Below are 57,671 nucleotides of genomic sequence, written 5' to 3' on the forward strand. Positions count from 1 at the left end.
CTAACAATTTGAAGCTTTAAAGACATACTGTAATCGCGTTGGGTGCGTTTTACATAATTTATGTTTTCTTCCATAACGATCTTTTTTGTGTATCGCTATTTCAGGACGGGACATATTACAAAATAAAAAAACCGTCTCAAATTTTAGTTATAAAACGACTTTTTTGTTATATACTCATCAAGTAACTAATAAGATTTTCGGTTTTATCTAGACCCATTTTTTTTCTTAAACGGTGACGGGCAACTTCGACTCCTCCACTCGAAATATTCATGATTTCTATAATTTCTTTTGTAGACATATTCATTAATAAATAACTCATACTAATGTTTGATACCGTTAAGTTTTTGACATTGATGTAAGCCAAACCAGTAAAGCAGCTGAAAACGAAAAGATCTTTTATCTGGTTAAGTCTCTCAGCTGCAAATGCTTTGGAATAGATATCCTGAACTTCTTATTATGTAAGGTATCTCTTTCTACTAATGCCAGAACCTATTTGTTCCACCATTTGAATTCTTTCAAATAGGCCAAATATTAATCCAGATTTCAGTTTAATTGATTTATTTGATTTTTTAAAGTTACGATATTTTCGAAGAGCTCTTCAAATTTTAAACTTTTACCATAAATCATTTGCTCCTGCATGATCTGGTAATCTTTTTTCCATTCGCTTGCAATTGCTTCAGGAGGAAGTGGATTTATAAATTCCGGTTTATGATTGTCATAATTAATGCCTCGGATGGGCGTTATTTTTCTCCTGTGGTTTAAAATTTCTTTATAGAGTATCTCATTGCTTACTATAGCTTTGCCGTATTCTGTATGCATTAGTCTTTCGATATCATATAAGTGTCTGCTTAGCCGATCGACTCTTATAGCTGTGTAAGGCTTTTGAAATTCCTCATGTAGGAGAAATATTTTTTCCAAAAAAGTGCGTTCCGGATTTACAGTCGGTATTTCGATAGCAGCATCAGCAAACTGCCTGTCGGGATACTGGCTTCCAACTAAAGAAGAAAAAGACTTGACGGTGAAAGGTTCTCGAAGTGACCTACATCCAATTTCTACTACAACCCTGGGTTGGATGTATTCCGGGTACTGAATTACATTGGGATAGTAAATTTCAATAATTAGCGGATCCTGATCGGAATCTTTCGTTTCGCCTAAACGAATATCTACATTGAGTACTTCGTTTTTAAATTTTTGCTTCAAGGCAGGATAAAATTGTTCGGATATATTGCAAATTCTCTATCAATTAATGCCTCCATTCTTTTATTATGGTCTTGAAAAATAGGAATCAACATTCTTTTTTTTTCTTCAACACCCATAAACTTGTTTTTGAAACTACTGGCAAAAATTTCTTGATTGTTGTTAATCATTGACTTTTCGGTTTCATAAACTTTATTTCTTAGAATATCTAGATAACTATTAATTGTACGGGCTTCTTCTGAATTGCCTTTAATTTTGCCCGCTGCTACTGACCATTTTGAATTTTCAACATACTTTGATGTACTAATTTCAATTCGAACTCCATCAATCGTAATTCTTAAATAAATCGGTAGTAAACCGTTTTTTAATGCTCTAGAACTTTTTGTATAAAAAAGTATTGCAATTTTGTTTTTCATAATGTGGTGACTTTTGAAGTTATTAAATTTCGACTTTAAATATTCTATTGTCAAGATGTTCAGTATTCAAACCCCTTATTAAACAAGGTCTAATCTGAAAATCGGGGACATTTTTTTAAATTAATTTATGACCCCGAATTTGCACCCTTTCGATTATGATTTAATGATGATATTTGAAATTAATAAAAACGAAAAAGCCTGTAAATCCTAAGATTTACAGGCTTTTGGTTTCAATTGAAAATGAATTAGTGGAGTCGCCGGGAATCGAACCCGGGTCCAAACAAGCAACTAAAAGGCTTTCTACGCGTTTATTTTCTGATTAGATTTTCGATCTTGCGTTTGACCAGAAACAGTCGCGCAAGACTTATCTTCTTAATTTCGAAATCCACCCGAAGCTCATGGAAATCTAGGTTTAAATTTACGATTCACCTTTATCGACCGCTATAAACCAAAGCTTTCGAGGTAAATCCTGCTTTCCTATCTGATAGGAACGAGGCTAATCTTACTATAATTCAGATTATGCAGCAAGAGCGTAGTTTCCTTCGCCGTGTATGTGTTTTGAAACCTTTTATTAACGAGAATTGTCCCAGTTCTCGACGTGCTTACTTTTCAATTCGACTTGCTGTCAAAACCAGTCGACCCCTTTTTATTTTGAGTTTGCAAATATACAATTTAAAACTTGAATTTCTAGTGCTAAACTTTTAAGTCTACAACAAAAATCATTCCTCTTTCTCCCCTTTGTCAAGATGAAATGGATAATCCCCAAATAACATAGCCAATTTTCTGACTTTGTAGGTTCTTGTTGTAAATTTATTAGACAAAGCTATTATAGTTACCTTTTCTTTTTGCAAAGTGACATACGATGAAGTATTGCCATGCCACCAACCATTATGGAAATAGAAATTTTGTCCGGTTTCCCAATTTATCATTCGAATGCCAAGACCATAGTTTTTCTCTCCCTTACGTTCATTGCTATATCCTGTAAATACTTGTTTAAATAGCTTTGGTGTTAAAAAATCAGGAGAATTTCGCGCTCTGTCAAATTTTAACAAATCCCTAGGGGTAGAATAAATGTTTTTGTCGCCATAAACAGCATCCAAATAATCTTTGCCTATCTCAACACCATTTCCTTTATAAGAAGGAGCTATACTGTCTTTATCTTTATCATAATCAAAAACAAAAGTGTTATTCATACCCAATGGCTTGAAAATAATTTGCTTCATTGCTTCTTTATAAGAAAGCTTAGTTATTTTTTCAATTATCAATGCTAACATGGCATAGTTAGTATTACAATAGCTAAATCGGGTGTCCGTTTTAGATTCTAATCCAATATTTTTAGTAGCCATAATGGTTAAAATATCTTGATTGGTTAACCTGTTATGTCTGTCCCAAACCGTTTTGTCGCGATCTGTAAAATAAGCATAATTACGCATTCCACTTCTATGGTTTAGCAGTGTTTTTATAGTAACATCAGGAAAAGGGAATTCTTTTAGAATGGTATTAACTTTTTGGTCCAAATCTATTCTTTTGGCATTAATTAACTTCAGCACGGCAGTTGCAGTTAATACTTTGCTCACAGAGGCTAAATGAAGCGGAGTAGTACTTGTTATTAATCTTTTCTCTCTAAAATTGGCATAACCTTCATAATTCTCATAAAGGATTTGTCCATTTTGGGCTACAAGAAAACTTCCGTTTGCACTATGATTGGGCCAAGTTCTATTATAAAAAGCCTCGATGGATCTTTTTTTAGACTCAATATAGGCAGCAGTTAGTTTAGGGCTTTCATTCGTTAAAGGTTTCATTTTAGGCAATGTACTCTTTGGGAGTTGAGCATCACTTAATGCTGTTTTCTTTTTCTCTTTGGTACAAGAACTCAAAACGAATAGTAGGAAGAGTAATTGTAGTATATTTGCTTTTTTTATAAATATCATTTTCATTGTACTAGAACGACAAATATATAGAATCAATCCCTTTTGATTCCTCTTTTTTTCGAAACCTTAACACTATTTTATCAACGTTTTGAAATTGCTGTTTTGTATCATTTTGGACATCAGCTTTTAATTGGTTTTAGACTTGTAAATTTATTTTAAAAATTAAGTCAATTTGTTTGAAATTGTTATATTTGTAACAAATAATACATAAAAAGTTATATTTAATCGATATAAAAATATAAAAAATGAAGTTCGGAATTATAAAAGAAAGAAAAAACCCGCCAGATAGAAGAGTTGTTTTTTCTCCAGATGAATTAGCAAGAGTAAAACAATTGTATCAAGGTGCTTCTATAAAAGTAGAAAGCTCCGATATTCGAATTTTTACAAATGAACAATATAAAAATTCAGGAATCGAAGTTACAAATGACATCAGTGATTGTGATGTTTTATTTGGTGTAAAAGAAGTTCCCGTGGAAGATTTAATTCCTAATAAAGCATATTTCTTTTTTTCACATACCATAAAAAAACAACCTTACAACAGAAAATTGTTGCAGACAATTTTAGAAAAAAATATTGATTTATATGATCATGAAACCATTGTAGATTCTCATAATCGCAGGCTAATTGGTTTTGGGAAATATGCGGGAATTGTAGGGACTTATAATAGTATCCGTGCTTTTGGAATAAAATTCGAATTATTCAAATTACCAAAAGCAGAAACACTTTCAGGAAAAGAAGCCTTGATTGCACATTTAAAAAGACTGGTATTACCTCCTTTAAAATTTGTAATTACTGGCACCGGTAAAGTAGGGAATGGTGCTAAAGAAATTTTGGATGCTATTAAAGTAAAGGAAGTTTCTGTTGAAAATTATTTGACAAAGAACTATGCACAACCCGTTTACACTCAAATCGATGTTTTGGAATACAATAAACGTAAAGACGGACAAGTACTGGATTTTACTGATTTTTATAAAAGTCCACAAGAGTACCTGTCTGATTTTGAGCGATTTACTAAAGTTTCAGACATCTATATTACAGGACATTTTCATGCCAATGAAGCTCCGGTAATTCTTACAAGTGAAATGCTTCAGTCGAAAGATTGTAAAATAAAAGTTGTTGCAGATATTTCTTGTGATGTCAATGGTCCAATAGCATGTACCTCAAGAGCATCAACAATTGCAGAGCCTTTATACGGATACTGGCCAAGTGAAAATAAAGAAGTAGATGTTTTTCATCCAGCAGCAATTGTAGTTATGGCTGTAGATAATTTACCTTGTGAATTGCCAAAGGATGCCAGTGATGGTTTTGGAGAAATGTTTATGGAACATGTTATTCCTGCATTTTTCAACGGAGACAAAGATGGGATTTTACAAAGAGCCAAAATTACCGAAAAAGGGAAATTGACACCAAGATTCAGCTATTTACAGGATTATGTTGATGGTAAATAAAAAATATAATTTTTAAATTAATAAACCGAGTTAGTGATGGCTCGGTTTTTTTGTAGAATTTTATTAATGAAACATGATTAATCTCATAATTAGGATTATTATTTCGGCTTATCTTTGTTTTTTCAAAATAATAAATAAAAAAGAGAGTTTTATTTTTAGAAATATTAAACCAAGGTGAACCAATATTTTTGTGAAAGTTTTTCGTAATATTACTATATAAATGAGTTGGAATGAGAAAAATTAAATATAAGAAAGGCAGGAAACTACAACCGTATAATCTAGAATATACAGGGATTCATAGAAGCCATGAGTCAGAAATGCAGTTGTTTGTCTATGATAATTTTGATTTGATAGAATTTGAAGATTTTAAAGTTTCGGATCTGGATAAATACATCAATACTCAAAAGACGAATTGGCTGAATATTCATGGTTTAAATAATATTGAATTAATAAAATCAATTGGGAATTATTTTGAAATAGATAATTTCATGCTTGCTGATATTTTAAATACGACTAGGAGAACAAAACTGGAGGAGCTATCTGAGATTTTATTTTTTAATATAAAATCACTTTTACCAGCTGGAGATTCAGATAATATTAGCGTAGAGCAAATTAGTTTTTTGATAAAAGATGGAATCTTAATTTCATTTCAGGAGAAACGTAGTGATTTCTTTACCCATATTCGGGAGCGAATTCGGACACATTCGGGAATTGTTAGAACAAAAAAAGTAGATTATTTGTTGTACATACTTTTGGATGCAATCATGGAGAATTTTTATGTTACCATTGAAAATGAAGAAGATAAAGTTGAAGAATTGATTAACCTTTCTAAGAAAAGTGCGGATCCTATAATTTTGGAAAGAATAGAAAAGCATCGCGATAATTTCAATTTTCTGAAACGTTCCATTATTCCGCTACGGGATTCTTTGTATGACATAAAAAGCATCAAAGACGATAATGTATTTAATGCAATGGAAATGGAGAATTTTAGTTTTTTTGCTCGATTGCATCAAAAGAGTTTGGAGCTTTTAGAACAAATTGAATCCGATATGGGTTCACTGGAAAGCGCTTCTAATTTCTTTTTTTCGGCACAAACGCACAAGATGAATGAGATTATGAAAACCCTGACCATTGTATCAGCCATATTTATTCCACTTACATTTATTGTTGGAGTTTACGGAATGAATTTTGAGTTTATGCCTGAATTACATTATCAAAATGGGTATTATGCAGTTATGGGTGTCATGTTGTTAGTTGTAATTGGAATGATTATTTATTTTAAAAAACGACGCTATTTTTAGGAATTAAAAAGATATATATTAAGTAAATATGGAATTAAATACAAAAATATAAAGATGAACAAGGCCATATATATAGCAACCAGCGAACAAAATAGTGGTAAGTCGATTATAACTTTGGGATTGATGAGCATGCTTATTGGCAAAACTGCCAAGGTAGGATATTTTAGACCCATTATAGAAGATTTTGAAGAAGGAGGTTTTGATAATCATATCGAAACGGTGATAGGTCATTTTGGGTTGGATATTCAATTCGAAGATGCTTTTGCCATTACAAAAAGTAAATTAATCAAAAAAAAGAATAAAGGAAAAATAGGGGAGGTTCTCGATTTAATTATTGAAAAATATAAGAAATTAGAAGAACGTTTCGATTTTGTTTTAGTTGAAGGAACCAGTTTTACAGGAGAAGGAACTGTTATCGAATTAGACATGAATGTTTTGATTGCCAAAAATCTGGGGATTCCAACTATTATTGTGGGCTCCGGAGTCGGGAAAACATTAGAAGAATTGATTGATAGTCTTTATCTTGCGTATGATTCATTCAAAGTGAAAGAAGTGGAAGTTTTGGCTGTAATCGCCAATAAAGTACAACCTGAAAACATTGAATTGGTAACTACTGGTTTGAAAAAAAGTCTGCCAGAAAGTATATTGGTGAATTCAATTCCTTTAATTTCTAATTTAAATAATCCCACAATTCAGGAAATTGTTAACAAATTAGATGCTAAAGTTTTATTTGGCGCAGCTTATTTAAACAATCAAACGGGTAATTTTAGTGTGGGAGCTATGCAGCTTTGTAATTATTTATTGCATTTGAAAGAAAATAGTCTGGTGATAACTCCAGGAGATAGAGCTGATATTATTCTTGGTGCGCTTCAGGCGAATGAATCCGTGAATTATCCAACAATTTCTGGAATACTGCTGACCGGAAATATATTGCCCGAGGTGAGTATCCTAAAATTAATTGAAGGGCTTTCTCCGGTTGTGCCCATTTTTGCAGTAGAAGAAGGGACGTATTATATCACCAATAAAATAGGTTCCATTAAATCTAAAATTTATGCTAATAATAAACAGAAGATTGAAACTTCCATCAACACTTTCGAAAAGTATGTCGATTTGGATAATTTGGCTGAAAAGCTAATTACTTTTGAAGCGGAAGGAATGACGCCAAAAATGTTCCAATACAATTTGGTGAAAAGAGCTCGAAAACATAGAAAACACATTGTTTTACCCGAAGGAAATGATGAAAGAATTATTATTGCAGCTTCGCGATTATTAGCTATGAATGTGGTTGATATTTCGATTATTGGAAACAAAAAACAAATAGAAAGTAAAGTTTCGGAACTGGGATTGGATTTTGATTTTTCAAAAATTAATATTATTAATCCAATAGAATCCAAACATTATGATGAATATGTAAATACCTATTATGAGTTGCGAAAAGCAAAAAACGTAACTTTAGGAATGGCCAAAGATTTAATGGAAGATGTTTCGTATTTTGGAACAATGATGGTTTATAAAGGCGATGCCGATGGAATGGTTTCCGGAGCGGCACACACTACACAACATACCATTTTACCGGCTTTGCAATTCATTAAAACAAAACCAGATTCATCAGTAGTTTCCTCAATATTTTTCATGTGTCTGGAAGACCGGGTTTCTATTTTTGGGGATTGTGCCATCAATCCAAATCCTACTGCGGAACAATTGGCAGAAATAGCAATTTCCTCTGCTGATTCCAGTTTAGCTTTTGGAATAGAACCAAAAATTGCCATGCTTTCCTATTCGTCCGGTTCTTCGGGAAAAGGAGATGAAGTAGATAAAGTGAGAACTGCAACTGAAATAGTAAGGAAAAAACGTCCCGATTTAAAAATTGAAGGCCCTATTCAATATGATGCTGCAGTCGATATGGCTGTTGGAAAAAGTAAAATGCCAAATTCTGAAGTGGCAGGACAAGCCAGCGTTTTGATTTTTCCAGATTTAAACACGGGGAATAACACCTATAAAGCGGTGCAAAGAGAAACTGGCGCCTTGGCAATTGGCCCGATGTTGCAGGGGTTGAACAAGCCCGTAAACGATTTAAGTCGTGGTTGCACGGTAGATGATATTATAAATACAGTCGTGATAACAGCGATTCAAGCACAAGGATTATAAAATGAAAATAGTAATTATAAACTCGGGAAGTTCATCCATAAAATACCAATTAATCGATATGCCGGCGAACGAAGTCATTTGTTCGGGAATGATTGACAGAATAGGATTGGAAACTTCAAATCTAAGTTACGTAACCAATAACACTAAATTAGAAGAAACATTGCCTATTGCAAACCATAAAATTGGTTTGGAAAAAATTGCCAAATTACTGATGGATGAAAAAGTGGGGGTAATTAAAAGTACGGATGAGATTGAAGCTGTCGGACATCGTGTGGTGCATGGCGGAAGCGCTTTTTCGAATACCGTAATTATTACCAGCGAAGTAAAAGATAAAATCAGGCAACTTTTTGATTTAGCTCCTTTGCATAATCCTGCTAATTTAGAAGGAATAAATGTGGTGGAGGAAATTTTTAATTCGGCACAGCAAGTGGCTGTTTTTGATACGGCTTTTCATCAAACGATTCCTGTGGTGGCGCACAAATATGCGTTGCCAAACTACCTTTTGACAGAAAATAAAATACGCGTATATGGTTTTCATGGAACGAGTCACAAGTACGTTTCGGAAAATGCAATTCATTATTTAAAACAGAATTCTATAAATAAAGGCTCGAAAATTATTACGATACATTTAGGAAATGGATGTAGTATGACTGCTATAAAAGACGGAAAAAGTATCGATCATACACTTGGTTTTGGTCCAATGAATGGGTTGATTATGGGAACCCGAAGCGGGGATGTGGATCAATCCGTGATTTTTTATCTAGTTAATTCATTAGGATATTCGCTTGAAGCAGTGAATACGATGTTGCAGAAACAAAGCGGAATGCTGGGACTTACAGGCTATAGCGATTTGAGGGATATTGAGGCGAATGCAGCGAATGGAAATATTGATTGCCAGTTGGCTTTAGATATGAATGCGTATCGGATTAAAAAATATATTGGTTCGTATACAGCGGTTTTAAACGGACTCGATGCTATCGTTTTTACAGCAGGAATTGGAGAGAATTCCTCCTACATTCGAAAACTGGTTTGTACGGATATGGATTATTTCGGAATTGAATTAGACGATACCAAAAATGAAATTCGTTCGAAGGAAATTCGAGAAATTAGTACTCCTGATTCGAAAACTAAAATATTAGTTATTCCAACTAATGAAGAAATTGAAATTGCAAATCAGGTATTTGAATTACTTACCAATTAAAAAACGTCCTTTTCTAAAAAAAGCTTCTGTATTCAGAGGCTTTTTTTATGCTTTTTATTTAAGAAATCTGTTTATATTTGGACATAAAACGCCACATTTTGAAAGCAAGAGTTACATTCATTATCCTATTATATTTTTTTTCGTTCCAACTATATTCTCAAGAGTTGCTTCCTTTTGTCGAAAATTACAGCAAGTCTAATTATCAGGGCGATAACCAGATTTGGAACGTAGCACAAGGAAATGATGATGCCATGTATTTTGCAAATAATTATTATTTGTTGCGATACGATGGCGTAAAATGGGAGAAATATACGTTACCTAACAAAACGATCATTCGTTCCATAATGGTCGACGGCGACAAGATTTATTCAGGTTCTTATAAAGAATTTGGGTATTGGTTTCGAAAAGGAGGAAAGATGCATTATGTTTCGATTTCGAAAGGCAATAAGGTTTTTGATGAAAAGAACAATGAAGAAATTTGGAAGATTTTTAAGTTTAATAACAAAATTTACTTTCAGTCTTTTAATGGACTTTTTCTGTATGATGGAAAAGTGATTAAAGAAAATAAATTTGATTTTTTGATTTCCTATTGCTTCCCAGTTGGCAATGAATTGCTAGTTGCTTCAGTTGAGAAAGGAATTTATAAAATGAATAATGACCATCTAGAAAAAGTAAAGGAATGGGCTGTTTTAGAAAATAATGTTATTCATGCTATTCAAAAATACGAAGATAAAACGTATTTTTTTACTAAAAAAAATGGCGTTTATGTTCTGGAAAAAGGTACTTTAATTCCTTGGAGAAATCCATTAAATGACATTTTGAAAACTGCAAACATCAATGTTGCCCAGTTTATAAAAAACAATAAACTGGTAATAGGGACAGCAAATAAAGGGGTTTATGTTCTAGATTTGAATGATGGTTCTTATAAAAACATCAATAGAAATAACGTCTTGATGAACAATTCTATTTTAAGTATTGGTCAGGACAAAGAGAATGATTTATGGTTGGGATTGGATAACGGGATTGCTCATATTGAAGTCAATTCACCAATTTCTATTTTTTATGACAGTTCAGGAATTTTAGGTTCTGTTTATTCTGTGGCCAGCACTCCAAAAGGCTATTTGATGGCTTCCAATCATGGTATTTTTAAATATGAGGATAAGCAATTTTCATTGATTCCAAATACACAAGGGCAAGCCTGGAATATCAGTAAAATAAATAATAAATACCTTATAGGCCACAACGAAGGAACTTTTATTTATGACAACGGATTATTCTATAAATTAAGTACTATTAACGGCGGTTGGAATTTGGCAAAAAGCGGTATTAATAATTCTTATTTGCAAGCAACATACAGTGGTGTAATCATTTATAATGATGTTACTAACTTGAAGCAAAATATTGTTATTAAAAAAATTCTGAAACCCATAAAATATGTTGCGCAAAACAGGAAAAATGAAATATGGGCAGCTGATAATAACAGAGGTTTGTATCGAATTCTTTATAATGACACTTATGAAACTATAAGTGTTGATAATGTTACACAACGCAGTAAAATAAGTAATGATTTTGGCGTGAAAATATTTGAGTTCAGAAACGAAATCCTTTTTTTAATCAATAAATCTTGGTACACCTATAATTCAATCACCAATCAGTTAGAAGGAAATGAATTGTTTAACACCAATTTTAAAAACGTCTCAGATATTGTTACCATTGATGAAAATAACTTTATGGTACTTCAAGGAGGACTTTTATATCATGTTTATGCTAATGATAATCAATTTATTAAAAATAGCATTCAGGAGAAATATTATAAAGGAAAAATCATTAATGATAATTTGAAAGTATTTAAAAATAATGACAGTTATCTGTTAAATCTAGATGATGGTTTTATATCACTTCAATTAAAATCCAAAAACAAGCAAACAACTAATATAAAAATTGAAGCTTTCAATGATGGTATTTTAGTAGAAAACACATCAAAAATTAAGCATAATTCAGAGCTTAGAATACATGTGATATCTGGAATTTATGGGGCGACAAAACCAGATTTGTTTTATAAAATTAATGGTACCAAAGAATTCATTCCCATAAATGAGGGATTGATTATTTTGAATAACCTCATTAGTGGTTCTCATGAGGTGACTATTTATGGTAACGATGGATTGCATTATAATAAAGTTTCCAGTTTTCAATTTATCGTTGCAAAGGCATGGTATTTTTCTTTTTGGATGATTTTGGTATACCTGATTGTTATCGGTTTGATATTATACCTTTATTATAAATGGAATAAGATAAAATATATTCAAAAACTGAAATTACAGGAAGAAGAATTAAAGCATCAAAAGAAAATTCTGGAAATGGAATTAAAAGCCGAAAATGAGTTGAATATTCAGGAATATGAAAAACACATTCTTGAATTGGAATTGCAATCTAAATCATCAGAAGTAGCTGGTAAATCACTTTCAATTGCCAAGCAAAGTGAAATGATAGAGAATATCCAAGGAATTTTAGATTCTGAAACTGATTTCAATAAACTAAAGAGTGAGATAAAAAAAGCTATAAAAATCAATGCGGTTAACAAGCATGAATGGGAAACATTTGAAACAAATTTAAATCAAATTCATAATGAGTTTATAATTCACCTTTCTAAAAAATATCCAAACCTTACTTCAAAGGATATTAAGCTTTGCATTTACTTAAAAATGAATCTTTCCTCCAAAGAAATTGCTCCAATGATGAATATTTCTTTCAGAGGAGTTGAACTGCATCGTTATCGATTAAGAAAGAAATTAAATCTTACTCAAGAAGAAAATCTTTCTAAATTTTTATTAACCATATAAAATAAGTTCTATTTTTATAGATACTATATTATTTTAATCATTTTTTTACGAAATTACAATACATCATTACTACATCATGTCGATGTAGTATGGTGTCTCTTTACCTTTCTTAGCTACTGTAAAATATAGTTTTTTTATCGTTTTTTAATGTTTTGATGTATTCATGTAGTAACTCCATTATGGGTACTATAACGTTGTAATTATCTAATTTGGTCCCACTAACTTTAACAAATTATTAATATATGAGAAATTTTATTTTTAGCTTTTTAGCACTCATTCTGCTTCCGGCATATATGTCTGGTCAAGTAATTAAGGGAAAAGTATTGGATAAGAATGGAATTGGAATTCCTGCTGCAATGATTGTTGCTGCTGATTCTAAAACTTCAGCTGATACTGATTTTGACGGTAATTTTAATATCAATGCCAAAATAGGTGAGGTATTAAAAATAAGTATGGTAGGTTTTGATGCTTTATCTATAAAGGTTACTTCAGAAACTATGAATATCACTTTAAAAGAATCTAAAGACACCGAATTAAAAGAAGTGGTTGTCATAGGTTATGGAACTAGAAAAAAGATTGATAATACCACTGCAATTACTTCATTGAAAGCAGAGGAAATATCTAAAACTAAAGTCTTGAATGCTTCACAAGCGATACAAGGTAAAGCTGCGGGAGTTCAAGTAATTTCTTCTGATTTGCCTGGAAGTACACCTTCTGTAGTTATTAGAGGTTTGGGTACAGCTTTGGGAGGAAGAACCCCTTTGTACATTGTAGATGGAATGCCTACTGAAAATATCAATAATATCAATACGAATGATATTACCTCTTATGAAATCTTGAAAGATGCATCTTCTCTTGCTATATATGGTACTAGAGCTGCAAATGGTGTAATCATTATTACAACCAAAAAAGGAAAAGGTGATAAGGTTTCTGTTGAGTTCGAAAGCTATGCTGGTTTTAGAGAGCCTTTGAAAAAAGTAAAAATGGCGGGAAGTAACAAATATTCTCATTATTCGAATGCAGCTTTGCAAACGACTACTTTTTCACAAGATCAACCGGTTAATACAGATTGGTTTGATGCTATTACAAGAACAGGATCGTATGTTCAAAATAACGCTTCGGTTTCTGGTTCAACAGAAAATATAAAATATTTTTTCAGTTTAGGAAATTACCAAGAAAAAGCAATTCTTAATGGTTTGGATTATAGTCGTACCACTTTTAGAAATAACAATGAGTTCAAAATTTCTAAAAAATTGACTTTGAATCAAAACTTCAGTTTCGGTTCTACTAATTCAAGCCCGAAACCTTTGAGTGCTTTTACTAATGCTTACAAACAATCACCAATAGTTCCAGTTCGTTTTTCTAATGGTCAATATGGAGTATCTTATGTAGGAAACGATGGTTTTGCAGGAACAACAGGTTCTTCTTTTAACAACGTTGGTAATCCAGTTGCTCAATTAGATTATTTTAATGAGCAACAAAGAAGTATTACACTACAAGGTGGTTTGAAATTAGATTATGAAATTGTAAAATCATTAAAATTCACTTCTCAGTTTAACGGTGAATATTATTCTTGGAAAAATTACAATTTTGAAGATACTAGAGCTATTTGGCAATCGAATAATAATCCAGGTCAATTAGCTTCAATTATTTATCCTGCGGATAAGAATAATAACTTATTGACAAAAGGAAGAAACCAATATTTTAATTGGAATTTATCAAATTACATTACTTATAATAAAGTATTTGGTGATATTCATGACATTGAGATAACAGGAGGTATTGAAACTTCTGTAAAAGGAGCAAGAGAGCAATTAACAATTGCCAGAAAAAATGTAAATGCAAATGCTAATTATTGGTCATTAGCTGGTGTTGATTATGTAGGAACAGTTACTAATTATAAAGATGAAGTTTTCAATGAGAATAAAATAGCGTCTTATTTTGGTCGTTTCCAATATAAATTAATGGACAGGTATTTATTGACAGGTACAATCAGACGTGATGGTTCTTCTAATTTTGGTAAAGACTATCGTTGGGGAACGTTTCCTGCCTTTGGTTTAGGTTGGATTGTTACTAAAGAGGACTTCATGGCTAACGTGAAAGGAATTAACTTGTTAAAATTAAGAGGAGGATGGGGTAGACTAGGAAATCAAAATGTACCACTTAATAATCAAGCTTATTCTTCGGGTCTTAGTTATTATTTAGGTGGTTCTATATTGAATGAAGGAACTACTATTAATTCTCAGGTTGACCCAAGTTTATCATGGGAAATTACAGAGGAAACTTCTGGTGGTATCGATTTTGAATTATTGAACAACAGATTAAAAGGGTCATTTGATGTGTATGATAAAACAACAACAAATGTTATTTTAAATACAAAACCTTATATGACTTCTGGAATAAGTAATTCCTCACCAGCCCATGTTGGAAAAGTATCTAATAAAGGATATGAAGTTGCTTTACGTTGGGATGATAAACTGACTGACAATTTGAGTTACTGGGTAGGAGGTAATTTTTCTAGCAACAAAAATAAGTTGACAGGTTTAAAAGATGCTACGCTTGCGCCAATTCATGGAGGAGATTTAGGAAACGGGCAGTGGACAAAATTACTAGACAATACTTCTATAGGGAGACCATTAGGTAGTTTTTATATGTATGATTATGCTGGTTTTGATGCTGCAAATGGTAAAATGTTGTATTATACTGCAGCTGGAGCCAAAGTAACTCAAGACGCTTTAGATGAAAATAAAGATAAAAAATATGTAGGTTCTATACTGCCAACTTCTACCTACGGTGTTACTTTAGGGTTGAACTATAAAAACTTTGATTTATCTGTAGATGGATACGGTACTTCTGGAGCAAAAGTGTACAATGGTAAAAAAGCACAACGCTTTAGCGGAGAAAATATAGAAGAATCGTTGGCTACTAATTTCTGGACTGCAAATAATACTACGGCTGCAAATCCTGGACCATTTAATTTAGTTCCGGTAGCTTCTACTTATTATTTAGAATCTGGTGATTTCTTTAGAATCAATAATATTACTCTTGGATACAAAATTCCATTAAAAGGAGAATTTCTGAATTCTTGCAGAGTATATGTAAATGCAATAAATCCATTTATTACTCAAAAATTCTCTGGTTTTTCTCCAGAATTAAATGGTAATGGCGATCCTTATGGAACTCAAGGTATTGAGTTGGATGCATACCCAACATTAAGATCATTCGTTATTGGTGCTAATTTAAAATTTTAATACAATGAAAAAGATATATATATCACTGTTTGTGCTATCCGCATACTTTGTTTCAGGATGCTCAAGCGATTATTTAGATGTAGATCAAACAGAATCTATTTCTACGAAAGATATTGCATTATTCAATAATGATGAAGGAGCGGCTACTTTTGTAACAGCAATCTATAGTAAATTTTTAGATTGGAATATGACTTCATTTTCTTGGATTGGATTGTCTAGCATTGCTTCTGATGATGCTGACAAAGGATCGTCTCCTGGAGATACGGGTTCAGATAAAGATTTAATGGATGCTTTAACCTATAATGCTTCAACTCCATCTACTAGTGAAATTTTTGAGGCTAATTATGAAGGGGTTAACAGATGCAATCAGGCATTAAGTATTATCCCGCAATTAGACCAAGCGAATCCTAGTTTAAGAGCCAGATTATTAGGAGAAGCTAAATTTTTAAGAGCCTTTATGTATTTTACTTTGGTAAAAGCTTATGGTGGTGTACCAATTGTAGATCATTTGCCAAATCCATCTTCGGATGAAGATAGAATCATGCAATTAACACGCAAAACAAGTGCTGAAGTTTATGCTTTTATCGAAAGTGATTTGGCGGATGCTATTGCGGCATTACCAAACAAATCAGAATATGCTGCTGCTGAAAAAGGTAGAGCTTCAAAAGGAGCTGCTTATGCATTATTAGCAAAAGTAAATTTATACCAAAAAAACTGGCAGAAAGTAGTAGACAATTGTAATTTGATTACAGGATATTCTATTGTTCCAAATTATGCTTCTATGTTTAGATTAGCTGGAGAAAATGATGCCGAATCTATTTTTGAAATTCAAGGTACTGGTTCAGTTCCTGCTAAAGGAATCTCAGGATATTCAGCTACACAAGGTGCTCGTGGTAATGGTGGATGGGGCTGGGGTTTCAATACCCCTTCTCAAAGTTTAGTAAATGCTTATGAAACTGGTGATGTTAGAAAAAATGCAACAATCATTTTTGCAGGAACCACTTTATACGATGGTAGAGTTGTACCAACAACAGTTGAAAATCCTAGATATAATTATAAAGCGTATTCTTCTGCTTTTACAGATGCTTGGGAAACTGATGTGAATATTAAATATTTGAGATATGCTGAAGTAATACTAATGAAAGCCGAAGCATTAAACGAATTGAATCAAACTACAGCGGCTATTCCTTTGTTGAACCAAATCAGAGCAAGAGCTGGATTAGGAAATACAACTGCAGTATCTCAAGCTGATGTTAGAACAGCAATCTGGAAAGAAAGAAGAGTTGAAATGGCATTCGAACACGATAGATTCTTTGATTTAGTACGTACTGGTCAAGCGGTTGCTGCATTTGCTATTGATGGAAAAACATTTGTTGCAGGTAAACATGAATTGTTTCCATTGCCTCAAGCATTCATTACGCAATCAAACGGATTGTCAGCACAAAATCCTGGTTATTAATTTTTAAAAACAGTAAAAATGAAAAAAAATAAATATATTTTCTTATTTGCTTCTGTTCTGGCTTCTCAATTTTTTGTAAGCTGTAATGAGGATAGTATAGATAAAGTAAACAGCCCGATTCCTTATGAGTCAATTGGAGGGTATGATAACTCAGATGCTGTTGCTGCCAATAGTTTGATTGCTAAATTCAGTTTTGAGAATACTATTTCAGATTCAAAAAACGGAATAACAGGTGGAGTTGGAACAAATGTAACGTATGGTAATGGAATAAAAGGGCAGGCTTATCAAGGCTCTTCAAATTCTTTTATCGCTTATAGTACAGTAGCAAGTTCTTTGGTAGATGTAAAAAGCATTACAGTTTCTATGTGGATTAATACAAATCCACATACTGGTGGAGCACAATCTTTATTTATGTTACCAAAAACTACAGATTTTTGGGGAAATATTTTCTCATTGATTGAAGGTACAGGTCCAGCAGAAACGATGTTAATGAAAAATCATATTCAAAAAGATGTGACACCTAGTATTGCTTGGTCAGGTCAGTTTATAGAGCATAGTGGTGCTAATGTTTTAGCAAATATGTTTGGAACATGGAAGCATGTAGTATGGACGTATAGTGGAACGAGTTCTACTTACAGTATGTACATTGATGGAAAAAAGCTTGATTTGCCTGCTTCAATAGCAAAACGATATGCTAGTGATCCGCTTACTGGCGGAGTTGGTTTTGGCGAACTGGCTAATTCTAATGTTTCTAAATTTATTATTGGTGGATATCAACAACATTTAGGTGCTCCTTGGGGTGCTGCAGATGGTTGGATGTTGAATTATACAGGTCTAATGGATGAGTTTAGAATTTATAACGCAGCACTTTCTGATAATGAAGTTGTTGCTTTATATAAATTAGAAAAAGATAACAGATAAAGATTTATTGACACACCTAGTTTGGATAAAACTAGGTGTGTATTTTTTTAGTCATTAATCCTATTATTTTTATAAAGATGAAAAACGGTTTATACATAATGTTTTTTTTAATTTTTTTAAATTCTTGTTCGTCTTCATCCCCTGGAGGAAATAGTGGGGGCGGTACTCCATTACCAACGACTCCTACTACTCCTATACCTGTTTTAACTGATACCGAAGCTATGGATCAGGTTCAAAAAGATGCTATCAAATATTTTTGGGATTATGCTGAAACCAATTCAAAATTAGCAAGAGAGCGTTACCTAACTGATGATCCAAGTTTTGAAGCTAATATAGTTACTACCGGAGGTTCAGGTTTTGGATTAATGTCAATAGTCGTTGGTGTAGAGCGAGGATTTGTTAATAGAAGCGAAGCTGTTTCTAGACTTACAACTGCTTTGACTTTTCTCGAAAATGCAGATCGGTTTCATGGTGCGTGGTCACATTGGATAAATGGAACAACAGGCAAAGTAATTCCTTTTGGAACTAAAGATAATGGCGGAGATTTAGTAGAAACCTCTTTTTTATGTCAGGGTTTGTTAACCGTTAGAGAATATTTCAAAAACGGAACTACTGCAGAGCAAGCTTTAGCGACTAAAGCGGATAATTTATGGAAAGGTGTTGAGTGGGATTGGTATACCAAAGGCGAAAATGCTTTATACTGGCATTGGTCACCTACTTACGGTTGGGAAATGAATTTTAAACTGGAAGGATACAACGAATGTTTGATTACCTATATAATGGGTGCTGCGTCTCCTACACATCCTATTCCGGCTGCAGCTTATCATGAGGCTTGGGCAAGAAATGGCGCAATAGTAAATGGCAGTTCACAATACGGAATTCCAGTAATATTCAATTATAATGGAGCAACAGGAAATGTAGGTCCTATGTTTTGGGCACATTATTCTTATTTAGGTTTAGATCCTACTAACTTGACGGATCAATATGCAGATTATTGGGCACTGACCCAAAACCATGCTAAAATCATGAACAAATATTGTATTGCTAATCCACATCAATGGAATGGGTATTCGGACAAATGTTGGGGATTAACGGCAAGTTATTCTCGTAATAGTGATGGATCTACAGGATATTCAGCGCATCAGCCTAATAATGATTTAGGAGTAATTTCACCTACAGCAGCATTATCCTCTTTTCCTTATACGCCAACAGAATCAATGAAATTTCTGCATTATTTATATGATGAGAAAAAGAGTTCTTTAGTTGGAATTGCAGGACCTTATGACGCTTTTTCTCCGCATTATAATTGGATAACGCCACGATATTTAGCAATCGATCAAGGTACAATTGCCCCAATGGTTGAAAATTATCGTACTGGTTTATTATGGAAATTATTTATGAATTCACCAGAGGTAAAACAAGGTTTAGTAAAACTAGGTTTCCATTCCGGGAAATATAATTTTTAAGGAATTATGAAGTATAAAATTATAATAATTGCCTTTTTATTTTCATGGAATGCCTTTTCACAATCAGAGGTAAATGGAAAAATGAAAACCGAAATCGTGCAAAAACACGAAATGGGTTATGCATTACATATTCCGGCGAATACTAAAGATAAAAAACCGTTAATCATTTTTCTTCATGGTTCAGGTGAAAAAGGAACTGATATCGAAAAAGTAAAAATTCATGGACCTTTTAAATACATTAAAAACCACGAACTCGATGCGTATATTTTGGCACCACAATGTCCTGAAAACGAAGAATGGAATAATGAAGTATTGTACCGTTTGATTTTAAAAATTCAAAAAGAAAACAATATAGATTCAAACCGAATTTACCTTACCGGATTGAGTTTAGGGGGATGGGGAACTTGGAATCTGGCTTTTTCGCATCCCGATATGTTTGCAGCACTCGTTCCAATTTCAGGATTTGTAGATCTGATTCAATTGGAAGAAGCATGTAAAATTGCAGCTATTCCAACTCGGGTTTTTCACGGTTTGATGGATGATGTTGTGAATCCAGATTATGCAATCGCCATTTATAAAGAACTAAAAAAGTGTAATGGCAATGTCGAACTAACCATTTTTGATGATGCAGGTCACGACAGTTGGTCAAGAGTATATGACAACCAAGAAATTTATGATTGGATGTTTAAACAAATAAAAAAATAAAAAATGAAAATTAAACTAATTATACTTCTCTTAGGCTTTTCACTTTTTGGCTACAGCCAAAAAAAGACAGCTAAAAAGACAGTTAAAATTAAACCCAAAACCGAATTTGTATCCGAATTATTGTCGAAAATGACTTTGGAGGAGAAAATAGGGCAATTGAATTTGCCTACTTCGGGGGATATTACCACTGGAGCTGCCAATAGTTCTAATGTGGCTAAAAATATTGAAGAAGGTAAAGTGGGTGGTTTATTCAATATCAAGTCCGTTCAGAAAATTAAAGAAGTGCAAAAGATTGCAGTCGAAAAAAGCCGATTGAAAATCCCGTTGCTTTTTGGAATGGACGTCATTCACGGATATGAAACGACCTTTCCTATTCCGCTTGGATTGTCTTGTACTTGGGATATGAAACTGATTGAAAGAAGTGCTCAAATTGCAGCTCAAGAAGCCAGTGCTGATGGAATCAACTGGACTTTTTCTCCTATGGTTGATATTTCTCGTGATCCAAGATGGGGTAGAGTTTCTGAAGGTTCGGGTGAAGATCCGTTTTTGGGAAGCCAAATTGCCAAAGCTATGGTTCATGGATACCAACAAGACGATTTGTCAAAAAACAATACCATTTTATCTTGTGTGAAACATTTTGCCTTGTATGGTGCGCCGGAAGCCGGACGCGATTACAACACGGTTGACATGAGCAGAATAAAAATGTACAATGATTATTTTCCTCCATACAAAGCGGCTGTTGATGCTGGTGTAGGTTCTGTTATGGCATCTTTCAATGAAATTGACGGAATTCCGGCAACTGGAAACAAATGGTTAATGACTGATGTGTTGAGAAAACAATGGGGTTTTAAAGGTTTTGTGGTTACTGATTTTACAGGAATTCCTGAAATGATAGAACACGGAATGGGAGACTTACAAACGGTTTCTGCGTTGGCTCTAAATGCCGGAGTGGAAATGGATATGGTAGGCGAAGGTTTTCTTACTACTTTAAAAAAATCATTGGATGAAAAAAAGGTAAGTATAGAACAAATCGATAATGCAGTTCGACTTATTTTGAATGCCAAATATGATTTAGGATTGTTTCAAGATCCTTATAAATATTGTGATGAAAAAAGAGCAAAAACGGAGATTTTCACGAATAGTAATAGAGCTGAAGCCAGAAAAATTGCTGCTCAATCTTTGGTTTTGCTTAAAAATCAAAACCAATTACTTCCTTTGAAAAAATCAGGAACTGTAGCCGTGATTGGACCATTGGCTGATGCCAAAGAAAACATGGCGGGTACTTGGAGTGTTGCGACAAATATGCAAAAGTCTATTTCATTAGTAGCCGGAATCAATGAAGTTGTTGGAAATTCAACTAAAGTGCTTTACGCCAAAGGAAGTAATCTGGATTATGATGCAGCTTTCGAAGAAAAAGCGACCATGTTTGGTAAAACCTTACACCGTGATAGCAGAACAAAGGAAGAATTATTGGCAGAAGCTTTGAAAATTGCTAGTCAATCCGATGTAATTATTGCAGCTCTTGGTGAATCTGCGGAAATGAGTGGAGAAAGCAGCAGCCGAACCAATTTAGAAATTCCACAAGCTCAAAAAGATTTATTACAAGAATTACTTAAAACTGGAAAACCAGTGGTTTTGGTTTTATTTACTGGGCGTCCATTAGTTTTAGTTCAGGAAAACGAAACTGTTCCAGCGATATTGAATACATGGTTTGCAGGAAGTGAAGCAGGAAGTGCTATTGCGGATGTTTTGTTTGGAAATGAAAATCCTTCGGGAAAATTGACTGCTACTTTCCCTAGAAGTGTAGGGCAAGTGCCTATTTATTACAATCAAAAAAATACGGGAAGACCGTTAGGGAACAAAGAAGGAAAGTTTGAAAAATTCAGATCTAATTATATAGATGAAAGAAATGAGCCTTTATTTCCTTTTGGTTTTGGATTGAGTTATACCACATTCGACTATTCGAACCTGAAAATTTCATCGGATAAAATGAATTTTAATGAAAAAGTAAACGTTACTGTTGATGTGACAAATACCGGAAATTATGATGGTAAAGAAGTAGTGCAATTGTACATAAGAGATTTAGTGGGTTCTGTTACAAGACCTATAAAAGAGCTGAAAGGATTTCAAAAAATCGCTGTTAAAAAAGGAGAAAAACAAACGGTAACTTTTGAAATTTCCGTTGAAGAGTTGAAGTTTTATAATTCTGATTTACAATTTATTGCAGAGCCGGGTGCGTTTCAAATTTTTGTTGGCACTGATTCTAATGCAGAGAAGAAAGTTAGTTTGGAGTTGATTAAATAAATTTGGTTTGTTTATTTAGTGACGACCCTTCGGTATTTATATCGAAGGGTTTTTTTATAAAAAAGTGTGCATATTAAATGCAACACGATGAAGAACGGCTATTTTTATTTAATTTTATCAATTCAAAAAAATTAGGAAGGCTTTTTTTGAATGTGGCATCAAATATTCGTTAAGAATTACGAAATTGCCACTCCTATTAGAACTGAAATTATTAAGTACTATTTCAAACAATCACCATATTAAATTATGAAAAAATCAATTGTATCTGTTATCCTATTCCTTAGCGGAATTGTTCTTTTTGCACAAACTAAAGATGAACAAACGCTAAAAGAAATTTACAAATCATCATTAACCAACTCAAAATGTTATTCTTGGTTGGATTATTTATCCAATAAAATAGGTTCTCGTTTATCAGGTTCAGCCAGTGCTGAAAAAGCAGTTCAGTATACCAAAGCACAATTAGAAACTCTAGGGTTGGATCGTGTTTATCTTCAAGAAGTGATGGTGCCAAAATGGGTTCGTGGCGAAAAAGAAACTGCTTACATTCAAGACAATAAAACTAAAATAAATGTGCCTATTTGCGCATTGGGAGGTTCTGTTGCTACCTCAAAAAATGGGCTTACTGCTGAAGTAGTTGAAGTGCATAGCATCAAAGAATTAGAAGCTTTAGGAAATAAAATTAAAGGGAAAATAGTTTTTTTCAACCGACCGATGGAGGATGAACAAATAGAAGCTTTCAATGCTTATAGTGGTTGTGTAGATCAAAGATATGCAGGAGCCAAAGAAGCTTCAAAATTTGGAGCATTGGGTACCATTGTACGCTCTATGAACCTTCGATTGGATGATTTTCCTCATACAGGAGCACAGAGCTATGGCGACATTCCAAAATCACAATACATTCCAACAGCTGCTATTAGTACAAATGGAGCGGAATTATTAAGCAAAAAAATAAAAAATAATCCAAAATTAAAATTTTATTTCAAACAATCCTGTAAGCAAATGGATGATGTTTTATCCTACAATGTCATTGGGGAAATAAAAGGAAGTGAGCATCCTGAAAACATTATGGTTGTTGGCGGGCATCTTGATTCTTGGGATTTAGCTGATGGTTCCCATGATGATGGAGCTGGAGTGGTTCAAAGTATGGAAGTGGTAAATATCTTTAAGAACTTGGGTTATAAACCAAAAAATACCATTCGTGTTGTACTTTTTATGAATGAAGAAAACGGTGGTAAAGGTGGAAAAAAATATGAAGAATTGGCTCAAACCAATAAAGAAAATCACATTTTTGCTTTAGAAAGTGACTCAGGCGGATTCAGTCCCAGAGGTTTTTCTTTAGAAAGTGATGATGCTAATTTTAATAAAATTCTAGGATGGAAAGATCTTTTTGAACCCTATTTGATTCATAGTTTTGTAAAAGGGCATGCTGGTTCAGATATTGGACCATTGACTTCTAAAATGCTTGTAAAAGCAGGTTTAAAACCAGATTCACAACGTTACTTTGATTATCACCATGCATTAAATGATACATTTGATGCTGTCAATAAAAGAGAACTAGAATTAGGAGCGGCAACAATGGCTTCATTAGTGTATTTGATAGACCAGGATGGGATTGAAACAAGTAAAGAAGTGCAATAGGTTTTAAAAATATTAAATCAATTATGAAGGTGTAAAATGATTAATCTTTAAAAAATATTGTGAATTTTACACCTTCATAAATTTTACTTTCTACTTCAATACGGCCACCTAAATTAGTAATGTGATTATAAATTAGATAAAGTCCTATGCCATTACTGTCAATATGATCGTGGAATTTTTGATGTAGTCCAAAAATTTTATCTTTAACTTTTTCCATGTCAAAACCCAATCCATTATCAGAATAAATTAATTGACTGATTCCGTTTACTTTTTTAGAAACAATAGAAATACAAGGTAAGGTGTCCGGTTTCGAGTATTTTATTGAATTGGTAATTAAGTTTAAAAATATACTTTTCAGGTATTCTTTATTAAAATTAATTTCAGCAAGCTCTGAAAAGTCGATGTTAATTATAATTTTTGAATTTTCTATTAATGATTTTATAGAAAGGAGCACTTCATTTAAATTTTTATTCAAACCTAATTCTTCAATGGGGGCATTTAACTCATCTTTATGAATTAATTCATCGACTGATTTTTTTAAAGTTTGCCTTAAACTCTCTGTTGCGTTTTTTAAAATAGTTATAAACTCAAGTGTTTCCTCGTCATTAATCTTTGAAAGGTCAATGAGATCAAATACGGACAGCAAATTATTTACAGGTGACTTTAAGTCATGCGAAGTTGTATACGATAAATGCTTAAGGTCTTTGTTAATTTTTGTCAGATTTGCAAGAAGTAAGTTTCGTTCTTCTTCAATTCTTTTTTTATGTGTAATGTTTTTAGCAATAGCATAAACTAGTTTCTCCTCTTCAACGGGCATTGATGTCCAGGATAACCATACAACTTCTCCACTTTTAGTTAAATACCGATTTTCAAAATTTAAAAGGGGCTTGTTTTTATATACTTGTTCTCTTGTTTCGATAGTAATTTTAAGGTCTGGAGCATAAACAAAACTACTTATGGGGTTAGCATACAATTCCTCATCTGAATACCCTAATAGTTTTGAAACAGCGGGATTTATTCGCTTGAAATAGCCATCAAATCCTGCAATACAAATAAAATCAGCTGAGATTTTAAAAAAATTATCAAAGTGATAGATCCCACCTGAGTCAGGATTTCTTTTTTTTATAGTCATGGGGTGTAAAAATTGTTTTTATTCAGATTTTAGATAAATACAAATTTTATGAATTGTTTAATTCTGTTATTTTAGAAGAAAACATAATATCCAAATTTAGCTAATAATTATTATAATAAAAGCAATGGTGGGAACAAATTTGTAATTAAAATAAAACATATTAACTTCATTAAAATAAAAAAAGCGTTAAACAAAACGAGGCTGTCATTTTACTGACAGCCTCGTTTATTATTATCTATGTACTATTTATATTTTGAATATTCCTCCAAAAGCAATTATTCTTTGGAAAAAGAAAAAATCTTGAAAAGCACTATCTTCCGTACTTTGAGTAGTTCTAATATCTTGCATATTGATATAACCTCCTTTTAATTCCCCTTGAACATAAAAATGTTTTAGGAAAGTAACATTTAAACCTGCTTTCAAAGAAGTTCCATAACCAGATACATGAAAATCATCGTGACGCGGCTTACCCAAAAGAGTCGTATTTGTTTTTGGATATAATAATCCAACTCCAACACCTTCAGTTAAGTTGATTTGAATTTTATCAGTATTCCCAATTTTGAATAAAGATGAAATATCATCATGTCTTGAAAATTCAGTGTTTACATAGTTTAATCCATCAGTATGCTCATACATCAGAAATTTTTCTGTCATAACACTCGGAGTATTGTTGTAAGTCCCATTGTAATCTGATCCGGAATCTGTCAAAGGAAGGTTGATTGTACCTGTCATATTAACGGTTTGATCCTGCGTCATAACATACTTCATGTGATCCCAACCTACAGCAATACTGTAATGGTCGTTTATGAAATACCCCATTCTAAAATTAGTTTGAGGAATAGTCATTCTCGCGGGGTTTATATAATCAACATGCCAGCCTTTTGGTTTGTCATGAGCGACCATATTATCAAGAGTAAAATTATAATCTTTTCCTCTAAAGGTAACATCAGATTTGGTGTAACTATCTCTGTTTCCACCCCAAGAAATAAAAAACTTCCCTTTATTGTGAGCCGTATATTTATCTTGTATTTTAATTTGCTCTTGCGCAAAAGTGTTTTTTGAAAAACACATAATTAAGAATGCGGAATATAAAATTATATTTTTCAATGAATTTAAATTGAAATTAAAACTGATTTATTGTTTTTCTGATTGCAACTAATTTAGTCATCAGACCTTCAAAATAATCTAAATGCAACATGTTTGCCCCATCGCTTTTAGCATTAGCGGGATCAAAATGAGTTTCGATGAAAATTCCATCTACACCTACAGCAATTCCTGCTTTGGCAACCGTTTCAATCATATCAGGTCTTCCGCCTGTTACCCCAGCTGTTTGGTTGGGTTGTTGTAGCGAATGTGTAACATCAAGAACTGTGGTTGCATAGTTTTGCATTGTAGGAATTCCTCTAAAATCCACAATCATGTCTTGATACCCAAACATGGTTCCACGGTCTGTAACCATTACGTTTTGATTGTTGCAATCCAAAACCTTTTGCACGGCATGTTTCATGCTTTCAGGACTCATAAATTGTCCTTTTTTCAAGTTTACGACCTTTCCAGTATTGGCGGCAGCCATGACTAAATCAGTTTGACGAACTAGAAAAGCAGGTATTTGTAACACATCCACATATTGTGCAGCCATTTCGGCATCTTCATTAGTATGGATATCAGTTACGGTAGGAACACCAAAAGTTTCCGAAACTTTTCTAAGGATTTTTAATGCTTTTTCGTCTCCAATGCCAGAAAAACTGTCAATTCTGGAACGATTGGCTTTCTTGAAAGAGCCTTTAAATACAAATGGAATCTCCAGTTTATCTGTGATACCAACTAGTTTTTCTGCAATACGCATCGCCATTTCTTCACCTTCAATAGCACAAGGACCGGCAAGAAGAAAGAAGTTGCCACTATCACTATGTTTGATGAGTGGAATATGTTGTATGTTCATAAAAATTTATTTTTTGAAAGTGCAAAGATAATTAGAAATAATGATTTAGTATTTTTTTGAAGCTATTTCCTGCTATCCGTTGCAATCTTTTCTTTTTTGGAAGAAAAAAAGAAAAGGATTTTCACTGTTATCAGGGCTAGGGCAGTCGTGTTTTATTTAATTCTTTTTTAAACTAAGACCAACGGGTACCATTAAAATTCCTTTTTCGTAAATATTCAAATAGAGTTTTATAGGTTTCTTTTGCCCATCCCATTTTAGTTCATATACATCCAGGAAACCAGCGCCTAAATCTGTCTTCTTTGTTGGAAACGGACAACAGCTCTCCAGTTTTGTGTAAGTGATTTTTTCTCCTTTTGGTCCAGTCAGTGCATTCAAAAAACGTTCTTGATTAATCGTTTCGTTTACTGTGTTTCTGTAAAAAATGTTGATTGGATAATCTTGATCGTAACCATATTTTTTGTCTTTGCTGTAGGCTGTTATTACAAAAGTATTTTCTTTTGTAAGTGTTAGTGCAGGTGCATTATCATCTACGTTTTTCAAGGTAGATTTTGTGCTTACACAAGAGGCACTAAGTAGTAATAAAACGACAAACGGAATTATTTTTTTCATATTTTTAATTGATTTTTTGGGAATATTTATAACAATTATAATACCATTGCCCGCTTAAAGAGGTACAAATATAAACAGAACTTTAAAGCCTATTACATTAACAAATATTAATTTATTGTGCAGTTTTTTACTATTGTAACTTTTCTCACATAGAATCAATAATTTGCTTTATATATTTGCATAAAATTTACAAATATGGATATTATTTATCAAACTTGGCCTTGGTATGTTTCCGGGTTTTTAATAGGCATGATTATGCTTTGTCTTATATATTTTGGAAAAACGTTTGGCATGTCTTCTAATTTGCGCTCTCTTTGTTCTATGGCCGGTTTAGGGAAACGAGTAACGTTTTTTGATTTTGATTGGAAAGCACAACGTTGGAATTTAGTTGTGGTTATAGGAGCGATGTTAGGCGGTTTTGTAGCGGTTCATTTTATGAGTGATGCTTCAAATGTTGCTATAAACCCAAAAACCATTGCACAATTAGCGCAATTGGGAATCGATGCTCCAAACGGAAAATTAATGCCAGAAGCACTCTTTGGTACTCAGATCTGGGAATCTCCCAAAAGTATTTTTATTCTTATAATTGGTGGTGTTTTAATAGGTTTTGGCTCCCGTTATGCCGGTGGTTGTACTTCAGGACATGCTATATCGGGTTTGAGTAATTTGCAACTTCCATCTTTGAAAGCGGTTATAGGATTTTTTGTTGGAGGATTAATTATGGCTCATTTTTTATTACCCTTAATTTTTTAGAATATGAACGTATTAAAATATTTATTAGTTGGATTTGTTTTCGGTATTGTACTTACAAAATCGGAAGCCGTTTCCTGGTATCGCATTTATGAAATGTTTCAATTTCAATCCTTTCACATGTACGGAATTATCGCTGTGGCTATTTTGACAGGAGTAATTGGCATCCAAATCATAAAAAGAAATAAACTAAAAGATGTAAAAGGTCAGCCAATAGAAATTCAGGATAAAGAAAAAGGTTCTTCCCGTTATTTGATTGGTGGATTGTTTTTTGGATTGGGTTGGGCACTTGTCGGTTCTTGTCCAGGTCCAATATTTATTCTAATTGGTGCTGGTTTCTGGAGTGTGCTTTTAGTGCTTTTTGGTGCTTTATTGGGTACCTTTATTTATGGAGTATTAAAAGATAAATTGCCTCATTAATTCCATTAAAATTAAATTTTATAGCATTTTCTGAAAATGAAAATGCTATTTTTTTCTGTTTAATTTCAAAATACCAACTATAATCAAGTATTGAGCAAGCAGGTACGTTGCCATTATCAGAAAAGAACTAAATCGAATGGGTTCATAAAATTTATTGAAAGCCAGAATACTGTCCGAACTTACAAAAATAACCGCGCCTAGTAATATATAAGTCCCGGCAGGTTTACTCCATTTTAAATACCCTTTAAAGGCAAATAAAAGCATAGTTGAGAGTATGATGGCATAAACAAAAATCGGGATTTTCAAGTCACCTAAAGTTGGTAATAATATTGATAACATTAGTATTAAATAGACAATAATAACTGTTATTCCCACCCAGAAAACAGCTTTGTTTCTGGACGAATTTATTCTTAATTGTTTACTGAATAAAACGATATAAGCGATATGAGAAATTAGGAATGCTACCAATCCAATGATGAAATAGATTTCAGCTTTGTAAGCAAATAGTAAAATAACATCTCCCATCCAAGAAAAAGTCAAGGCTATTAAAAGGAATTTTTTAGAAGGAAAATCTCCGCAAGAATAAACGGCAAGAAAAAGAAAAGGAATCAAAAAAGGTTTTATAAACCACGAAATGTCTTCTCTTCCCAAAATAATTAATAAAAGATAAACGAAACTGATTCCAATATAGGCTTTGAATGATAAGGTACTTCTCATGAATAGTTTTTAAGATTATGGCACAACTACTTTTTCTTTTTCGAAATTTACACTTACAAAGTAGACTGTGGCTATTAAGGATAACGTAAGATATCCAATAATGATATAATTTGCGTAAGGGAAAAGTTGATTCATTGAAAACCAGTCGCCAAAATAAGCAATAATAGTTATCCCGAAAGCAAATCGGAGAATTTCCCAAAAAAGTGAAATTTTTCTGGTATCCATTAATTCAGTGTAGCTATAAACTGTTACAAAAATAAATGCGCCATATACAAATACATTGGGTAAACCAATTATTGCAATAGAGTTGTATAAATAGCTGATAAATAACAAAGTAATTATGGCTTGAATCATAGCCAAAAACATCAGTTTTTTAGAATGTTGGGTACCATATTTTTCAAAAGCATAAACATCTTTAATTTTGTGTACAGGATATTTTTCTTCAAAATTTTCTGGGCGCCACCCCGTTGGTTTGAACCAAATAATGCATTTATCTTTCCAGTTTTCAGCACGCCAAGCGTCGGTTATCAGTAGCCAAAGATGTTGAAAATTAATGCGGATGGGATTCCAGGTTAGTGCGGGTCTCGTGATTCCAAAAACGGGTGGAACTGATGCTAATTCTTCTTGAAATGTACCAAATAACTTATCCCAAATTATAAATATTTGGGAATGATTTTTATCCATATATTCTGGATTAATAGCATGGTGCACCCGATGATGGGAGGGAGAAACCATGATTTTTTCCAGAAAGCCAATTTTTTTAATGTGTTTGGTATGATACCAAAATTGAAGAAATAAATGAATGGGAAGTGTAATCGCAATCACTTTTGAGGGAACTCCTAACAAAGCCGCAGGAATCAGCAAAAAGGTAAATAAATTAACAAAACTGGATATGGGTTGGCGTAAAGCACAAGCTAAATTAAACTCTTCACTACTGTGATGAATCGCATGTTTATTCCATAAAAAATTAATTTGATGTGAAAATCGATGGCTCCAATAACCATAAAAATCTATGGTAATGAAACCTATAATGTAAGCCAGAAAACTAGCCTCTAAATGAAAAATGGCGATTTTTGATGCGATCCAATCGTAAGAAATAAGGGTCATGCTAAGTCCTAAAACGTCCTTTACGGAGTTGACCATTCCAGAACTTACGCTCGAAACAGTATCCATATTGGGAGCAGTATCTTCTCCTTTATAACGGCCATATATTTTTTCTGCTATGATTAATGTCAAAAAAATGGGCATTACAAAAACTAAAATTTTTCCGTATTCTACCATAAAAGCCTATTATGTTATTCAAATATATAATAAAAGTATATGTTTTATGAATTATTTACAATAATTCTATAACAGGCTATTAAATTTAAATACAGCTAAATAATTTCAGCACTTAATCCAGCTTCCAATAGTTGAGTACACTGCGGTTTTAGCTTATTATAAGGTCCTGTTTTTACGGTACATTTTCCGTTGTAATGAACAATTAACGAACATTGTTCTGCTTGCTCTGGAGTGTGATTACAAACGCGAATTAAAGTTTCTATGACGTGGTCAAAGGTATTTACATCATCATTATAGACAATAATTTCGTTATCTAAAGATACAATTTCTTTTACACTGACCCTTTCTCTTACTTTTTCTTTAGTACTCATTTTGTAGGTTTTTTGTACTTATATAATTAATAAAAAAAATAACACACTAATTTACGTATTTTAGAGAAACCCAGTTGTTTCTTTCGAATTTTTTAACATAAGTTAAACCTTTTTCTGTGCAGGAAGCATCAATAAATGAGATGTCTTCTACGTAGAAACCGCTTAATAATAAGATTCCTTTTGGATTTAAACAATCTACATAACTTTGTATATCGTTCAACAAAATATTTCTATTGATGTTAGCAATTATCAAATCGTATTTTTTGTTTTTCAACAAATCGGCATCACCTTCATAAACTGTAATATGATGACAATTATTGCGTTCCGCATTTTCGATAGAATTCAAATAACACCAATTATCAATATCAATCGCATCAATTGGTTGAGCACCTTTCATTTCGGCAAGAATAGCCAAAATTGCTGTCCCGCAACCCATATCAAGTGTTTTTAAACCAGTAACATCTATTTCCAATAAATGTTGAATCATCATGTGAGTGGTTTCGTGATGACCGGTTCCAAAACTCATTTTTGGTTCAATTACAATATCAAATTCGGCATCCGTTTTTGGATGAAAAGGCGCACGTACATGACAATTTCCATCTACATCAATTGGTTCAAAGTTCTTTTCCCATTCCTCATTCCAGTTCACTTGCTCTATTTCTTCGAAAGTGTAGTCAATTTTAAATTCCTCTGATTGCAAAATTTGAATTTCATTAAGAATCATTTCGTCCCATAAATCCTTTTGCACAAAAGCAGAAACACCCGTTTCGGTTTCGGTAAAACTTTCAAAAGCTTTTTCTCCTAATTGGGCAATTAATATTTCTGAACCTAGTTCTTTTGGTTCTATGGTAAAATGATATCCGATATAAATGTTTGACATGTTTATTTTTTTGGTAAAGGTAGTATTATCTCTTTTTATTGAAGAATTAAAACAAAAAAAGGCTTGATAAAATATCAAACCTTTTTTAAAATTGTATGTAAAAAATTATATTGCGCTCACAATAGCAACAAAATCATCTGCTTTTAGTGCAGCTCCACCAATTAGACCTCCGTCTACATCTGGTTTAGAGAAAATTTCTTTTGCATTTTCTGGTTTTACACTTCCACCGTAAAGAATAGAAACATCATCAGCGATGTCGCTTCCAAAAGCTTTACGTACCGTTTCTCTGATGAATTCGTGCATTTCTTGTGCTTGTTCCGGAGAAGCTGTTTCTCCAGTTCCAATTGCCCAAACTGGCTCGTATGCTAAAACAACATTTGCCCAGTCTTTTGCTTCAATCTGAAACAAACCATCACGCAATTGATTTTCAACAATATTAAAATGGTTTTTAGATTGGCGGTCTTTCAATTCTTCACCAAAACAGAAAATAACAGTCATGTCATGTTCTAAAGCGGTATTTACTTTACTTGCAATTAAAGCATCTGTTTCATTAAAAATTGCTCTACGCTCTGAATGTCCAAGAATTACGATATTCACACCAACACTTTTAAGCATATCAGCAGAAATTTCGCCTGTAAAAGCACCACTTTCAGCTTGATGTACATTTTGAGCAGCCACATCAATATTTGTAAACTCTAAATGATCAACAGCAGAAGCTAGGTTAACAAAAGTTGGAGCTACAATTACCTGTGCTTTAGTTTCTGTTGGGATTTTTGCAATTAATTCATTCAATAAATCTTCAGTCTGTTCTGCGTTTTTATGCATTTTCCAGTTTCCTGCTACAATCTTCTTTCTCATTTTGTTGTTTTTTATTTTAGTTAGGTAGTTTTTTTGAAATGAATACTGCTATTATTTCAATTTTTTTAAAGTTTCATTTATTAAGTCAAAATCAGTTTCTATCGCACGATATAAAACTATTTTTCCTGTTTTGTCAATGATGATGTACCTTGGAATCCAATCCAAATCAATTGCTTTTCCAAAAACACCTTTCATTTGGTCATTTGCCATGAAATGATCTCCTTTTAATTCGTGTTTTTCAATACCAACTTTCCATTTATCGGCAGCTTTGTCCATAGAAATAAACACATAAGCTACATCAGGATGATTAGCCTGTAATTCTTTAATTTTCGGCATTGCTTTTACGCAATCTCCGCACCAGGATGCCCAAACTTCAATTACTAAAGTTTTGCCTTTGTGCTTTTTTAAAATATTCTTAAAAGCAACTTGGCTTCCATCAGTTGATAATAATGTTTCTGATAAAGCTTCTTTTGAAAATGCTGTTTTTTGAGCTTGTGTACAAGAAAATGTAACGAAAGCGATGAATAAAACGAATATTTTTTTCATTTTTTATAATTTGGAACAAAGTTAAACAAACAATTTGATTGGGGAATAGAGATTGACGAATTTTGAATTCTCCGCTATTATATCACAAAAAATGATTTTTTTGTAATGATAAAAGTAGTGAAATCGTAATAGTTAACTGTTAAATGGAACGTTTATTGAAATAAATTAAAAGTAGGGCTTTCAAAGTAAACTAATTTATCCATTTTCAAGTGATATTTCAGTAAAATGCAATACTAAATTGGACAAGATGTGAGTATATAAAATAATTAAAGGTCTAAAATTACCAGTTTTAGTAACTTTAAACCTTTTATTTATAGTTTTAAATCTGCAATATCATTGTAATGCACTTTTTGTAAAATAGTCCCTTTTTCAAGAACTACAATACTCGGATTGGCTCTTTCAATCGTTTTTAAAGCTGTAGCATCACAGAAATAAAAATCGAATGTCATCCCGAATTCTTTTTTAGATTTAGCAATTTCTTCCGGTGAAGAAGCTGTCATTCCTATTACTTTATACCCTTTTGCTTTAGCTTCCTGATTCAATTTTTCCAATTTAATTAAACCCGCTTTATCAGCATGAACTAAATCATAAGCCACAATCATCACTAATTTTGGCTCATCTAAGAATTCCTCTTTATAATCAGATCCGTCTTTTTCCATAGCAAAATCATGAATAGGAGGGACATAGCCTTCGGTTATCACTTTGTCTTTTCTGTCTACAAAAGTGGCTCCTTCCGGTAGCGCCATTAAATCTTTTTCACTAAATTCTTTGTCAACGCCATTTACTTTATAAATAAAAACCATTTCGACGACACTTTTTGGCGCATTATCAGGAATTCTCATTCCTTTTTGGATATTAGTTCCTACTTTATACGGACGGAAATCAATTAAAGGCAAATGATGGATAACCCAATAGCCCATAAACGCACACAAAGCGATACTTGCAAAAGCCAAAATATTTTGAACTGTATTTCCAAATAACGGTTTCACTAATTTTCTATTAAAAAATAGAATCAGAATAAAAAATAATAAAACGACATCTTTAATAAAGGATTGCCACGGCGTAATATGCAAAGCGTCACCAAAACAGCCACAATCTCTAACAACATCAAAATAGGCAGAATAAAACGTAAGGAAAGTGAAAAACACAATCAATACTAATAAACTGTTAATCGTAAATTTTGATTGGTAACCAATGAGTAACATAAAGCCTAAAACAACTTCAAGAATAACCAAAAACAATGCGATCGCTAATGCAAATGGTACTAAGAAAGGCATGTTAAAAACGGGCTCGCCAAAATATTCCGCGAGTTTATAAGAAAACCCAATGGGGTCATTCAGCTTTATTAATCCGGAAATGATAAATAGGATTCCAACGAAAATTCGGGAGAATTGAGTACTTATATTTTTCATAGTTTTATTAATTTTTGGTTCCAAAACCCATTAAAATCAATGCGAAAATCGAATAATTAATCATATCCTGATAATTAGCGTCAATGCCTTCAGAAACTAATGTTTTTCCTTTATTGTCTTCAATTTGTTTCACACGAAGCAGTTTTTGCAAAATCAAATCCGTAAGTGAACTCACACGCATGTCGCGCCAAGCCTCGCCATAATCATGATTTTTGGCTTCCATTAAATCTTTGGTGAGTTTCAGTTTGGTATCGTATAATTGGGTTGCTCTTGAAACCTCCAAATCAGGTTGATCCGCAACGCCTAATTCCAATTGGATTAATGCCATAATGGAATAATTGATAATCCCGATGAATTCACCCGTTTCATCTTCGTCAATTTTACGAATTTCATTTTCTTGTAAACTTCGTATTCTTTGGGCTTTAATATAGATTTGGTCCGTCAGCGAAGGCAATCTTAAAATACGCCAGGCACATCCATAATCTTTCATTTTGTTGATAAACAGCGAACGACAAATCGCAGTCACAGTATCATATTCCTTTGAAGTATTCTTCATTATTGGTGTATATTTGTCTAAAATTTTTTCAAAAGTAAAGAATTAAGATTGAAGTACAAAGTACAAAGACTGTTAACCGCAAAGAGAACACCGCGGCTGAATGTTGAATAAAGATTAACGAATGTTGAATGCAGAAGTTCTGATAACTGCTACTGAACACTGAATACTAAAAAAATGACGATTAACTGTAAAGAACAACTCATCGACTTATCAACTCCAAAAGTAATGGGGATTTTGAATGTTACACCCAACTCTTTTTTTGATGGTGGAAAGTATAAAAATGAAAGCGAAATACTTTCTAGGGTTGAAAAAATGCTTTTAGATGGCGCTACTTTCATTGATTTAGGTGCGTATTCCAGTAAGCCTAGTGCCGAATTTGTTTCGGAAGAAGAAGAGATTTCAAGAATTGTTCCTGCTATTGATTTGATTTTAAAAAATTTTTCCGAAACGATTATCTCTATTGACACTTTTAGAGCTGAAGTGGCAAAAGCATCCATTGAAAGCGGAGCTGCCATTATCAACGATATTGCGGCAGGAAATCTGGACGAAAAAATGTTTGATATAATTGCAAAATACAATGTTCCCTATATTATGATGCACATGCGTGGGAATCCTCAAACGATGCAAACACTTACTAATTATGACGATATTGTAAAAGAAATGGTTTTCTATTTTTCGGAACGAATTGCTAAAGCGAGAAGTTTTGGAATCAATGATTTAATTATTGATCCTGGTTTTGGCTTTGCCAAAACACTGGAACAAAACTACGAAGTATTTCAAAAAATGGAATTATTCAGCATGCTTGAGTTACCATTTTTAGTTGGAATTTCGAGAAAATCTATGATATCTAAAGATTTGAATATCAATACAGAAAATGCATTAAACGGAACCACGGTTTTAAATACTTTAGCATTAACTAAAGGAGCAAAAATACTTCGTGTTCACGATGTAAAAGAAGCGATGGAATGTGTTACCTTATTTAATAAAATCAATCCATAAACATGAAATATTTTAGTCTGATTATTCTTTTTACACTGCTTTCTTGCGGGAATAAAGAAGACATTTTATTGCCAAAAGCCAATGTAACAATCGTCAAAAATGTAGAAGATCATTCGCCAATCTATTTTTTTTTTAGAACAAAAGGGAAAGATACTTTGGCAGAGGTAAACAGAAAAAACGAAATTATTTCTACCAATTGGATTTTCAATATTGACAAGCGTTTGCCTTTGCGATTGGTAATTCCTGAAGTAATGAAACTGCAACAAAAAAAGCGCGAAGAAAAAGCGCACAAAAACGAATTAGCTCAAAATTATTATTCGTATGCAGATACCATCGGTAAAAACTTAGCCTTTATTCCTTTTACAAAAGTGTTTTACAAATTAGAAAAACCGAAATTAGGAGTTGTTGTCTTTTTTACCAAAAACAATGAGATTTTAGTTGATAATTTAGCTGTAAAAAAAGAAGATTTTCTGGAGTATTTAAATAAATTACCTAGTGATAAATGGAGCCAATACATCTTTGGTTTTGACAAAAACCTTGATTTTGGAAGTTATATCCAAGATAAAATTTTCTTGGAAAGTTTAAGACTTTCAAAATCAGAATTAAGTGTTGGCAACTATGAGTTTGTCTACTAATAAAAATCATGATTATTGATACCTATTTAAAGTTTAAAAATTTTATAAGAAGATAATTTTACGATTTTAATATTGGTAGCGATTATGATAAAAAAAGTCTTTCCCTATTTAAGAAAGACTTTACTGGAGTAACACTATAAAAGTATGTTATTGTTTAATTCGATATATCTTTCTAATAGGGGGCAACATATTTAATCAGCTGTCCTCTAATTTCCCCCGTAGGATTTGCAGCGGTATGAATGTTTACATAATAAAGTTCTGGTACAGTTTTAAGATCTGCTTCTTGCGTTGCATCTAAAGTACCTGATAAAGTGTAAGTTGTTGCAGATGTACTGTTTAATCCAAAAACAACATTATTGGCAGGAGCTGTTCCTGCTAATCCTCTATGAATATGAGCCATTGTAGGATTTACAACATTGTGAGTTACAGTAATAGTGAATGCTTTTGTAGTATTATTGAACGTAAGTGTTGCATTTCCCATTGCACTTGAAGTATTCATAGGGACTTCATTTGAGCTACTTAATATTGCTTTATAAGTTGTCGTGTTTGAATTTGGATCAGGACTTGGATTATTGTAGCTATTACTGCAAGATACAATGCTCAATAAAAGAATTAAAATTGCTGAAAATCTAAAAATACGTTTCATGATAAAAAGATTTATAAGTTTAAAAAATCGAATACCACCACTATTAGCAAATTTTTTAATTAGTTTGCCATGTTTAATCTTATGATTTTTTTAATGTAAAAAATTGATTTTGTGAGTATTAAATTTACGAAATTATTTTTGTAATTAAAAATGGTTTAACTTTAAATTATAAGTTTTGCAGACGAACCTTATTTTAATGACCACGAAATAATTTAAACTTTTAATTTTTCCTTTAAGCTTCTTACTGATGATGGTATGGTTCGTTTCTCAAAATCGTAAATCCGCGATATAATTGTTCTATAAAAAACAACCGCACCATTTGATGGGAGAATGTCATTAAGGAAAGCGAGATTTTCCCTTGTGCTTTGGCATAAACCGTTTCCGAAAATCCATAAGGACCGCCAATTATAAAAACTAAAGTCTTGACACCTGAGTTCATTTTCTTTTGTAATTCATCTGAAAAACTAACACTGGAAAAGTTTTTTCCATTTTCGTCCAATAAAATAAGTTGATCCGTTGGTGTTATTTTTGCCAAAATCAATTCGCCTTCTTTCTCTTTCTGCTGACTTTCAGACAGGCTTTTTACGTTCTTTATATCAGGGATAATATCCAAATCAAATTTAATATAAAAAGACAAACGCTTGGTGTAATCGTCTATCAAAGATTGTAAAGCTTTGTTATCCGTTTTGCCGATAGCAATAAGTTTAATGTTCATTTTGTGGGATTTCAGAGGCACAAAGATAGAAAATTGATATTGCATTTAAGGAACAAAAAAGGATCGAACAAATTAGTACAGATTTAAATTTGTTCTTTTCTTTTCTAATTTTAAAAGTCGTGTTTCTAAATGTCATAATCATGTTGAATATTTCATGTTATAATGAATAAAAATTGACGACAATAGGGTAGCTTTCTAGAGCAGTCCTTGATTTTTTTATAATTTTGATTCGGTGTATTCTTTGAAATTATTCAATATAGATTGCCAACCCGATTCTTGCATGGCTATTGGATTCTCGTTTTCGGCTTCAAATACTTCAATAATTTTGGTCATATCATCAGCATCAGAAAAACTAATTTTTACTTTTCGATTGTCATCAGCGGTATATTCAATAAGTTCATTTCGTTTGATGGTGTCATAAGTACCACTGAAGTAAAACCCCATACTGCCATCTTTTGCTTCCATTCTTGAAATAAATTTGCCTCCAACTTTTAAATCATTTTCAGCTCTGGTTGTATGCCAACCATCCGATGCACTGTTCCATTTTACAATATCGTCAGGATTTGTCCACTTATTCCAAACGGTTTCTATTGGTGCATTAACTACAGTTTCTACTGTTATCAATGTTTTATCATTATTTTCCATAATTTAAATTATTCTGTTTTTTCAATACAATTAAACATCCATTGAACCCCAAATTTATCGGTGCAGCTTCCATAATAGGCACCCCAAAACATGACTTGAAGTCCCATAGTTATTGTTCCTCCAGCGGCTAGGGCATCAAATAATTTTTTCGTTTCAGCTCTTGTGTCCGGTTCCAAATTGATAGTAATATTATTGCCAAAATTCACTTTAAAACCCATCGATTCAGGAGCATCTGTTCCCATCAAAATATGCCCGCCAACAATGGGCAACTCAATGTGCATGATTAGATTTTTATCATTTTCATCAAGTGGAGGCATTCCTTCTGCGGGTGGAATGTCTTTGAATCGCACTATTCCGTGGCCGCTAAATTCTCCCCCAAATACAGATTTATAAAAATTAAATGCTTCCTCAGTATTGCGAGGAAAGTTTAGATAGGTGCTTACTCGTGCCATTTTATTTGTTTTTTAAATTATATAATAATTTCTGTGTTTTTCTTATTATGAAGATGGTGTAACTACTATTTTAGCTGCGATACGCAGCTTCTAGCTGTTCGATGTCAATTTTTACCATTTGCATAATCGCTTGCAACACACGATTTGATTTTTCAGTATCATCGCTTTGCATCATTTCACCTAATACTACTGGCACAATTTGCCAAGAAACGCCAAATTTATCTTTCAGCCAACCACATTGTTGAATTTGTCCGCCTTCAGAAAGTTTTTCCCAAAACGAATCAATCTCTGGTTGGTTTTCACAATTAACGATGAATGAAATGGCTTCCGAAAAGGTAAATGCCGGTCCTCCATTCAAGGCCAAAAAATCTTCTTCGTCTAATTGAAAAGAAATTGTTAAAACTGTTCCTTCCGGCAAAGGTGCATTTTTACTGTAATGGGTTACTTTTCCAATTGTCGAATTTTTAAAAATAGAAGCATAAAAAGTCACCGCTTCCTCGGCATTGTCATTAAACCACAAACAGGGTGTGATTTTTTGGGTAATTATTTTTTTATTTTCCATAAAACATCTTTTTACGTATTGAACTTAAATTACAAAAGAGGAAAAATAAGGAGATTGCATTATTTTAATAAAGTAATTATTTAGGAATATTAAAAATACAAAATTAGTTTAAAATAAAAAGTTAATCTAAAATTATTGTGTTAATTAATTGTAAATCAAATATTTAAAAATTATGTATTAAAAAAAAGCGAATCAGTATCCGTTTTCAAGAATGGTTGAGGAGCTTTTTTACAGATTTTTATTTAGTGTTTTTTTGAGAAGATAGCAGTAAATATTCTTTGTGCATAAAGAGCATCTTACGGTACTTTATTGCAATAAAAATAAAATTTTTACATCTAAATAGTATTGATTTCTATAAAACGAAACCGATACAATTTCACTTTTAAAATTCTTGAAACATACTTTTAAAACGCACATATTTTTAAATCCACAAAATAAATCTTACTTTAGCATTCCATAAATTTCCTATAAAATGATTAGCGAAGCACAGTTCAAAAATGAGTTACAAATACTGATAAAAAACGCCATTCGGGAAGATGTTGGCCCCGGAGATTACAGCTCTTTGGCTTGTATTCCTGCAACGGCAACCGGAAAAGCGAAGTTGCTTGTAAAAGAAGAGGGCATTATTGCCGGTGTGGCTTTCGCCAAAATGGTTTTCGAATATGTAGATCCTAATTTGCAAATCGAAACCTTTATTGAGGACGGAACTCCAGTAAAAAAAGGGGATGTTGTTTTTCATGTTTCGGGAAGTTCACAATCCATCTTGAAATCCGAACGGGTAGTTTTAAATTCGATGCAAAGAATGTCGGCAATCGCTACCAAAACCAAAGAATATGTTGAGCTTCTGGAAGGAACAAAAACTAAAATCCTAGACACGCGTAAAACGACACCCGGTTTCAGAGCTTGTGAAAAGTGGGCAGTGAAAATTGGTGGAGGCGAAAACCACCGTTTTGCTTTGTATGACATGATTATGCTCAAGGACAATCACAATGATTTTGCCGGCGGAATTACTTTGGCCATAGCCAAAACCAAAGCGTATCTCAAAGAAAATAATTTGGATTTAAAAATCATTGTCGAAGCCAGAAACTTGGATGAAATCAAAGAAATAGTAGAATGTGAAGGCGTTTATAGAATTTTGATAGACAATTTTAATTATGAAGATACCCGTAAAGCAGTAGCTTTGATAGGTAACAAATGCCAAACTGAATCTTCAGGTAATATCAATGAAAGTACCATTCGTCATTATGCGGAATGTGGCGTCGATTATATTTCGTCTGGAGCCTTAACACATTCTGTTTACAATATGGATTTAAGCTTGAAAGCAATTTAAATTATGTCAGCAGAAATTGAACAGCGAATAGAAAAAGTTCCAATAATACGGAATCTTGCCCGAGGGTTAAAAAAGATAAAACTCCCGTGGCTGCAGGGATTGTCTCTGTATGACTTATTGGAATTGTACGGATTAGGAATTGTAGAAAGCGCCTTGACCTATCACGCCAGTGCGATTGCATTTAGTTTCTTCATGGCATTATTTCCCTTTGCTTTGTTCATATTAAACCTTATTCCCTACATCCCAATCGAAGGTTTTCAAGAAGATTTTCTTCAATTTGTGCGGCAAGGAGTTCCGCCAAATACGTATGATGCCATTTACAAAATCATCAATGATATTCTCCACAATAGCCATTCCGGATTGTTGTCTTCTGGATTTATATTGTCTATTTTCTTGATGGCAAACGGTTTAAATGGGATCTTGGGCGGTTTCGAATCCTCGCGTCACGTCCTCATCAAAAGAGGATTTGTCCACCAATACATTGTCGCTCTCGGCATGTCACTATTATTGTCGATCCTATTGATAGTAACCGTATCAGCAATCGTTGTTTTCGAGGTGTTTATCCAAAAAACGATACTGAGCGACCAAGTTGAATTGATTATTTTATGGCGCTATGCGTTTGTAATTGTAATGATTTTAATCACAACTTCCATACTTTTTAAGTTTGGTACGATGCATGATAAAAATAGAGCTTTTATCTCTATAGGCTCCGTATTTACTACAATATTGGTTATTTTAGATTCCTATGGTTTTGGAATTTGGGTCATCCGATTCTCAAAATACAACGAATTATATGGCTCTATCGGTACTTTATTAATCATGATGTTTTACACCTGGATCAACTGCATGATATTACTGCTCGGTTTCGAATTAAATGGAACGGTAAACAAACTAAAAATAAAAAAAGAAGGGTAGTTTTTAGGAGCTATTTCCTGCTGTTCACTATATCTTTTTATAAGGTGATGAAAAATCACCTTATAAAAAGGATGCCGTTTCCATCAGGGCTAGGGGATTTCGGTTACAATTAACGAATCTCTTTCATTTTAAATTTGTAATTTTTGACAAACAAATTCCATGAAGAATCCAATTTACATCGACCAAAACGAAATTCTAAAACGCTATAAACAACTAGACAAATTTACCCACAAAGGCATTCAAGGACATGCTTTAATTATCGGTGGAAGTTATGGGAAAATGGGAGCTGTTTGTCTTTCGTCCAAAGCTAGCTTGAAAACTGGTTGTGGATTAGTTACTGTTTTTATACCAAAATGTGGCTACGATATTCTTCAAATCTCCATTCCTGAAGTCATGGTTATAACGGATATTCAGGAAAAGTTCATCTCGGATATTAGTTTCGAAATCACCCCACAAGCCATTGGAATAGGACCGGGTTTAGGTCTGGAAATCGAAACGCAACAAGCTGTTTATAAATTGCTACAAACAAATAAAATCCCTTTGGTAATCGATGCCGACGCGTTAAATATTCTATCCAAAAACAAAGAATGGCTTCCTTTATTACAACCCAAAACCATCATCACGCCGCATCCCAAAGAACTGGAAAGACTTATAGGAAAATGGACTTCCGACGTTGAAAAACTAGAAAAAATAATCGCTTTTTCTAAGCTGTTTAATCTGATTGTTGTAATGAAAGGTGCACCAACCCGAATCATCGATGGAGACACAAGCTACGAAAACATCACCGGAAATGCCGCTTTGGCCACCGCAGGAACGGGTGATGTTTTGACAGGAATGATAACCAGTTTACTGGCACAATCCTATGAACCAATAAACGCTGCTATACTTGGTGTTTACCTTCATGGATTAACTGCCGATATCGCACTTCCTGAAACCGGTTATCAGTCCTTTATCGCTTCTGACGTTATTTCGAATATTGGAAAAGCCTTTTTGAGCTTAGAAAAGAAAGAATAGTTTTTATGAGTGAAACTTAGCTGTCTTGTCATTCCGACGAAGGAGGAATCTCATTAGTTGCTCTCATTATGTGATTCCTCTCTTCGTCGGAATAACAAACTGTGCATAATCATTCTACAAAATAGGTACTGAACTCATCCCAGTTATTTGTAAGTTTGTACCTAAGCAAAATAGCTTTATCCAATTCGATTATGGAAAAAATACCCCATCTTAGAACCGTAAATGTTACGCGATACATCACGCCGCTGCGGGAAGGCGGTTCATTACCTGCGCTCGCCGAGGCCGATGATGATTTTAAATATGTATTGAAATTCAAGGGTGCCGGACATGGCGTAAAAGCCTTAATCGCCGAATTAATTGGCGGAGAAATAGCCCGTGTTTTAAACCTAAAAATGCCGGAACTTGTTTACGCTAATCTCGATGAAGCTTTTGGACGATCCGAAGGCGACGAAGAAATTCAGGACTTGCTTCAAGGAAGTCAAGGACTTAATTTGGCGTTGCATTATCTATCGGGAGCTATAAATTTTGATCCTGTTGTGACGGTGGTTGATGCAAAATTAGCATCCCAAATTGTTTGGCTGGACGCTTTTATCACCAATGTCGACCGAACTTTCAGAAACACCAATATGCTGATTTGGCACAAAGAATTATGGCTGATAGATCACGGTGCCTGTCTTTATTTTCATCATTCGTGGACCAATTGGAAAACGCACGCACAAAGTCCTTTTGCATTGATAAAAGACCATGTATTGTTACCACAAGCTTCATTTCTGAAAGAAACAGACGCAGTATTCAAAAAAATACTAACTGATGAAATACTGCAATCCATTGTCAATCTTATTCCAACGGAGTGGCTGCAATGGGAAGATTCGGATGAAACTCCCGAAGCGCTTCGGGAAGTCTATTTTCAGTTTTTATCCATACGCTTAAACCATTCCGAAATTTTTATAAATGAAGCCCAAAATGCACGAGAAACACTTATATGAGTATGCCGTAATCCGGGTTGTGCCAAGGGTAGAACGCGAAGAATTCCTCAATGTGGGTATTATTCTCTTTTGTAAAAAAGCCAAATTTATAAAAGTGCTCTGTTCGTTTAACGAAGCGAAACTTCAATTGTTTTCAGCCGATTTAGATTTGGAACAATTGCATTTAAATTTGCAGGCATTCGAGAAAGTAGGGCATGGGGAAAAATCGGGTGGACCAATAGCGCAATTCGATATTCCATCCCGTTTCCGTTGGTTGACTGCTCTTCGCAGTTCGGCGATTCAAACTTCACGGCCGCATCCGGGATTGTGTGATGATTTGGAACAAACAGCGCAACACTTGTTTGAGGATATGGTATTATAAAGGAATTGAATTGGAAAAACAGTTTTCTATTCGGATAAAAATATTCTTTGGAATGGCTAATTAAGTTTCGAAAAAATTAAGGAATACTATTCAGGTGGCGTGCAAGATGCATGCCCATGCTAAAGCAAGCTTGAAGAAGATAGCCGCCTGTGGGAGCATCCCAGTCCAGCATTTCGCCAATACAATAGTGATGTTTCATCGTTATCAATTGGAAATTTTCATCCACGGCATTCAATTTCACCCCTCCGGATGTGGATATCGCATCGTTCAATAGTGCAGAACCAGTGATTTCAATACCGAGTTTTTTGATATTTTGCGCCAATAATTCCGGATTCAGGTAGGTTTCTTTAGAAAGGTATTTTTTCAAAAGTCCAATCTGCGCAGGACTCAATTTAACTTCTTTTTGTAATTTTTCGCTCGTCTTTTTTAAGGTCGATTTTTTGATCTTTTGAAGCAAATCATCATAACGTAATGCAGGTTTTAGATCCAGAAAAATAGTGGCCTTTTGCTGGCTTTCAAGTTGCTCCCGAATTTGTGGACTGAGCGCATAAACCGCATTGCCTTCTAAACCGAAACGCGTAATTACCGCTTCGCCTTTTTGAGTTTTATTCGAACAGCTAATAGAAATGTTTTTAAGCGGACTGCCTTCATGTTCCCTTAAAAAATCTTCGGGCCAGTTCACACCATACCCACAATTAGAAGATTGAAACGGAACGACAGCAATTCCTTGTGTTTTGAATGCATCAAGCCATGTGCCATCAGATCCGGTTACTTTCCAGCTACCGCCGCCCAAGGCAAAAATGGTATAATCAGATTGTACTTCGGTATCCGTATTGAAAACAAGAGCATCATTGCCAGTCCAACCCGTCCAAGTGTGTTCGTATTGTATGGAAACACCTTGTTTATCGAGAACTTTTAGGATTGCGTTGAGCACCGTTATAGGTTTGATGCCACTTTCAGGATACACGCGTTTGCTACTGCCGATGTATGTTGGAATCCCAATACTATCAATCCAATTTCGGAAATCGTGATTGTCAAAATCCAGGAGTGCTTTTTCTAGAAAATGGGATGGTGTATACCGCGCTATGAGTTCCACAATAGGTTCCGAATGGGTCAGGTTAAATCCCCCTTTTCCAGCTACCAGAAATTTCCTCCCCAGTGTTTTGTTTTTCTCGTAGAGGGTAACGGTAAACTTCTTGCAATCGAGTACTGCAGCAAGCAAAAGTGCTGCGGGTCCTCCTCCAATAATTGAAACTGATTTCTTCACGCGACAAAAATAGGGTTTGTTTACCGATAAACTCTGATATCCGTTTTTTATTAGTCATTGTTTGGGCGTAATCCCAAAGCAGAAAATCCCTGTTTAGATTCACGAATCTGCAGCTTTGGGGTCGAGCTTTTGGCTTTATCTTTATTTTTTTAAAGAAAAAAAATAAAGGATGCCGCCGCAATCCCTTACGCGATACGCCTTGAATCGAAAGAAATTATCCGACGTAATATTAAAGATTTTCAGAAATCTGCAATCAATCCCGACGCTTCGGGACGTTACTCTTCATTCAAAAATCTTTTCACTTATTCAATCCTTTTCTCCATTACAATAAATTCCAAAGGTTGATTGGTGATTGGAATATGAACGTCGCTTGCCGGAAAAGGTTCTCTTGCTCCCGTAGCTACATAACCGTTGCGATTGTACCAGGCTATCAATTCCTCCCGAACGGAAATCACCGTCATTACAATTTTAGATAAACCCAATTCCGAAGCATGAATTTCAGCCTGTTGCAATAATTTTTTTCCAACGCCACTATTTTGCAACTCAGGCGAAACCGTCAGCATTCCTAAATACAATTGTGGCTCTTTTTCAACTAGCAATACACAACCTATAATCTGGTTGTTCTCCGTAAATTTTAGAATCGTGTTTTTAGTATTGGCAATGGTTTCAGTCAGTTCCAGTTCAGTGGTTCGGAGTCCTTCCAAAATGTTCGCTTCCGTGGTCCATCCTTTTTTAGAGGATTCCCCGCGATAAGCGGAATTGATTAATTTATTTAATTCGGAAACGTCTGCTATTATTGCTTTTGTAATCATGCGTAATATATTCTTGGGTTACTGTTTTGTGTTTTTCAAAGGTAGAAAAAAGGATTGCATTCTCGAATTTCGCTCCGGTTCTTGTTAGTGTTTAATTGGGAGAAGAACCAAAAAACATTTATTTTTAAAAATTACTCTAAAGAGGTATAAATAGAATTTATTTTATTGACAATCAGTATTTTATGTTGAATATAAAATATTTTTTTTACCTTTGAATAAAGAATATTTACAACAAATTTAATAGCTATAATTATGAAAAATTTAAATATTATTTGGGTAATTGTAATGGCTTGTGTACTAAACATAACGCCTATTTTGGGACAATCAACCGCTAAAAAGAATAAAATTATTGCGGACAGCCATACAGCAAAGGCGGAATTCATTAAAAGTGATCCGCTTATGAAAGGGCTTTTTGAAAAAGCGTCCGGCTATGTGATTTTTCCTAATGTGGGCAAAGCAGGACTTGGCATTGGGGGAGCGGCTGGCAATGGGGTTGTCTATGAACATAACAAAATGGTAGGTATGGCAAAGTTATCGCAACTGAGCATAGGATTTCAGGCAGGTGGACAAGCGTATCGGGAGGTAATATTTTTTGAGACAAAAAAGGATTTGGAACGGTTTAAAGATAGTCGATTCGAGTTTTCCGCACAAGCTTCAGCAGTAGCTGTAACTGAAGGTGCCTCAGCAAACGTAAAATATACGGAAGGCGTTATGGTGTTCACCATGCAGAAAGGTGGACTCATGTACGAGGCTTCGATTGGCGGACAGAAGTTTAAGTTTAATAAAATGTGATAAAAACAAAACGGCTGAGAAATTTTTTCAGCCATTTTGTTTTTATATAAATATTGAAATGCTATGTTAGAGGTATTTTAATGTCTCTACTTTGCTTGCGCGAGCGTCCCGCTCGTGCCTATTTCAATTTGAATCGTAATCTCTCATTTCCTTTTATTAGTTGTCACGAGCGGGACGCTCGCGCTAGCCGGGGGACAAAAGTTTAAGTTTAATAAGTTGTGAAACTATCAAAGCCACGATATAAAAAGCTATATTTTTAAAAAAAATGTAGCTTTTTCTGTTTTTATCATTTGCGAGCGCGAGCGTCCCGCTCGTGCCTATTTCAATTTGAATCGTAATGCTTTCTTTTTTCTTTGTTAGTGGTCACGAGCGTGACGCTCGCACTAGCCGGGGGCAATATTGCCAATTATTCTATTGCACTAATGTACCCAATCGGGCTACTTTTTACTATAAGTTGAACTTATTTAAAGTTTATCAAAAAAAAAATGATTTTACTTACAGAAAGCTAATTAAAATAAAAATATCTTACTAATTCATATAAAAAAAACTGACTGAAAATTACTTCTCAGTCAGTTTATATTTGAATATAATTTTTACACTAAGAAAGCTTTCAATTCCTCATACGTTTTAATTTTCACACTCACTTTTTCTTTGCCTAATACACTTTCAATTTGTGTAGGAATAGGCAATATCACGTTTAATACTGGTTCCACCGCATCTAAAAACTTAATTGGGTGGGCAGTTTCTAAGAAAATACCAATCGCATTAGAGAAAATTGTCCATGACTTTGCGTACATTCTCCATTATTGTACCATCATTATGTAATAACTTTGTTATTCTAGAAATCAAGAACAATAATAAATCTTAAAAATAAATTTATGGAACAGAAACTGCCCCTTCCGCCATTTAACATGGAAACCGCTTTACAAAAAGTGCAACTGGCCGAAGATGCCTGGAACAGCAAAGACCCGGAACGAATTGCCTTGGCATACACCATCGACACCGAATGGCGCAACCGAACCGAGTTCATCAACGGTAGGGAAGCGGTTAAGGAATTTTTGAAACACAAATGGGAAAAGGAGTTGGATTACAAACTCAAAAAAGAGCTTTGGTGCTTTAGTGAAAACCGTATAGCTGTTCGTTTTGAGTATGAATACCATAATGCCGAAGGACAATGGTTTAGGGCTTATGGAAACGAAAACTGGGAGTTTGATGAAAATGGTTTAATGCGCAAACGATTTGCCAGTATCAATGATTTAGCTATTGAAGAAAACGACAGAAAGTTTAAATAATACATCTTATTTATGATTGATAAAATGTATGTATTTTTAGGCAATTCCAAAAAATAAATTTGACTTTCAATCTATTTTATTTTGAAGATAACAGTCATTTTGATCAGCTCTAGCGGCTGAATTATTTGGTGCCAATTTTCATAAAAAAAACCGACTGAAAATCACTTCTCAGTCGGTTTGTATTTATATATATAATTTTTACGCCAAAAACGCTTTCAATTCCTCGTACGTTTTAATTTTTGTACTCACTTTTTCCTTTCCTAAAACACTTTCAATTTGTGTAGGAATCGGCAGTTTTACTTTTAATGTTGGTTCAACCGTATCCAAAAACTTAATAGGATGGGCGGTTTCTAAGAAAATACCAATCGCATTCGGGTGGTTTTGCAATTCTTTTTTCAATCCAAGATATCCAACTGCTCCGTGAGGTTCTGCAATGTAACCGTCTGTATTGTAGATGGTTTTCATTGCTGAAATGGTTTCTTCATCATTGAAAGTAAATGAAGAAAAATCTTTTTTGAATTGTTCCAAATCATTGTGGTACATTTCCTGAATTCGGATGAAATTACTTGGATTCCCCACATCCATCGCATTCGAAATTGTCGCTATCGAAGGTTTTGGATCGTAAATTCCGTTTTCTAGAAATCGTGGAACTGTATCATTCACATTCGTAGAAGCTACAAAATGTTCGATAGGCAAGCCCATTTTTTTAGCAATGATACCCGCGCAGATATTCCCAAAATTCCCGCTTGGGCAAGAGAAAACTAACGGTTTGTTCTGTTTTTTTAATGCTTTATAGGCAAAGAAGAAATAAAACATTTGTGGCAACCAGCGTGCAATATTAATAGAATTCGCCGAAGTCAGATTTTTATGTTTTAGACTTTCGTCAAGAAAAGCTTTTTTGACCATATCCTGACAATCATCAAAAACACCATCCACTTCAAGCGCTTTAATATTCTGTCCCAAAGTAGTCAATTGTCTTTCCTGAATATCGCTCACTTTTCCGGATGGATACAGGATAATCACTTCAACGCCTTTTACGCCAAGGAAACCACTGGCTACAGCACCACCAGTATCACCGGAAGTTGCTACAAGAACGGTGTTTTTACTGTCTTTGTTGTCTTTATTAAAGTAACCCAAACAACGCGACATAAAACGCGCGCCTACGTCCTTAAAAGCCATTGTTGGACCATGAAACAATTCAAGGGAATAAATGCCTTTTTCTACTTCAACCACTGGGAAATCAAAACACAACGTTTCGGCAATGATTTGTTTTAAAGTGGCTTCCGGGATTTCGTCACCCACAAATTGTTTGATGGCTTCAAAAGCAATTTCTTCATTGCTTAAATTTTCGATAGTTTCAAAAAAAGCGGGGGCTAAAGGAGTAATACTTTCCGGAAAATACAATCCTTTATCAGTTGCTAATCCTTGTATTACGGCTTCTTGAAAAGAAACTTTGGGTGCGTTATGGTTTAAACTGTAATATTTCATTATGTCTAGTAATTGTAGAATCCCCACCCCAACCCTCCCCAAAGGGAAGGGAGACGAAACTGGATTCAGTATGTGTTATTGTAATTTTAAAACCACTATTTTTTATTCCCCGTTCGGGGGTTAGGGGATTATATTATTTTAATTCCTTCATCATTCACTTTCGAAACGTGAATTTCATACGGTAAATTCATGGCATCATATACGGCGCTCATGGCTTTGGCGATTTTATCAGCAGTTTCCTTTCCTTTACTTAAAGCAAAAATAGAAGGACCCGAACCCGATATTCCGGAACCTAAAGCTCCGTTTTCGTAAGCAGTTTGCTTGATTAAATCAAATCCCGGAATCAATACACTTCGCAGCGGTTCCACGATTTCATCATGTAACGACCGACCGATTAAATCGTAATCTTTCGTGTACAATCCAGCGATTAATCCGCCTACATTTCCCCATTGCATAATAGCGCTTTTCAAGGAAACGGTTTGCTTCAGTACTGAACGCGCATCCGAAGTTTTTAACTCAATTTGAGGATGAACCACAGTGGCGTACAATTCGGAAGGACTTTCTATTTTGATAATGTCTAAAGGATTTGAACTTCTTACCAACGTAAAACCACCCAAAAGGGCAGGAGCGACGTTATCGGCATGGGCGTTTCCGCTGGCTAGTTTTTCACCTTGCATGGCGAACAAAACCAATTCTTTTCGAGTAAATGGACGTCCCAATAATTCATTGATTCCAAAAACAGCTCCAGCTGAACTTGCGGCACTACTGCCAATTCCGCTTCCGGCTTTGATGTGTTTGTAGATTTCAATTTCAAATCCAAATTCCGTGTCAATGGCTTCCAACATAGCCAAAGCAGATACTCCAGCAACATTTTTTTCGGTTTCCAAAGGCAAATCGGCACCCACAATTTTAGTGATACGAATCCCTTTTAGGTCTGATTTGCGAATAATCATTTCGTCACCCGCAGTTTCTAAACAAAGCCCAAGGACATCAAATCCACAGGATAGATTGGCGATTGTGGCAGGGCAAAATATTTTTATTTCCTTCATATCTTTATTATTTTTATTGTGGTACAGACGCGATTTATCGCGTCTCTACGATTACACGTTTCCAATTCTGATTACATCAGCAAATATTCCTGAAGCGGTAACAGCAGCTCCGGCACCAGCACCTTTTATCAATAAAGGTTGGTCTACGTAACGATCCGTAAAGAATAAAACAATATTGTCTTTTCCTTCCAGATTGTAAAAAGGATGGTCTTTAGGAATGAATCGCAACCCAACATTTGCTTTTCCGTTTTCAAATTGTGCTACATATTTCAAACGGGATTCTTTGCTTAACGCTTCCTTATAAATAGTTTCAAAATGAGAGGCGTGTTTAAGTAAAGATTCAAAAAACGCTTCATTTGAAGTTGTTTCGAGACATTCAGCAGGCATGAAAGATTCATTGACAATCTCGTCAATTTCCATTTTATAACCACTTTCTCTAATCAGGATTAATATCTTTCGGGCAACGTCAATTCCGCTTAAATCAATCTTAGGGTCTGGTTCTGTAAATCCCTGTACGCCAGCTTCTTTAACGACATCATGAAAAGTATTGTTTTCATCAAAATTATTAAAGATAAAGTTCAAACTTCCTGATAAAACAGCCTGGATTTTATTCACTTTATCACCTGAAGCAATCAAGTTTTTTACGGTATCAATAATCGGTAATCCAGCTCCAACGTTGGTTTCAAATAGAAAAGGAGCGTTGAATTGTCTGGATAGTTTTTTTAGTTTTTTGTAGTTATCGTACTCAGAAGCACAGGCAATTTTATTACAAGTCACTACGGCAATATTGCGTTTTAAATATTGTTCGTAGGTTTTTGATACGCTTTCATTGGCAGTAATATCAACAAAAATACTGTTACGTAAATTGAGTTCTTTTACATTCGAAATGAACTTTTCTTTGTCAGCAGGTTCCCCAGTTTCTAATAAAAATTGCCATTCTTTTAGAGAGATTCCGTCTTCGTCAAAATACATTTTTCGAGAATTTGACAAAGCGATAACGCGCAGGTTTATTTTTAGATTGTCTTTTAGGAATTTCTTTTGCTGGTGAATTTGTTCGATGAATTTTTCTCCTACATTTCCAACACCCATTACAAACAGGTTTAATTGTTTGGTATTTTCTTCAAAAAAGTTTTCGTGCAATGTGTTCAATGCTTTCTTTACATCTCTTTCGTTGATAACCGCCGAAATATTTCTTTCGGAAGCACCTTGAGCGATTGCTCGGATGTTTACGTTATTTTTACCCAAAGTGCTAAACATTCTTCCGCTTAAACCTTGGTGGTTTTTCATGTTTTCGCCAACCAAAGCAATAATGCACAGGTTTTTTTCAACGATGCAGGGATCAATTTTGTTTTGTAAAATCTCAATTTCAAAAGCTTTATTGATGGCTTCTTCAGCAATGTCAGCATCGGAATTTAGAATTCCAATACAAATTGAATGCTCCGATGAAGCTTGAGTGATGAAAATTACATTGATATTTTCATGCGATAATACTTCAAAAAGCCTTTTTGAGGAACCTGTAACACCAATCATTCCTGGTCCTTCAAGTGTAATCAAAGTAATATTATCGATATGGCTAATTCCTTTTACAGGATTAGTGTGAACCATTTCTTGATTTGAAATATAAGTTCCTTCAGCTTCCGGTTCAAAAGTATTTTTGATATGAATTGGAATATTCTTTCTCAAAACCGGTTGAATGGTTGGCGGATATAAAACTTTGGCACCAAAATGCGATAACTCCATCGCTTCCTGATAGGAAATGAAGGCGATAGGTTGTGCTTGCTTTACAATCTTCGGATTGGCAGTAAACATTCCGTTTACATCAGTCCAAATTTCCAAGTCAGATACATTCAATGCTCCAGCGATAATTGCGGCAGTATAATCGGAACCACCACGACCTAAAGTAGTGTTGATGCCATCAAGTGATGCGGCAATAAATCCGGGCATTACAACCACTTGATTCTCGTTCGAAGCAAAGAAATCTGCAATTAAATGATTTGAAACTTCAAAATTTACGGTCGCTTTTCCGAAATGATTATCCGTTTTTATTAATTCGCGGCTATCTTTATAACTGCTATTTTTTAAAATTTGTTTTAAGGCTTCAGAAATGATGTAAGAAGACAATAATTCGCCAAAACTTAAAATTGTGTCGGAAGTTCTGGCGGATAATTCCCCCAAAAGAAAACAACCGTCCAGTAATGTTTCCAGATGATTTACAATTCTTTTTATATGGCTTAACAAGCTGCTTTGTTCGCTTACAGGAATAAATTCTTTTAAGGCGTCTAGATGTTTTTTCTCTATTTCGGCAAGAATATCTTTGAAACTTTCATCTCCGGCAGCTGCTTTTTGGGAAGCGAGTTGAAGCATATCAGTAACTTTGCTAAAAGCAGAAACGACTACTACTAATTTTTCTTCTTTTGCTTTATTGATGACGATATCTAGTACCAGTTTTATATTTTGTGCATTGGCAACCGAAGTTCCGCCAAATTTTAATACTTTCATTGTATGTGTTTTATTTTAAAAAAGCAATGTTTTTTATACATCCAAAATCTTTCTCCCTTGAGGAAAAAGGATGATAAATAGGATTATATGTAAAATGAATACCCCTAAGGGGTAGTTGTAGTTGTTGTAGCAGAAAATGTAACAGAAATTACAACCCAGTTTTGAGTTGTTATCGAAGATTGATATGTTGATCTGTTGTTTACCATTTTGATTCCCCAAAAGTACAGTTTTTTATAAAAACCGAAGCATTAAATTCGGTTTTTGCGAATATTTTAAAATTTCAATCGCATTTGGATTAAAAATAAATAATTTTCAATAAATAGCCTTTTCGTTGATCTGATTCTTATAATTGTTGGAATTTTATAACTTTGTTGAGTTGTTGCTGCTCACTTTTGATTAAACTTAAATTCTAAATTCATTCCTGTTTGCCTTCAATTCGCTCTGAATTTCTTTAATTTTATGCTAATAAAATTATTTCACATTAAATCGAACAGGCATTCTAAACCAAGGATTTAATAAATATTTTAATATAAGATAATTTGCATGAAATCTATTATTTAGCTTTTTTGGATATGAATTTTAAATTATTATTAAAAAATGTTGCTTTTTAATATTGATTTATTCAATTTTGAGCACTTAAATACAATTGGAATGGAAAACACACATTATATAAGCACTGAAGTACTTTCATTAGAGGTTTTAAACGAGATTATTGCGCATCACAAAACAATAGCATTATCAGATGAGGCAAAAGTAAATATCCAGAAATGCAGGGATTATTTGGATAAAAAAATGGCAACGCATTCAGCACCTATTTACGGAATTAATACTGGTTTTGGTTCACTTTGTAATGTGAAAATTTCGAATGAAAACTTATCGAAATTGCAAGAAAATCTAGTAAAATCCCATTCTTGCGGAACAGGTGAGGAAGTTCCGAATGAAGTGGTCAAGTTGATGTTGTTGCTCAAAATTCAATCGTTGAGTTATGGTCATTCCGGAATTCAATTGCAAACAGTGGAGCGACTGATTGCATTTTATAATAATGATATTTTACCTGTAATTTATACACAAGGTTCGCTTGGTGCTTCGGGTGATTTAGCTCCATTGGCGCATTTATCTTTGCCATTATTGGGAGAAGGCGATGTGTATTTTGAAAGCAAAAAATTGCATTCCAGTGAAGTTTTAAAGCGTTTTGATTGGAAACCGATTGTTTTGCAATCCAAAGAAGGTTTGGCTTTATTGAACGGTACACAATTCATGAGTGCTTATGGCGCACATATTTTGATGAAAGCGAATAAGTTTTCTTATTTAGCGGATTTGATAGGAACTATTTCTCTTGAAGGATTTGATGGCAGAATTGAACCTTTTCATGAATTGATTCATTTTATTAGACCTCACAAAGGACAAATTGTAACGGCGAATCGTATAAAAGGTTTTCTGGAAGGGAGCGAAATCATTGAGCAAGAAAAAACGCATGTTCAAGATCCGTATTCTTTTAGATGCATGCCGCAAGTTCACGGGGCTTCAAAAGATGCTTTTGATTATGTGAAAAAAGTGTTTAAAACGGAAATCAATTCGGTGACGGATAATCCCAATATATTTATCGAAAGTGACCAAATCATTTCCGGAGGTAACTTTCATGGACAGCCATTAGCGTTAGCATTGGATTTCATGGCAATTGCTTTGGCAGAATTGGGAAGTATTTCGGAGCGTAGAACCTATCAATTAATATCAGGTTTGCGAAATCTTCCTGCATTTTTAGTGGATAATCCAGGTTTAAACTCTGGTTTGATGATTCCGCAATATACCGCTGCCAGTATTGCAAGCCAGAACAAGCAACTGGCTACACCTGCCAGTATCGATAGCATTGTGTCCAGCAACGGACAGGAAGACCATGTAAGTATGGGGGCAAATGGAGCTACAAAAGCGTTGCGTGTTATGGATAATCTGGAGCGAATTTTAGCAATAGAACTAATGAACGCCTCACAAGCCATAGAATATAGAAGACCATTGCAATCCAGTGATTTTATAGAAATGTTTTTAAATGCGTATCGTGAGGAAGTTCCTTTGGTAAATGAAGACCGAATTTTGCATTACGACATTGAAAAAACGGTTTCTTTTTTGAATAGTTTTCAAATTGAAGATGATTTGTTAACGATAGCTTAACATTACCTTAAAATAATGAACTAATTTTGCAGTTCAAAAATCCAATAAAATGTCAATAAATAGTATTTTCCAGTTTTTAGTTCCAAAAGACAAAAAATTCTTTCCTCTTTTTGAAGAAGCATCCAGTAATTTAATTGAATTGGCTTCCAATTTGCACGAAGCAGTAAACCTTCCTTTGAAAGAAAGAGAAGTTCTTTTTCAAAAAATTGATGCTTTAGAACAAAAAGGAGAAGACATCACACGTCAGACAAATTTGGAATTGAGCAGAAACTTTATCACTCCTTTTGATAGAGAAGACATTCACTCCTTGATTACTTCAATTGATAATGTTGCTGATAATCTTCATGGTGCTGCTAGCAGAATGAGATTGTACCAAGTGGATAAGATCACAAAATCGATTAGAAAATTGACAGAAATAAATCTTGAAGCATGTCAGAATATTGATGTTGCGGTGAAAGAATTGAGAAGTTTCAAAAAAATCAAGAATATTACGGATGCTTGCGCACGAATTAGTAAATTAGAAAATAAATCGGATAATGTTTATAATAAAGCAGTATTCGAAATATTTGAAAATGAAACCGACGCAAAAAATATTATCAAATATAAAGAGGTCTTATCTGTTTTGGAATCAGCTACAGACAAATGTAAAAGTGTAGCAAGTGTTTTAGAATCTATTTCTGTAAAACATTCTTAATTCAATCAGTTTAGACTGAAATATATTTATGGAATTTACTCTACTTATAGTTATTATAGTTTTGGCTTTAATCTTTGATTACATCAATGGTTTTCATGATGCCGCCAATGCTATTGCTACAGTTGTGGCAACAAAAGTTTTATCTCCTTTTCAAGCGGTGCTTTGGGCTGCTTTCTTTAATTTTTTGGCGTATTGGGTTTTTGGCTTAGGAGTGGCAAATACAGTTGCCAAAACAGCCGAAACAAGTGAAATAAACTTAGTGGTAATTCTTGCAGGCGTTATTGCTGCTATTGTTTGGAATTTAATCACATGGTGGCAAGGTATTCCTTCGAGTTCTTCCCATACATTAATAGGTGGTTTCGCAGGTGCTGCGCTGGCTCACGCCATTGCCACACATGGTTTTGCCGATTATACTGTTGATGGTACAGTTCATCATTGGTACAATATAGTAAGTTGGTACAAGACAGGGAAAGACGGCGGAATGCCATCTGGAGTTGTTGTTATCATTGCTTTTATAGTATTAGCCCCTTTATTAGGTGCTTTGATTTCGTATCTAATTTCGATTTGGCTTCTAAATGCTTCAAGAAAAAGTATATACCCAAAAATTTTCACACTTTCATTAATGATTTTAACAATTTGGTTTGTTCAA

The 57,671-nt window shown here is 33.8% G+C and carries 51 protein-coding genes, 1 other RNA gene and 1 pseudogene (1 of these 53 running past the window's edge); 26 read left to right on the forward strand and 27 right to left on the reverse strand.

The genetic code is table 11. From position 1 onward, the window contains the following. Positions 1-543: 543 nt before the first annotated feature. The 4 genes from ACM55I_RS10665 to ACM55I_RS10680 form a co-directional block, all read right to left on the reverse strand. Positions 544-1,200: a nucleotidyl transferase AbiEii/AbiGii toxin family protein gene (locus ACM55I_RS10665; RefSeq protein ID WP_416846768.1), complete on the reverse strand. Its 657-nt coding sequence runs from the start codon at positions 1,198-1,200 to the stop codon at positions 544-546. Continuing rightward, positions 1,197-1,613 carry an Arm DNA-binding domain-containing protein gene (locus tag ACM55I_RS10670; RefSeq protein WP_416846769.1) on the reverse strand — a complete coding sequence of 139 codons (417 nt, stop codon included), beginning with the start codon at positions 1,611-1,613 and terminating at the stop codon, positions 1,197-1,199. The genes ACM55I_RS10665 and ACM55I_RS10670 overlap by 4 nt, the downstream gene beginning before the upstream one ends. 246 nt (positions 1,614-1,859) lie before the next feature. Continuing rightward, positions 1,860-2,256: a transfer-messenger RNA gene (ssrA, locus tag ACM55I_RS10675) on the reverse strand. A gap of 76 nt (positions 2,257-2,332) precedes the next feature. Continuing rightward, on the reverse strand, positions 2,333-3,550 hold the full coding sequence (locus tag ACM55I_RS10680) for a serine hydrolase domain-containing protein (RefSeq protein WP_416846771.1): 1,218 nt from the start codon (positions 3,548-3,550) through the stop codon (positions 2,333-2,335). Positions 3,551-3,789: 239 nt separating this feature from the next. On the opposite strand from ACM55I_RS10680, the gene ACM55I_RS10685 reads away from it, so the two are divergent. From ACM55I_RS10685 to ACM55I_RS10740, 12 genes are all read left to right on the forward strand, one after another. Next, positions 3,790-4,992, forward strand: a complete 1,203-nt coding sequence (locus tag ACM55I_RS10685; protein ID WP_416846772.1) for an NAD(P)-dependent oxidoreductase — start codon at positions 3,790-3,792, stop codon at positions 4,990-4,992. Positions 4,993-5,222: 230 nt separating this feature from the next. Beyond that, positions 5,223-6,293 carry a magnesium/cobalt transporter CorA gene (gene corA / locus ACM55I_RS10690; RefSeq protein WP_416846773.1) on the forward strand — a complete coding sequence of 357 codons (1,071 nt, stop codon included), beginning with the start codon at positions 5,223-5,225 and terminating at the stop codon, positions 6,291-6,293. A 54-nt stretch (positions 6,294-6,347) separates the two neighbouring features. Then, a complete protein-coding gene (gene pta / locus ACM55I_RS10695) occupies positions 6,348-8,441 on the forward strand; it encodes a phosphate acetyltransferase (protein ID WP_416846774.1) in 2,094 nt (697 codons plus the stop codon). A 1-nt stretch (position 8,442) separates the two neighbouring features. Beyond that, positions 8,443-9,642 (forward strand): acetate/propionate family kinase, encoded by a 1,200-nt coding sequence (locus tag ACM55I_RS10700; RefSeq protein ID WP_416846775.1) that lies wholly within the window; start codon positions 8,443-8,445, stop codon positions 9,640-9,642. A gap of 98 nt (positions 9,643-9,740) precedes the next feature. Beyond that, positions 9,741-12,485, forward strand: coding sequence for a helix-turn-helix and ligand-binding sensor domain-containing protein (locus tag ACM55I_RS10705; RefSeq protein WP_416846776.1), 2,745 nt, complete (start codon positions 9,741-9,743; stop codon positions 12,483-12,485). A gap of 242 nt (positions 12,486-12,727) precedes the next feature. After that, positions 12,728-15,736 carry a SusC/RagA family TonB-linked outer membrane protein gene (locus ACM55I_RS10710; protein ID WP_416846777.1) on the forward strand — a complete coding sequence of 1,003 codons (3,009 nt, stop codon included), beginning with the start codon at positions 12,728-12,730 and terminating at the stop codon, positions 15,734-15,736. Positions 15,737-15,740: 4 nt separating this feature from the next. Continuing rightward, a complete protein-coding gene (locus tag ACM55I_RS10715; protein WP_416846778.1) occupies positions 15,741-17,195 on the forward strand; it encodes a RagB/SusD family nutrient uptake outer membrane protein in 1,455 nt (484 codons plus the stop codon). Positions 17,196-17,213: 18 nt separating this feature from the next. Next, the gene (locus ACM55I_RS10720) at positions 17,214-18,116 is read left to right on the forward strand and encodes a LamG domain-containing protein (RefSeq protein WP_416846779.1); all 903 of its coding nucleotides are present in this window, start codon (positions 17,214-17,216) and stop codon (positions 18,114-18,116) included. Positions 18,117-18,214: 98 nt separating this feature from the next. Continuing rightward, a complete protein-coding gene (locus ACM55I_RS10725) occupies positions 18,215-19,582 on the forward strand; it encodes a glucoamylase family protein (RefSeq protein ID WP_416846781.1) in 1,368 nt (455 codons plus the stop codon). A 6-nt stretch (positions 19,583-19,588) separates the two neighbouring features. Continuing rightward, complete coding sequence (locus tag ACM55I_RS10730) at positions 19,589-20,287, forward strand: carboxylesterase family protein (protein WP_416846782.1); 699 nt, start codon at positions 19,589-19,591, stop codon at positions 20,285-20,287. Between the two features lie 3 nt (positions 20,288-20,290). Beyond that, a complete protein-coding gene (gene bglX / locus ACM55I_RS10735; RefSeq protein ID WP_416846784.1) occupies positions 20,291-22,591 on the forward strand; it encodes a beta-glucosidase BglX in 2,301 nt (766 codons plus the stop codon). Between the two features lie 246 nt (positions 22,592-22,837). Further along, positions 22,838-24,229 carry a M20/M25/M40 family metallo-hydrolase gene (locus tag ACM55I_RS10740; protein WP_416846785.1) on the forward strand — a complete coding sequence of 464 codons (1,392 nt, stop codon included), beginning with the start codon at positions 22,838-22,840 and terminating at the stop codon, positions 24,227-24,229. Between the two features lie 40 nt (positions 24,230-24,269). Here the strand turns inward: ACM55I_RS10740 and ACM55I_RS10745 are convergent, their stop codons facing one another. The 4 genes from ACM55I_RS10745 to ACM55I_RS10760 form a co-directional block, all read right to left on the reverse strand. Further along, on the reverse strand, positions 24,270-25,361 hold the full coding sequence (locus tag ACM55I_RS10745; protein WP_416846786.1) for a PAS domain-containing sensor histidine kinase: 1,092 nt from the start codon (positions 25,359-25,361) through the stop codon (positions 24,270-24,272). Between the two features lie 246 nt (positions 25,362-25,607). After that, complete coding sequence (locus ACM55I_RS10750) at positions 25,608-26,468, reverse strand: hypothetical protein (RefSeq protein WP_039109782.1); 861 nt, start codon at positions 26,466-26,468, stop codon at positions 25,608-25,610. Positions 26,469-26,484: 16 nt separating this feature from the next. Beyond that, the gene (gene kdsA / locus ACM55I_RS10755) at positions 26,485-27,303 is read right to left on the reverse strand and encodes a 3-deoxy-8-phosphooctulonate synthase (RefSeq protein WP_416846788.1); all 819 of its coding nucleotides are present in this window, start codon (positions 27,301-27,303) and stop codon (positions 26,485-26,487) included. Positions 27,304-27,459: 156 nt separating this feature from the next. Continuing rightward, on the reverse strand, positions 27,460-27,912 hold the full coding sequence (locus tag ACM55I_RS10760) for a 2-dehydro-3-deoxyphosphooctonate aldolase (RefSeq protein ID WP_416846790.1): 453 nt from the start codon (positions 27,910-27,912) through the stop codon (positions 27,460-27,462). A 195-nt stretch (positions 27,913-28,107) separates the two neighbouring features. Between ACM55I_RS10760 and ACM55I_RS10765 the strand changes: the two genes are divergently transcribed. Both ACM55I_RS10765 and ACM55I_RS10770 read left to right on the forward strand, forming a co-directional pair. Then, positions 28,108-28,665: a YeeE/YedE family protein gene (locus ACM55I_RS10765; RefSeq protein WP_416846792.1), complete on the forward strand. Its 558-nt coding sequence runs from the start codon at positions 28,108-28,110 to the stop codon at positions 28,663-28,665. A gap of 3 nt (positions 28,666-28,668) precedes the next feature. Further along, positions 28,669-29,082: a DUF6691 family protein gene (locus tag ACM55I_RS10770; protein ID WP_416846793.1), complete on the forward strand. Its 414-nt coding sequence runs from the start codon at positions 28,669-28,671 to the stop codon at positions 29,080-29,082. 45 nt (positions 29,083-29,127) lie between these two features. On the opposite strand, the gene ACM55I_RS10775 is transcribed toward ACM55I_RS10770, so the two are convergent. The 8 genes from ACM55I_RS10775 to ACM55I_RS10810 all read right to left on the reverse strand — a co-directional run bounded on the left by ACM55I_RS10775 (position 29,128) and on the right by ACM55I_RS10810 (position 35,703). Continuing rightward, the gene (locus ACM55I_RS10775; protein WP_416846794.1) at positions 29,128-29,799 is read right to left on the reverse strand and encodes a lysoplasmalogenase; all 672 of its coding nucleotides are present in this window, start codon (positions 29,797-29,799) and stop codon (positions 29,128-29,130) included. A 15-nt stretch (positions 29,800-29,814) separates the two neighbouring features. Then, on the reverse strand, positions 29,815-31,080 hold the full coding sequence (locus ACM55I_RS10780; RefSeq protein WP_416846795.1) for a sterol desaturase family protein: 1,266 nt from the start codon (positions 31,078-31,080) through the stop codon (positions 29,815-29,817). Between the two features lie 95 nt (positions 31,081-31,175). Further along, positions 31,176-31,451 (reverse strand): ATP-dependent Clp protease adaptor ClpS, encoded by a 276-nt coding sequence (locus tag ACM55I_RS10785; RefSeq protein WP_416846796.1) that lies wholly within the window; start codon positions 31,449-31,451, stop codon positions 31,176-31,178. A gap of 46 nt (positions 31,452-31,497) precedes the next feature. Beyond that, positions 31,498-32,331 (reverse strand): 50S ribosomal protein L11 methyltransferase, encoded by an 834-nt coding sequence (gene prmA / locus ACM55I_RS10790; RefSeq protein ID WP_416846798.1) that lies wholly within the window; start codon positions 32,329-32,331, stop codon positions 31,498-31,500. Positions 32,332-32,436: 105 nt separating this feature from the next. Then, the gene (gene tpiA / locus ACM55I_RS10795) at positions 32,437-33,189 is read right to left on the reverse strand and encodes a triose-phosphate isomerase (RefSeq protein ID WP_416846799.1); all 753 of its coding nucleotides are present in this window, start codon (positions 33,187-33,189) and stop codon (positions 32,437-32,439) included. A gap of 51 nt (positions 33,190-33,240) precedes the next feature. After that, the gene (locus ACM55I_RS10800) at positions 33,241-33,735 is read right to left on the reverse strand and encodes a TlpA family protein disulfide reductase (protein ID WP_416846800.1); all 495 of its coding nucleotides are present in this window, start codon (positions 33,733-33,735) and stop codon (positions 33,241-33,243) included. Positions 33,736-34,046: 311 nt separating this feature from the next. Continuing rightward, the gene (locus ACM55I_RS10805; RefSeq protein WP_416846801.1) at positions 34,047-35,147 is read right to left on the reverse strand and encodes a BT_3928 family protein; all 1,101 of its coding nucleotides are present in this window, start codon (positions 35,145-35,147) and stop codon (positions 34,047-34,049) included. Between the two features lie 7 nt (positions 35,148-35,154). Continuing rightward, positions 35,155-35,703, reverse strand: coding sequence for a DUF1599 domain-containing protein (locus ACM55I_RS10810; protein ID WP_416846802.1), 549 nt, complete (start codon positions 35,701-35,703; stop codon positions 35,155-35,157). A 174-nt stretch (positions 35,704-35,877) separates the two neighbouring features. On the opposite strand from ACM55I_RS10810, the gene folP reads away from it, so the two are divergent. Then, a complete protein-coding gene (folP, locus tag ACM55I_RS10815; RefSeq protein WP_416846804.1) occupies positions 35,878-36,702 on the forward strand; it encodes a dihydropteroate synthase in 825 nt (274 codons plus the stop codon). 2 nt (positions 36,703-36,704) lie between these two features. Further along, the gene (locus tag ACM55I_RS10820) at positions 36,705-37,337 is read left to right on the forward strand and encodes a hypothetical protein (protein ID WP_416846805.1); all 633 of its coding nucleotides are present in this window, start codon (positions 36,705-36,707) and stop codon (positions 37,335-37,337) included. Positions 37,338-37,509: 172 nt separating this feature from the next. On the opposite strand, the gene ACM55I_RS10825 is transcribed toward ACM55I_RS10820, so the two are convergent. The 5 genes from ACM55I_RS10825 to ACM55I_RS10845 all read right to left on the reverse strand — a co-directional run bounded on the left by ACM55I_RS10825 (position 37,510) and on the right by ACM55I_RS10845 (position 40,357). Next, entirely contained in the window at positions 37,510-37,983 is a 474-nt protein-coding gene (locus ACM55I_RS10825) for a CHRD domain-containing protein (protein ID WP_416846807.1), read from the reverse strand. Between the two features lie 241 nt (positions 37,984-38,224). After that, entirely contained in the window at positions 38,225-38,698 is a 474-nt protein-coding gene (rlmH, locus tag ACM55I_RS10830; RefSeq protein ID WP_416846808.1) for a 23S rRNA (pseudouridine(1915)-N(3))-methyltransferase RlmH, read from the reverse strand. A gap of 216 nt (positions 38,699-38,914) precedes the next feature. Further along, entirely contained in the window at positions 38,915-39,343 is a 429-nt protein-coding gene (locus ACM55I_RS10835; RefSeq protein ID WP_416846810.1) for an SRPBCC family protein, read from the reverse strand. Positions 39,344-39,351: 8 nt separating this feature from the next. Then, entirely contained in the window at positions 39,352-39,795 is a 444-nt protein-coding gene (locus ACM55I_RS10840; protein WP_416846811.1) for a VOC family protein, read from the reverse strand. Between the two features lie 70 nt (positions 39,796-39,865). After that, the gene (locus ACM55I_RS10845; RefSeq protein WP_416846812.1) at positions 39,866-40,357 is read right to left on the reverse strand and encodes a VOC family protein; all 492 of its coding nucleotides are present in this window, start codon (positions 40,355-40,357) and stop codon (positions 39,866-39,868) included. Between the two features lie 472 nt (positions 40,358-40,829). Between ACM55I_RS10845 and nadC the strand changes: the two genes are divergently transcribed. The 5 genes from nadC to ACM55I_RS10870 all read left to right on the forward strand — a co-directional run bounded on the left by nadC (position 40,830) and on the right by ACM55I_RS10870 (position 44,963). Continuing rightward, positions 40,830-41,687 carry a carboxylating nicotinate-nucleotide diphosphorylase gene (gene nadC / locus ACM55I_RS10850; protein ID WP_416846814.1) on the forward strand — a complete coding sequence of 286 codons (858 nt, stop codon included), beginning with the start codon at positions 40,830-40,832 and terminating at the stop codon, positions 41,685-41,687. Between the two features lie 3 nt (positions 41,688-41,690). Next, positions 41,691-42,602 (forward strand): YihY/virulence factor BrkB family protein, encoded by a 912-nt coding sequence (locus ACM55I_RS10855; RefSeq protein WP_416846815.1) that lies wholly within the window; start codon positions 41,691-41,693, stop codon positions 42,600-42,602. A 159-nt stretch (positions 42,603-42,761) separates the two neighbouring features. After that, positions 42,762-43,616 carry an NAD(P)H-hydrate dehydratase gene (locus ACM55I_RS10860; RefSeq protein WP_416846816.1) on the forward strand — a complete coding sequence of 285 codons (855 nt, stop codon included), beginning with the start codon at positions 42,762-42,764 and terminating at the stop codon, positions 43,614-43,616. Positions 43,617-43,807: 191 nt separating this feature from the next. Next, positions 43,808-44,602: a HipA family kinase gene (locus tag ACM55I_RS10865; protein ID WP_416846818.1), complete on the forward strand. Its 795-nt coding sequence runs from the start codon at positions 43,808-43,810 to the stop codon at positions 44,600-44,602. Continuing rightward, a complete protein-coding gene (locus ACM55I_RS10870) occupies positions 44,580-44,963 on the forward strand; it encodes a DUF3037 domain-containing protein (protein WP_416846819.1) in 384 nt (127 codons plus the stop codon). The genes ACM55I_RS10865 and ACM55I_RS10870 overlap by 23 nt, the downstream gene beginning before the upstream one ends. A gap of 76 nt (positions 44,964-45,039) precedes the next feature. On the opposite strand, the gene ACM55I_RS10875 is transcribed toward ACM55I_RS10870, so the two are convergent. After that, on the reverse strand, positions 45,040-46,230 hold the full coding sequence (locus tag ACM55I_RS10875; RefSeq protein WP_416846820.1) for a BaiN/RdsA family NAD(P)/FAD-dependent oxidoreductase: 1,191 nt from the start codon (positions 46,228-46,230) through the stop codon (positions 45,040-45,042). Positions 46,231-46,532: 302 nt separating this feature from the next. Further along, positions 46,533-47,042 (reverse strand): GNAT family N-acetyltransferase, encoded by a 510-nt coding sequence (locus ACM55I_RS10880; RefSeq protein WP_416846821.1) that lies wholly within the window; start codon positions 47,040-47,042, stop codon positions 46,533-46,535. A 252-nt stretch (positions 47,043-47,294) separates the two neighbouring features. On the opposite strand from ACM55I_RS10880, the gene ACM55I_RS10885 reads away from it, so the two are divergent. Then, complete coding sequence (locus ACM55I_RS10885) at positions 47,295-47,834, forward strand: lipid-binding SYLF domain-containing protein (protein WP_416846822.1); 540 nt, start codon at positions 47,295-47,297, stop codon at positions 47,832-47,834. A 593-nt stretch (positions 47,835-48,427) separates the two neighbouring features. Here ACM55I_RS10885 and ACM55I_RS10890 read toward each other — a convergent pair. Beyond that, positions 48,428-48,601, reverse strand: a pseudogene (locus ACM55I_RS10890) (threonine synthase); the annotation flags it as partial. A gap of 111 nt (positions 48,602-48,712) precedes the next feature. Between ACM55I_RS10890 and ACM55I_RS10895 the strand changes: the two are divergent. Next, positions 48,713-49,126: a nuclear transport factor 2 family protein gene (locus ACM55I_RS10895; protein WP_416846823.1), complete on the forward strand. Its 414-nt coding sequence runs from the start codon at positions 48,713-48,715 to the stop codon at positions 49,124-49,126. 198 nt (positions 49,127-49,324) lie between these two features. Here ACM55I_RS10895 and thrC read toward each other — a convergent pair whose 3' ends face one another. The 3 genes from thrC to thrA all read right to left on the reverse strand — a co-directional run bounded on the left by thrC (position 49,325) and on the right by thrA (position 54,162). Further along, the gene (gene thrC / locus ACM55I_RS10900; protein WP_416846824.1) at positions 49,325-50,614 is read right to left on the reverse strand and encodes a threonine synthase; all 1,290 of its coding nucleotides are present in this window, start codon (positions 50,612-50,614) and stop codon (positions 49,325-49,327) included. Between the two features lie 128 nt (positions 50,615-50,742). Then, positions 50,743-51,663, reverse strand: coding sequence for a homoserine kinase (locus ACM55I_RS10905; protein ID WP_416846826.1), 921 nt, complete (start codon positions 51,661-51,663; stop codon positions 50,743-50,745). Positions 51,664-51,714: 51 nt separating this feature from the next. Next, on the reverse strand, positions 51,715-54,162 hold the full coding sequence (gene thrA / locus ACM55I_RS10910; RefSeq protein WP_416846827.1) for a bifunctional aspartate kinase/homoserine dehydrogenase I: 2,448 nt from the start codon (positions 54,160-54,162) through the stop codon (positions 51,715-51,717). Between the two features lie 651 nt (positions 54,163-54,813). On the opposite strand from thrA, the gene hutH reads away from it, so the two are divergent. The 3 genes in view from hutH to ACM55I_RS10925 are tightly spaced (at most 49 nt apart) and all read left to right on the forward strand, a layout consistent with a single transcriptional unit that may run on beyond the window. Next, positions 54,814-56,328 carry a histidine ammonia-lyase gene (hutH, locus tag ACM55I_RS10915; protein WP_416846829.1) on the forward strand — a complete coding sequence of 505 codons (1,515 nt, stop codon included), beginning with the start codon at positions 54,814-54,816 and terminating at the stop codon, positions 56,326-56,328. Positions 56,329-56,377: 49 nt separating this feature from the next. Continuing rightward, the gene (locus tag ACM55I_RS10920; protein ID WP_039109817.1) at positions 56,378-57,022 is read left to right on the forward strand and encodes a DUF47 domain-containing protein; all 645 of its coding nucleotides are present in this window, start codon (positions 56,378-56,380) and stop codon (positions 57,020-57,022) included. A 28-nt stretch (positions 57,023-57,050) separates the two neighbouring features. Further along, on the forward strand, positions 57,051-57,671 hold the start of the coding sequence (locus ACM55I_RS10925) for an inorganic phosphate transporter (RefSeq protein ID WP_416846830.1). The gene runs 720 nt beyond the window's last position; only the first 621 of its 1,341 coding nucleotides appear in the window; it begins with the start codon at positions 57,051-57,053; its stop codon lies beyond the right edge, outside the window.

This window comes from Flavobacterium algoris (assembly GCF_048158525.1).
In the GTDB taxonomy this organism is placed as follows: Bacteria; Bacteroidota; Bacteroidia; order Flavobacteriales; family Flavobacteriaceae; genus Flavobacterium; species Flavobacterium algoris.

What these genes read in the sequence shown, in the direction of transcription:
- ACM55I_RS10670 (WP_416846769.1), bottom strand. Translation starts at nt 1,613, where the DNA reads ATGAAAAACAAAATTGCAATACTTTTTTATACAAAAAGTTCTAGAGCA.
- ACM55I_RS10680 (WP_416846771.1), bottom strand. Translation starts at nt 3,550, where the DNA reads ATGAAAATGATATTTATAAAAAAAGCAAATATACTACAATTACTCTTC.
- ACM55I_RS10685 (WP_416846772.1), top strand. Translation starts at nt 3,790, where the DNA reads ATGAAGTTCGGAATTATAAAAGAAAGAAAAAACCCGCCAGATAGAAGA.
- corA (WP_416846773.1), top strand. Translation starts at nt 5,223, where the DNA reads ATGAGAAAAATTAAATATAAGAAAGGCAGGAAACTACAACCGTATAAT.
- pta (WP_416846774.1), top strand. Translation starts at nt 6,348, where the DNA reads ATGAACAAGGCCATATATATAGCAACCAGCGAACAAAATAGTGGTAAG.
- ACM55I_RS10700 (WP_416846775.1), top strand. Translation starts at nt 8,443, where the DNA reads ATGAAAATAGTAATTATAAACTCGGGAAGTTCATCCATAAAATACCAA.
- ACM55I_RS10710 (WP_416846777.1), top strand. Translation starts at nt 12,728, where the DNA reads ATGAGAAATTTTATTTTTAGCTTTTTAGCACTCATTCTGCTTCCGGCA.
- ACM55I_RS10715 (WP_416846778.1), top strand. Translation starts at nt 15,741, where the DNA reads ATGAAAAAGATATATATATCACTGTTTGTGCTATCCGCATACTTTGTT.
- ACM55I_RS10720 (WP_416846779.1), top strand. Translation starts at nt 17,214, where the DNA reads ATGAAAAAAAATAAATATATTTTCTTATTTGCTTCTGTTCTGGCTTCT.
- ACM55I_RS10725 (WP_416846781.1), top strand. Translation starts at nt 18,215, where the DNA reads ATGTTTTTTTTAATTTTTTTAAATTCTTGTTCGTCTTCATCCCCTGGA.
- ACM55I_RS10730 (WP_416846782.1), top strand. Translation starts at nt 19,589, where the DNA reads ATGAAGTATAAAATTATAATAATTGCCTTTTTATTTTCATGGAATGCC.
- bglX (WP_416846784.1), top strand. Translation starts at nt 20,291, where the DNA reads ATGAAAATTAAACTAATTATACTTCTCTTAGGCTTTTCACTTTTTGGC.
- ACM55I_RS10740 (WP_416846785.1), top strand. Translation starts at nt 22,838, where the DNA reads ATGAAAAAATCAATTGTATCTGTTATCCTATTCCTTAGCGGAATTGTT.
- ACM55I_RS10745 (WP_416846786.1), bottom strand. Translation starts at nt 25,361, where the DNA reads ATGACTATAAAAAAAAGAAATCCTGACTCAGGTGGGATCTATCACTTT.
- kdsA (WP_416846788.1), bottom strand. Translation starts at nt 27,303, where the DNA reads ATGAACATACAACATATTCCACTCATCAAACATAGTGATAGTGGCAAC.
- ACM55I_RS10760 (WP_416846790.1), bottom strand. Translation starts at nt 27,912, where the DNA reads ATGAAAAAAATAATTCCGTTTGTCGTTTTATTACTACTTAGTGCCTCT.
- ACM55I_RS10765 (WP_416846792.1), top strand. Translation starts at nt 28,108, where the DNA reads ATGGATATTATTTATCAAACTTGGCCTTGGTATGTTTCCGGGTTTTTA.
- ACM55I_RS10770 (WP_416846793.1), top strand. Translation starts at nt 28,669, where the DNA reads ATGAACGTATTAAAATATTTATTAGTTGGATTTGTTTTCGGTATTGTA.
- ACM55I_RS10775 (WP_416846794.1), bottom strand. Translation starts at nt 29,799, where the DNA reads ATGAGAAGTACCTTATCATTCAAAGCCTATATTGGAATCAGTTTCGTT.
- ACM55I_RS10780 (WP_416846795.1), bottom strand. Translation starts at nt 31,080, where the DNA reads ATGGTAGAATACGGAAAAATTTTAGTTTTTGTAATGCCCATTTTTTTG.
- ACM55I_RS10785 (WP_416846796.1), bottom strand. Translation starts at nt 31,451, where the DNA reads ATGAGTACTAAAGAAAAAGTAAGAGAAAGGGTCAGTGTAAAAGAAATT.
- prmA (WP_416846798.1), bottom strand. Translation starts at nt 32,331, where the DNA reads ATGTCAAACATTTATATCGGATATCATTTTACCATAGAACCAAAAGAA.
- tpiA (WP_416846799.1), bottom strand. Translation starts at nt 33,189, where the DNA reads ATGAGAAAGAAGATTGTAGCAGGAAACTGGAAAATGCATAAAAACGCA.
- ACM55I_RS10800 (WP_416846800.1), bottom strand. Translation starts at nt 33,735, where the DNA reads ATGAAAAAAATATTCGTTTTATTCATCGCTTTCGTTACATTTTCTTGT.
- ACM55I_RS10805 (WP_416846801.1), bottom strand. Translation starts at nt 35,147, where the DNA reads ATGAAAAATATAAGTACTCAATTCTCCCGAATTTTCGTTGGAATCCTA.
- ACM55I_RS10810 (WP_416846802.1), bottom strand. Translation starts at nt 35,703, where the DNA reads ATGAAGAATACTTCAAAGGAATATGATACTGTGACTGCGATTTGTCGT.
- folP (WP_416846804.1), top strand. Translation starts at nt 35,878, where the DNA reads ATGACGATTAACTGTAAAGAACAACTCATCGACTTATCAACTCCAAAA.
- ACM55I_RS10820 (WP_416846805.1), top strand. Translation starts at nt 36,705, where the DNA reads ATGAAATATTTTAGTCTGATTATTCTTTTTACACTGCTTTCTTGCGGG.
- ACM55I_RS10825 (WP_416846807.1), bottom strand. Translation starts at nt 37,983, where the DNA reads ATGAAACGTATTTTTAGATTTTCAGCAATTTTAATTCTTTTATTGAGC.
- rlmH (WP_416846808.1), bottom strand. Translation starts at nt 38,698, where the DNA reads ATGAACATTAAACTTATTGCTATCGGCAAAACGGATAACAAAGCTTTA.
- ACM55I_RS10835 (WP_416846810.1), bottom strand. Translation starts at nt 39,343, where the DNA reads ATGGAAAATAATGATAAAACATTGATAACAGTAGAAACTGTAGTTAAT.
- ACM55I_RS10840 (WP_416846811.1), bottom strand. Translation starts at nt 39,795, where the DNA reads ATGGCACGAGTAAGCACCTATCTAAACTTTCCTCGCAATACTGAGGAA.
- ACM55I_RS10845 (WP_416846812.1), bottom strand. Translation starts at nt 40,357, where the DNA reads ATGGAAAATAAAAAAATAATTACCCAAAAAATCACACCCTGTTTGTGG.
- nadC (WP_416846814.1), top strand. Translation starts at nt 40,830, where the DNA reads ATGATTAGCGAAGCACAGTTCAAAAATGAGTTACAAATACTGATAAAA.
- ACM55I_RS10855 (WP_416846815.1), top strand. Translation starts at nt 41,691, where the DNA reads ATGTCAGCAGAAATTGAACAGCGAATAGAAAAAGTTCCAATAATACGG.
- ACM55I_RS10860 (WP_416846816.1), top strand. Translation starts at nt 42,762, where the DNA reads ATGAAGAATCCAATTTACATCGACCAAAACGAAATTCTAAAACGCTAT.
- ACM55I_RS10865 (WP_416846818.1), top strand. Translation starts at nt 43,808, where the DNA reads ATGGAAAAAATACCCCATCTTAGAACCGTAAATGTTACGCGATACATC.
- ACM55I_RS10870 (WP_416846819.1), top strand. Translation starts at nt 44,580, where the DNA reads ATGCACGAGAAACACTTATATGAGTATGCCGTAATCCGGGTTGTGCCA.
- ACM55I_RS10880 (WP_416846821.1), bottom strand. Translation starts at nt 47,042, where the DNA reads ATGATTACAAAAGCAATAATAGCAGACGTTTCCGAATTAAATAAATTA.
- ACM55I_RS10885 (WP_416846822.1), top strand. Translation starts at nt 47,295, where the DNA reads ATGAAAAATTTAAATATTATTTGGGTAATTGTAATGGCTTGTGTACTA.
- ACM55I_RS10895 (WP_416846823.1), top strand. Translation starts at nt 48,713, where the DNA reads ATGGAACAGAAACTGCCCCTTCCGCCATTTAACATGGAAACCGCTTTA.
- thrC (WP_416846824.1), bottom strand. Translation starts at nt 50,614, where the DNA reads ATGAAATATTACAGTTTAAACCATAACGCACCCAAAGTTTCTTTTCAA.
- ACM55I_RS10905 (WP_416846826.1), bottom strand. Translation starts at nt 51,663, where the DNA reads ATGAAGGAAATAAAAATATTTTGCCCTGCCACAATCGCCAATCTATCC.
- thrA (WP_416846827.1), bottom strand. Translation starts at nt 54,162, where the DNA reads ATGAAAGTATTAAAATTTGGCGGAACTTCGGTTGCCAATGCACAAAAT.
- hutH (WP_416846829.1), top strand. Translation starts at nt 54,814, where the DNA reads ATGGAAAACACACATTATATAAGCACTGAAGTACTTTCATTAGAGGTT.
- ACM55I_RS10920 (WP_039109817.1), top strand. Translation starts at nt 56,378, where the DNA reads ATGTCAATAAATAGTATTTTCCAGTTTTTAGTTCCAAAAGACAAAAAA.